This window comes from Endozoicomonas sp. Z74 (assembly GCF_057680865.1).
Genome location: NZ_JBLYZI010000038.1, coordinates 1 through 47163, shown reverse-complemented (window position 1 = coordinate 47163; position 47163 = coordinate 1). Strand labels below are relative to the sequence as shown.

Here is a 47163-nt window from a genome sequence, read left to right as displayed (position 1 = left end):
GGCCTCCAGGGGAATCCAGACTCAGCGTCAGCCTTTTTTGACAGGTCCCGACATGCCTGCAAAAGTCTTTCTTGATTCTGAATCCCCCTGGCAGGCCAGAGTGCCGCAGGCCTTGTTCGCACCTTCCTTAGACAGAACCTGCCCAGACGATATTACTAAACAGGTGTATAACTGACTTCATGTCCTGACCAGCCGGAAGCGCGTTTTTTTTTATATTTCAATACGCAGTAAACTGCCAGAATACTGATCCCGGCGATGACAACCAGGCCTGTCACGGCTACCAGAATCTCGGGTATCGATGATGGGAGTGTTGAGTGCTGTTTTAAATGAGAACCTGCAGACTCTGGCGCAGAGTCATACCCCAAATTTGCAATCTTATGCTGTGCTTCAGGAGACAAGAGAAAATCAGCAAAACGCTTTGCTTCCTCAGGGTGATCACTGCTCTTCAAAATGACCATTTGTTGCTTGAGGGGGGTATACAGCTCTTGGGGAACCTCCGTGAAGTGAGTGGCTTCCACATCGCCGTGCAGATGACTGGAGCCCCCATCGTCAGTTGAATCTGCCAGTAATAATGAGAGAGCAACGAAACCCACGGTTGCGTTACCGGTGTTGACGGTATTCCAGGCATCATGAACGTGAGGGCTGGTTTTTATAAGTCCTTGTTCGTACAAGGTGTCATAGACATGCAGTGCTTTCATGGCTTCAACGGCTCTCTGGCCGTACGGGGCTTTCTCAGGGTCTGCAATGATCGTGGCAGGCAGGTGCTCGGTCAGGTAGGTTTGGATTTGTCGGCAATCTATGTGTTCGGGTTGTTGGTGCCATAGCACCAGTTTTCCCTGAGCATAGGTTTTCCGGGAGTTATCAACGATAAGTCCATCCTTTTCAAGCTGCTCAGGTTGAGTGTTATCCGCAGAAAGAAACAGGTCGAAGTTCTGGCCGTTATCGGAAACTTGTATGGCTAACTCGGAAGAGGCACCTGTAACGATTTCTATGCCAATGTCCGAGTGCTTTGTTTGGTAGTCTTTGGCGAGGGTTTCCAAAGGGTGGTGAAAATTGGCTGCAACAGCTATTTTTAAGTCCGAAGCGTGAATATTCAGGCAGATCAGGAAAAGTAAGGGGTAAAGCAGAGTAATCGCTGGAACGGCCTTTACAGCCCGAATTGATACGCACAAGAGAGGTCGTATCAAGGACTGTAAAGGGGGCGTTATGTTGTAAACAAAGCAGCTTGCCATTTGTATAGGGGGGTTAAGAAGCAAAAGCATCATTATAGATACTGTGACGGAGTGTCACGGCTGATCGTCCTGCCAGGCCTGTAAGCTCTTCTATACTCTCTTTTCTTATCTGAATTTTCAGGATCAACACAATAATGACAACAGGATGGCGCTTCAGCATGCTGGCAGGATCCGAATGTCTGTTCTGACCCCTTTTCTTTTGATCAATACCTCTTGTAAAAACAACCCGCCCTGGAGTCAGGGGCTTGTCGCTCCTGCTGTGCTTTGCCTGGTGCTGTCTGGTTTTGCCATTGCTGGCGAGTCCCGGGACGTGGTTGAGCACTCTTTTGACGGGGATTTTGATATACATGTCCGGGAGCCTCCACCGGTTCCGATATTTGAGTCGACGGTTTCTGGAGCGTCCTCCCCCCAGCCAACCCGTGATGCCGGAGAGCAGTTGCGTCATGTCAACGGGCTCTCTTCCGGGCGGAAAGGCGGAAAAGGGTTCGAGCCGGTGATCCGGGGTCAACAGCAGGGACAACTGAATGTGCTTCTGGGAGAGGCCCATGTGGCTGGTGCCTGCCCGGGGCGGATGGATCCTCCTACGGGGTATGCTTCCGCGGGATACGACAAGGTTCGCGTGATCAAAGGTTATGACTCTGTCTTGAATGGCCCGGGGGGGAGCGGGGGCACTCTGCTGTTCGAGCGGGACGATCCAGATTTTCAGGGGCGAAGTTATACCGGTCGTATGGGGGGGGACCTTCAGTCAAACAGCCACAGCAAAGGCGCCCAGGCAGATATAGCTCTTGGATCCGATGCTCGGTATGTGCGTCTCTATGGTGACTACCGGGATGTGGGAAACTATCAGGATGGGGACGGTCAGACCGTCAGCTCGGCGTTCCGGTCCCTCAATGGTGGTGTGTTACTGACGGGTGACGTCTCTGAGTTTACCCGTATGGAAGCGAATCTTGAACTCACTCGTGACCGGGATATTTTGTACGCCGGAAGTGGTATGGATGCGCCCCTGGCCGATGCCAGTATCTGGCGCTTCAAGGTTCAGCACGAAGCTCCGGTAGGGATTCTGGATGAGCAGGCGCTCAATCTCTATTTTTCAGAGGTGACTCATCAAATGGATAACTACACCGTCAGGCTGAGAAAGCCCGGTAATCCCAATGGCATGAGAACACCCTCTGACTCAAAAGTCGTCGGGGGGCGTTGGGTGGGAACGGTGTTTCTTGAGCGGGCTGAGTGGCATATCGGCTTTGATGCCCGTGGCAGCCGACAGAATGCCGAGCGCTTTCAGGTCAACCGGGCCACTCAGGCACAAACGCTGAAATCGGCCGTCTGGCCGGGGGTGGAACTGCGCCAGTGGGGCCTGTTCTCTGAGCTGGATTATCGGTTCTCGGCAGTGGACCGGGTTCGGGTGGGAGGGCGTTATGATGATCTGGATGCGAAAGCCACAAAAGCCCATGTGTCCACGTTGGGCAATGACAGTCCGGATGCATTGTATAAAAAGTATTATGGAACCGATGCCCGTTCTGCCCGGGATCACAATGTCAGTGCCCTGATCAGCTGGCAGCATGGGTTGGGTGATGCCACCTCTGGATACCGTCAGTACCTGGAGTTCCGGGGAAGCCGCAGTGTCCGTTCTGCGGATGCTACTGAACGCTTCATTGCTTCTCGCGGGTCCTGTTGTCACGGCAGTGATGATTGGGTGGGAAACCCTCTGATCAAACCGGAGAAGCATTATCAACTGGATGCTGGCTACCATTTTCAAAAAGGGAGGGCGCAGTTATCCACCGTTGTTTATCTGGATGAGGTATCTGACTATATCATCCGTTATTACTCAGCTTCGGGAGCGTTGCTCTATCGAAATACCGGTGCACGAATCTACGGAGCCGACCTTGAAGTGCAATACCCGCTGGGGCGCTTCAAACCTTCTGGTTCACTGAGCTGGACCCGGGGAGTCAATCGTGACCCCTCAGGCCCGGATGATGAAAATCTGCCCCAGATTCCCGCGCTTCTGGCCAGGTTTGCACTGGAGTATGAGTCAGGCAGCTGGCGGTTGGGAGGGCGCTGCGAGCTGGCGGCCAGCCAGGATAAAGTGAATCTGGCCAGTGGTCAGGACCAGGGTGAAAGCCCCGGCTTCGATGTATGGCACCTGTACGGGGCCTGGCAGTTGACGCCAGAGGTGCGTCTTCAGGGGGGAGTGGATAATCTGTTTGACCAAACCTATGCCTGGCATGTCAGCAGGGGGAATGTCGATCCTTTGAGTCCTGGTGCGGTCAGGGTCAACGAGCCGGGTCGATTGTTGTGGCTGGGCGTTGGGGTAACGTTTTAAGCATTAATATTTCTGTGCACCTATGCTGGCATAGGGGCCTTTAATCAAAGAAAAAAGCTTGGAGCAAGTTGCGCTTCGCCGAGCTCAGCAGCAACCTACGGTATTCCAGACGTATTTTGTGGAAGCCACTGGATCGTCATACTTCGTAGGTTGCTGCTTCACAGAGTGAAGCGCAACAAAAAAGAACATTGTCGTAAGTGCGAAAGCTGTAGGGCTTTACCCACCCAGAAACGCCTTGTATGCCTCGTTATCGTTTTCTGACCAGTAACGATAGCCAATAGCGTCCAGGTATTCAGGAATGTGCTTTCGCTCCTCTTCCGGAACATCCAGCCCGACCGCTACCCGGCCATAAGCCGCTCCGTGGTTACGATAGTGGAACAGGGTGATGTTCCAGCGGTGGCCCAGTTTACTGAGGAAGTTCATCAGGGCCCCGGGGCGCTCCGGAAATTCAAAGCGGTAGACCTGTTCATTGACCACGGTTTCGCAGTGGCCACCCACCATATGACGAACATGAAGCTTGGCCATTTCGTTGTCGGTAAGATCCACCACCGGGTAGCCGGATTGTTCCAGCTCTTCCACCAGCCGGGCAATGGGCATCTGGTCCGGGTGAACCTGGACCCCGACAAAAATCCGGGCGTTGTCCGGGTCATGGAAACGGTAGTTGAATTCGGTGATGTTGCGTTTGCCCAGAATTTCACAGAACTGCCGGAAGCTGCCGGGTTTTTCCGGAATAGTGACGGCAATGATGGCTTCCCGCTTTTCACCGAGTTCGGCACTTTCGGAGACGTACCGCAGGCGATCAAAGTTGATATTAGCGCCGCTGTCTACCGCCAGCAGCGTCTGGCCAGCAATACCTTCGCGGTCTATGTATTTTTTCAGCCCGGCAATGCCCAGGGCCCCGGCTGGCTCGCAGACAGAGCGGGTGTCATCAAAGATATCCTTGATGGCGGCACAGATCTCGTCGGCATTAACGGTGATGACTTCGTCAACACATTCCTGGCAGATTCTGAACGTCTCTTCCCCGATCTGGGCAACCGCGACACCGTCGGCAAAGATGCCTACCTGGGGTAGCACCACCCGCTCGCCGGCTTCCATGGCGGCTTTCAGGCAGGCGGATTCTTCAAATTCAACGCCGATGATTTTGATTTCGGGGCGCAGATATTTGATATAGGCGCTGATGCCCGCGGCCAGGCCGCCACCGCCAACAGGAATAAACACCGCATCCAGGGGGCCGGTGTGTTGGCGCAGAATTTCCATGCCGATGGTGCCCTGGCCGGCAATGGTATCCCTGTCATCGTAGGGGTGGATAAAGGTATACCCGTGCTCCCGAACCAGTTCGAAAGAATGAGCCAGGGCCTGATCGAAGGCATCGCCATGGAGCACGACTTCTGCCCCGTAGGAACGAACCGCTTTGACTTTAATATCCGGAGTGGTGACGGGCATCACAATGGTGGCTTTGATACCCATCTCCCGTGAAGCCAGGGCAACGCCCTGGGCATGATTCCCTGCGGAGGCGGCAATAACACCCCGGCTTTTTTCATGGTCATTCAACTGGGCCAGCTTGTTGTAGGCCCCCCGGATCTTGAAGGAAAACACCGGTTGCAGGTCTTCCCGTTTAATAATAATCCGGTTATCAAGGCGCTGGCTCAAAAAACGGGCTTCATGGATCGGGGTCTCTATGGCGACGTCGTAGACCCTGGCTTCGAGTATTTTCCGGATATATTGGTGTGGCATGCTGTCCTTCTGATGGTCGGTTGTATTTTTACTCTTGCGGTAAAAGCAAGTTCAGGCAGAGTGATGCTCTAGGAGTCAGACAGGCTCCAGGGGGCCATTCTAAAGGAATTCGAGACTTCTCTGAAGTCAGTTCCAGGGCCGTTGCTTATAGATCTTTCATTATATGTGTGATCCGGAAGCATTGAGGGGATTTTGGTGTGGGTTATTGCAGCAGTCACCGGTTCAGGGAAAAATGGTGTAGTATATCCGCGATTTTTCGATAGATTGATGCTCAGGGTTGATTCTCTTTTTTCAGCAGACACGCTGTTATCAAGAGTACAGCCAGCACAACAGGTAGCCCCATGAATCAGGACCAGCTCAAGCAGGCCACTGCTGAAGCCGCTTTACAATACATTCTGCCCCACCTTGAGGACGATATGATCGTCGGGGTGGGTACCGGTTCCACGGCCCGCTTTTTTATCGATGCCCTGGCCCAGTATAAAAACCGTTTTGATGGCTGCGTCTCCAGCTCAGACGCTTCTACTGAGCAGCTCAAATCCCATGGTATTCCGGTTTATGATTTGAATACCGTGCAGGAGATTCGCTTTTATATCGACGGAGCCGATGAGGCCAATGATCACCTGCATCTTATCAAGGGGGGCGGTGCCGCTTTGACCCGTGAGAAGATCGTGGCGGCGGTGGCTGAGGAGTTCATCTGTATTGCCGATGAGAGCAAGGCCGTTGGTGTACTGGGAGCGTTTCCCCTGCCGGTGGAAGTGATTCCAATGGCTCGGAGCTATGTAGCCCGGGAACTGGTGAAACTGGGAGGGGATCCAGCCTATCGTGAAGGGGTGGTGACGGATAATGGCAATGTGATTCTGGATGTCTGGAATTTGAACATTCTTGATCCGGTTGAGTTAGAGCGCAAGATCAATAATATAGTCGGGGTGGTCACTAATGGCTTGTTTGCCCACCGCCCGGCCGATCTCTTATTGCTGGGGACCCGAGAAGGGGTAAAAACCATTAAGGTGGGTTAAGTTTTTAACTGAAAACGAAAAAACAGCTCCGAAACAGCCATCTTACCGATCTGTTTTCGGAGTTGTTTTTTATAGAGCCAGGCCGAGCATATAGTGCAGTGAGGCCAGTATGCTGCCCAGTGAGAGGGTCAGAAATACCAGTTCACTGGTGGTCAGCGGCTTTTCTTGATTGTGATTCCTTTCCATAACGACATCTCCCTGTTATGTATTACGTAAATTCCTTTTGAAACAGCCTTCCTGGCTGGAAAAACTATCCTACCGCGATCACTCGGTAATTTTCATTTAGACCTTTGTCCAAAAAAAGCCTTGAAAAGCCCCTGGAGCCTACGACTAAAGGCGGAGTTTGATAAAGGAGACCCTATGGATGTGAAAAAAGCTTGATATGTGACTGGATTGAAGAGAAAAAATCCTTAATATAGCGATTGTAAATAACAAAAACGCAACAATTCTCGAAAGATCACAATACAGTCAGAAATGGGTTCCGGGGAGAGTGGTTCCGCCAAATGCCCATAGCGATTGAAAAAGCGCTTCGGACTCGTAACTGAGAACAACAATAAAAGAGTACTCGGACTATGCTGAAACCCTTCAATAAAAAACTGGCCACCCTGACAGCAGCCATTGCCCTGGCAGGCAGTGCCACGCTGGTTAACGCTGCTGAAACCCTGAAAATTGCTCTGGCAGGCCCTGTCACCGGACCGGTGGCCCAGTATGGGGATATGCAGTTTATTGGCGCCAAAATGGCGGTTGAGCAGATAAACAAGGCCGGTGGTGTTAATGGCAAACAGCTGGAGGCTGTGGTTTACGACGATGCCTGTGATCCCAAGCAGGCGGTAGCGGTAGCCAATAAAATCGTCAACGACGATGTTCGCTTTGTAGTGGGGCACCTGTGTTCCTCATCCACCCAGCCTGCCTCTGATATTTATGAAGATGAAGGGGTGCTGATGATTACTGCCGCTTCCACCAGCCCTGATATCACCACCCGAGGTTATCAGATGGTGTTCCGCACCATTGGTCTGGACAGCATGCAGGGACCTACGGCAGCGCAATATATCATCAACAGTGTCAAGCCAAAGCGTATGGCCATTATTCACGACAAGCAGCAGTACGGTGAAGGTCTGGCCTCTAGTGTTAAGGGAGAAGTGGAAAAAGCAGGTATTTCTGTAGCACTTTATGAAGGTGTTACGGCGGGGGATAAAGACTTTTCTGCTCTGATCGCCAAACTGAAGAAAGAGAATGTGGACTTTGTCTACTATGGCGGCTATCACCCGGAGCTGGGCTTGATTCTTCGCCAGAGTGCCGAGAAAGGACTGGATGTAAAATTCATGGGGCCTGAAGGCGTAGGCAACAAGGATATTTCCGCCATTGCCGGTGAAGCCTCTGAAGGGCTGCTGGTCACTCTGCCCAAGAGCTTTGACCAGGATCCTGCCAACGCGGCCCTGGTTGATGCTTTTAAGGCGAAAAATGAAGACCCTTCCGGTCCTTTTGTCTTCCCGGCCTATTCTGCGGTTCAGGTGATGGCGGAAGGCATGAAACTGTCAAAGAGTGAAGATCCGGAAGTGGTGGCTGAAGCCCTGCGGGCCAGCAGCTTCAAAACCCCCACCGGTGAGCTTGGCTTTGATAACAAAGGTGACCTGAAAGACTTCAGCTTTGTCGTTTATCAATGGCATGCTGATGGTTCCAAGACGCCTTTAACCAAGTAAGACCAACCGATTGAGGCTATTAACCTCTAGTGGTTTGCTGAAAGAGTGAACCGTGTGTATACGGTTCACTGAAAAATAACGATAAGAAGTAAAAAAAGCCTGCAGGGATCGCAGAGCGCCAAAAGCGTTGCCGCGTTTTGCAGGCTTTTTTATGGATCGAACCATGCCTGAATCCGTTTTCTATTTTATCCAGCAGTTGTTGAACGGCCTTACCGTGGGGAGCACTTATGCGCTGATCGCCATCGGCTACACCATGGTCTACGGCATCATTGGAATGATTAATTTTGCCCACGGCGAGATCTACATGATCGGCAGTTATGTGGCCTTTGCCGTGCTTGCGGGTCTTGCCCTGATGGGCATCGACAGCGTTTCCCTTATGCTGGTGGCCGCGTTTGTCATCAGCATCATTATTACCAGTACCTACGGCTTTGCTATTGAAAGGGTGGCCTACAGGCCCTTGAGAAGCAGCAACCGGCTGATCGCCCTGATTTCGGCGATTGGTATGTCCATTTTTCTCCAGAACTATGTTCGCATTGCCCAGGGTTCAAGGGATATAGCCATGCCCAGCCTGATCACGGGAGGCTGGAGCTTTGGCCCTGAAGAGGGCTTTCATGTCACTCTGTCGTATATGCAGCTGGTGATTTTTGTCATCACGTTTATTGCCATGTCATTGCTGACCCTGTTTATTTCCCGGTCCCGGATGGGGCGGGCCTGTCGTGCCTGTGCTGAAGATCTGGGGATGACTGGACTGCTGGGAATTAATACCAACCAGGTCATTTCCCTGACCTTTGTTATTGGTGCCGCTCTGGCGGCGGTAGCCGGTGTGCTGCTGGGGCTCTACTACGGCGTTATTAATCCCTATATTGGCTTTCTGGCTGGACTGAAAGCTTTTACCGCTGCGGTTCTGGGAGGGATAGGCAGTATTCCTGGAGCGGTTTTGGGAGGCCTGATTCTCGGGGTGACGGAGGCGTTCACGGCGGGCTATTTCAGTACGGAATATAAGGACGTGGTCGCTTTCAGCCTGCTGGTGCTGATTCTTCTGTTCCGGCCAACAGGGATTCTGGGCAAGCCAGAGGTGGAGAAAGTATGATGAAGAACCGCTTTTCCAATAATGAGCCCAATAAAAAGGTTTCCAGCCGTCTGCCTCTGCGCTGGTTTCCCGCTTTTATGGCTGCTGGTGCCCTGTTGCTATTGAGCGTATTGATGCTGGGGGTTCAGCTCTCAACGAAAAACACACAACTGGTGGTTGCTATCGCGGACAGTGAACGGCTGAATTTGATTTCTGCCGGCTGTGTTCTGGTTTTTCTGTTTCAGTTGTTCCGGCAATCCATTGATGGGCTGTGGCAGGGCATCAAGAGGAACAGCCCTCACCAGGGTATTCAGCTGCCGTCGCTGGATAAGCATAAAAAGCTGAAGCAGGTGCTGGTCTGTTTTGGTATTGCCGGGCTGTTGATCTGGCCCTTTTTTGTTTCCCGTGGCGCGGTTGACCTGGCCACGCTGGCACTGATTTACGTCATGCTGGGGCTGGGGCTGAATGTGGTGGTCGGGCTGGCAGGCCTGCTTGACCTGGGTTATGTGGGCTTTTATGCCGTGGGTGCCTACAGCTATGCCCTGTTGAATCAGTACTTCGGCCTGGATTTCTGGTCCTGCCTGCTGATTGGTGGAGCCATGGCGGCACTGTTTGGTTTCCTGCTTGGTTTTCCGGTTCTCCGGCTACGGGGAGACTATCTCGCCATTGTCACTTTGGGGTTTGGGGAGATCATCCGGATCCTGCTGAATAACTGGACGGCCATTACCGGAGGCCCAAACGGCATCAGTCAGATTCCCAAGCCAACCTTGTTTGGCCTGGAATTTTCCCGCAGGGCGAAAGAAGAGGGGAATATTCCTTTCCATGAATTTTTCGGGATTGATTACAGCAGTGGCTACAAGGTGATTTTCCTGTACATCCTGGCGGTATTACTGGTTCTGGCCACCCTCTACATTATTAACCGGCTACTGCGAATGCCCATTGGCCGAGCCTGGGAAGCACTGCGAGAAGATGACATCGCCTGTCGTTCCCTGGGGTTGAATCCAACCGCTATCAAGCTTTCGGCTTTTACCATTGGCGCTGCTTTTGCCGGGTTTGCAGGTACTTTTTTTGCCGCGCGCCAGGGGTTTATAAGTCCTGAGTCGTTTACCTTTATTGAGTCTGCCATCATTCTGGCCATTGTCGTGCTGGGCGGTATGGGGTCTCAGGTCGGGGTGATCCTGGCGGCAGTGATCATGACGGTACTGCCGGAGTTTGCCCGGGAGTTTCAGGAGTACCGCATGCTGATGTTCGGGCTGATGATGGTGCTGATGATGATCTGGCGTCCTGAAGGGTTAATGCCCATGAAGCGTCCTCACCTGACCTTGAAAAAAAACACAGACGGTAAGAGTGAGGCCGGTGCTGTAACGACCCAGCCCGCCCAGAGCGTGTAGCAGCCCTGAGCGATAAAAAGCCCAGAGCGACGAAAAAGGAGTTGTAAGATGAGTCAGTGTTTACTGCAGGCATCGAACCTGAGTATGCGTTTTGGTGGTTTGCTGGCTGTGGACCAGATGGCGCTGGATGTGAAGCCGGGGGAAATTGTATCGATGATCGGCCCCAACGGGGCGGGAAAAACGACGGTATTCAACTGTCTGACGGGGTTTTATCGTCCCTCCGGGGGAACGATTCTGTTTCGCGGGGAGCCGGTGCAAAGCCTTCCCGGGCACAAAATTGCCCGCCTGGGGGTGGTCAGAACCTTTCAGAATGTCCGTCTGTTCAAGGGCATGACGGTTCTGGAAAACCTCCTGGTGGCCCAGCACCGGCACCTTAAGACAGGGCTGCTTAGTGGGCTTCTGAAGACGTCGGCCTTTCGTGAAAGTGAAGCGGAGGCGCTGGAGAAAGCGGAATACTGGCTGGATCGGGTAGGGCTGACAGAGTTTGCCAACCGGGAGGCGGGCAACCTGGCCTATGGCCAGCAGCGGCGCCTGGAAATTGCCCGCTGCATGGTTACCCGCCCGCAGCTGCTGATGCTGGATGAGCCCGCGGCAGGTCTTAACCCCAGAGAAACCAAAGAGCTGGATGATCTGATTTGTGAGCTACGCCAGCATCACGGGGTCTCGGTATTGCTGATTGAGCACGATATGAAACTGGTCATGGAAATTTCTGACCGGATTTATGTGATCAATCAGGGGCGACCTCTGGCCTCCGGCAGTCCGGAGGAAGTTCGTAATCACCCTGAAGTGATCAAAGCCTATCTTGGAGAGTCCTGAATGGAATACCGGGTGCCCACGGAGCTGGAAACAGAAAGATTACGACTCAGGCCGTTCCAGGAGAAAGACTGGAGAGATCTTCACAAGTATTATGCTGATCCTGCCGCAACCCGCTATACCGTGGGGCGGGGCTTGTCAGAAGGGGAAACCTGGCGCACCCTGTGTGGAATGATTGGTCACTGGCAGGTTCGGGGTTATGGTCCTTATGCGGTGGAAGAAAAAGCCACAGGCCGGGTGGTGGGGCCTGTGGGATTCTGGTATCCAAATGACTGGCCAGCCCCGGAAATCAAATGGGCCCTTGCCCCCGGGTACTGGGGTAAAGGGTATGCCAGTGAAGCCACCAGAGCGGTTCAGGCCACGGGAAGGAAATGGATGCCTGAACTGCCTCTGATCAGTTTTATCCATCATGCCAACCAGTCCTCCATTCGGCTGGCAGAAGCGGTGGGGGCATCGTTTGAGAAAGAAGTGCCTTTCCGGGGCGATGTCTGGCATATCTACCGGCATCCATGAAGCCGATTAAACTATTCCGGGTCTGGAATCCACAGGGGGCCGGTAAGGGCTCCTATGGTGGCAGGGATCAGCATTCCACCAATGATGATGGCAAGGGCAGGCGGCGCAGCAGTCCCAATGATTCCAACTCCTGCTGCAAACCACAGGGAACCGGTGCCAAACAGCCCTCCGCAGGCAAATCCGGCACAGGCTTTGTAGCCGATCATTGGGAGCCGATCCCAAAGCTTTACAGCTCTGTCTCTTAAGCGGGTAGAAGGTGTCAGAGCGTTTTTTATCCAGGAAAAAAAGCCAGTTACTCCTGTCTGGATTCTGGTTTTCCGGTGCCTGAACATTGTCTGTTGGTCAGGAGGGCTGGGTACTGCTGAGTCCTGGATAGTCATGTGTATAGCAGTAACCCGGTTTGTTCCTGTTGCTCCCATAACGCCACTTCCTGTGCGGATTAAGTTGACAGGCAAGACTATGACTTTAGTAGCAGGCAATATCACTAACACAGATGTCAAGAATTCATAACCGGCACGGTGGTGTATTGCTGGCCCTGACTATTCCAGAAGCCACATTCTGGCAGTGCGGGCCGGGATGGAAAAGGTATAGTGTTTGCTGGCGATATGAACGGTTTCTGCGGATGGATCAAGAACATCCCGGTAGTTCCTGAGCCAGAAAAATTTCACCTGCCCGGTGTCCACCGGGAATGACTGGCTGTATCCACATTTATTGATGCCCACAATGCCCCTGGCATCGCCTCTTCCCCGGGTGAACAGCAGCGCGCAGTCATTGTGGGCGATCACTTTCATGGGTTGACCCTGGCTTCGATTGTGAAAATGAACCATTTTTTTCAAGTGGCTGAATTGATAGGCGTTCTGCCAGCGACCGCTGTCTTCGGGGTGTTGCTCAGTGCTTTCATTATGGTCTGAGAACACCATGGGAACGCCACCGTCCCTGCCCATCAGGTAGGCATAGGCCAGGGATTCATCCACAGGGTCCATGATCAGGTAGCGGAACCCCTGATTGTTGGGAATGTCGTGGGTGGTGACAAAGGTGATTGCCCGTTGGGGTTGCAGTGCCTGACCATAGGCCATAGGGTCCACCAGCTGATTGAGGCTTCCTGAAGGTTTGAAGGCGGTAAAAAGGGTAGAAAACAGTGGAAAATCATAGGCACTATGGCCGGTCTGCTGGAGGTAAGGTTTCAGAAAATGGTCGTATTCCCGGGTACCGGCACCGCCACTGGTGATGATTTCACCAAATACATGGACGTTGCTTTTGATGTCCGGAGTGAATACCTGGTTTATATGATCTGTGGACATGTGTTTTGCGGCATCGACTCTGAATCCTCTGACCCCCAGGCTCTTTAGGCTGTTGAGGTAGGCCTGCTGTTGATCAATGACTCTTTTGTTCGGTGTCAGGTCGGGTAGTCCGGGATCCGGAGAGGGGCCACAGAGTCTCAGGTTCTGGACCTGCCAGGGGTTGTCGTAGTTGCTGATGCAGCCGGGAGCGTGGAAATCGGCAGCGCTGAACAGTTGACTGTTTAACTGCCCGTACAGTTTCAGGTTTTCGAAATAGCCCGGTTGACTGGCATACTGGCTCAGTACTGCCTGGCCGGGGTAGTTCAGGTCCGCTCTCTGGGAAGCTTCATTGGCCATATGGTTCAGGACAATATCCGCATATACGACGACGTTTTGCTGCTTCAGGGTGTTGATCATTTCCTGAAAATCCCGCGTGTTGCCCAGCGGATTGTCAATCAACCGGTAATCCTGGGGCTGGTATCTTGCCCACCACTGGCTACCGCTGCTTTTCAAAGGCGGGGATACCAGCACCATTCGATAACCACTGTCGGCTATCTGCCGGGCATTGGCAGTGACCTCGGCGTATCTCCAATTGAACGCATGAAGGATCACATCGCTGTGTGCCAAGGGGTTGATGGCAATGGTAAGTAATAATGCTTTCAGAAACCCATGAAAAGGACTGGTGAGTCCCCGAAGGAATAAGTGGTTCATGTCTGCACCCTCCCGGGGAGTCATGATGGATAGGAAGAATAAGTTGGAAAGGACGTTCAGGGAGTATAGGCCGTATTTCGAACCGGAACTTATGTTTTAAACTCTGTTTCTGTTATCGTTAGTCGGTGTCAATGAAAACAACAAATGCCAATAGCGCAATAACAAAATAACAATCGCCATGGGTATTGAAGCAGTCAGGCGTTTTCACCCCGGAATATCCTGGCCTCTAAAGAACGCTTCATGGCCCACCGTATAAGGAATGCAGTCTTATGTCCGTTACGATGCCTTCTGCCCAGTCCCCGCTTCTCAGTGTCCAGGAGGTTTCCACCTTTTATGGAAAAATACAGGCACTGGACAGTGTCAGTGTGGAGATCATGCCCCGTGAAATTGTCACCCTGATTGGAGCCAATGGCGCCGGAAAGACCTCCCTGTTAATGACTCTTTGTGGTGATCCCAGGGCTGCCAGTGGCCAGATTGTTTATGAAGGCCGTGATATCACCCATGAAGATACGGCTGCCATCATGCGTTCCGGCATTGCTGTTGTACCCGAGGGCCGCCGGATCTTTTCCCGGTTAACGGTGGAGGAAAATCTCAGTATGGGAGGATTTTTTACCGAAACGGCTGAGTATCGTCAGACCTATGAGCATGTTCTGGAGCTGTTTCCCAGGCTCCGGGAGCGCCTGAGCCAGCGGGGGGGAACCATGTCAGGAGGTGAGCAGCAGATGCTCGCCATTGCCAGGGCATTGATGAGTCGGCCTCGTCTGCTGCTTCTGGATGAACCTTCTCTGGGACTGGCACCGATCGTGATTCAGCAGATTTTTGACATTATTGCCCAGCTACGGGATGAGGGAATGACGATTTTTCTGGTGGAGCAGAATGCCAATCAGGCTCTGAAGCTGGCGGACCGTGGGTATGTTCTGGAAAACGGTGAAATCGTTCTTCAGGATTCCGGGCAGGCCCTGTTGGTCAATGAGTCTGTGCAGCAGGCTTATCTGGGAGGCTAAAAGCCTTTTCATCAGCGTTAACAAATGCGGTCAGGCTCCTGCTGTTCTTCCGGCAGGTGAATCACAATCAGGGTGATGCCGATAGTGGTGACCACCCTGATGGCCCCGTTCAGACTCCCCCATTTTGTCTGCCATGCCAGAAACCACTCCCCTCCAATAATAAAAAAGCCTCCAAACCACAGTGCCATGGCCAGTGTTAGCCCCAGAGTAGCTGCAGATTTACCGTCAGCATAAGTGCTGTGTTTATTTATCTGGAGCATTTTTAATACGCCGCGCCAGCAGAGAAGGGCTGACAGAAGTTGAACCACAATGATTAACAGCAAGGACATATGGTGGAAGACGGGGCTCTGCACAGAGCGCCACTGGTGGGGAGAGGCTTCAGGAAGGCTATCCATTGTCATGACATGCTGCAGATAGATCAGGTTCGCAGGATAGTCGATGATGTTGTTGAAGAAGACCATGGAAATGTAACCGGCCATCAATGCGGTCATGGCCGGCTTGCCTACTCTGGCAAGGCTCACAGGCTTTTACCCCGGCAGTGGTGTTTGCTAAGGATAGAAGGGGGGCGGACTGGCTGCTAAATCTTTCCTGAAAACTAACGATTAAATAGGAGATATCAATCACTCCAGTGCCTGCCAAAAATGACTCACAGAGGGCTGTCCATGGACGCAGATTCTTCCCCCCCTTCTTACATGGAAAGTGGAATGAAAAGCAGTCAAGAGAGCGGACTGAAAAGTGGGATCAGGCAGGGGCTGGCACTCACCCTGTTTCTCTGGTTTGTCTCCCTGGCCCTGGGCCCTATGGCGGTGATTGGGGTCAATGAATATCGCCAGGCGAAAAGTGCCATTGTTGCCAACCGCTATGAGGAATTATCCAACGTTAACTATCTGTTGACCCAGCGAATCAACGATTATTTTGATACGGTGCTCACTAATCTGTTTATCAAAGCGGGTACCTCAGAGGCGTTTGTGGCTGACCTGGTCAAAGCCATGAAGGCTGAGCAAAGCACGCTGGCGGACTATGTGAATTCAGCGGGCTACCAGAAGATTCAGGACCAGTATGCCAGCGAGTATGTGGACTTTCTCCGGTTCTATGACTACTCCGATGTGATTCTTGGGGATGCCCGGGGCAACATTCTGTATACCGTCAATGGTTACGAAGACCTTGGACAAAATCTCTTTGAGGGGAAACTGGCAGGCACCCGATTTGCCGAGGCCGTTCAGCTTAGCCTGGCGGAGCAGCAACCTAAATATGCAGACCTTGGAGCTTACCCCCCTATCGGAGAGGAGCAGGTCAGCTTTTTTATTTTACCCCTGACCAATGATCGTCAGGACACCACCGGTTTTATTGCGGTTCAGATTCACCCCAACAACATCCAGTCCATCTTTGAAAGGGATAAAAAGCTCGAACAGGACCTTTCTTCTTATCTGGTGGGCAAGGACCGGCAAATCCGTTTTGGTTCCAGCATTTCCTACTCAACCAATGTGTCTGTGTCAGAGGATAACCCGCTGGTCAACCTGTGGCTTGAGCATCTGGATGAAGAGGGGCATATTCATGAAATGGAAGGTCAGCTTGATGACGATCATTGGGATAGCAGCTTACATGAAGAGATCAATGAGGATGAGATGAAGCAGGCTGCCCGGGCCGGTATCCGTCATATCCGAAGTTACATCAACGTTCATGGAGAGCAGGTTCTGGGGATTTTCCTGCCAGTGAATATTTCCGGCACGCCTATGATGATGATGTCCGAAGTGGCCCACGAAAGGGCCTTTGCTTCGGTGATTGAGTTTCGAAAGCGTCTGGTATTCCTCATTGGCTTCACTTTTATTCTGGTCATTATCATTGCCGTATTTGTGTCCCGTCGACTGGTCCGGCCGATTCGAACCATCAACCAGTGGGTAAACCGGGTGGCCTCCGGAGACTACGTCGAAGGCACGGAACTCAGTGGGCACAATGAAATCAGTGAGCTCAGCCGCAGCTTCTCCCAGATGACGGAGAAACTCCGGACCATCAGCAGTGAAAATGCCCAGCGGAACTGGCTTCAGGATGGTATGGCTGGTTTGAACAACAGTGTGCGTGGTGAGCAGGAGATGGCGGACCTCTGCCGGAACATTGTCATGTACATTGCCCGCTACCTGGATATGCACTCCGGGGCGATGTATGTGCTGGATGACCGGAAAAAATTGCAGCTGATGGGAACCTATGCCTGGCGCCAGAGAAAACAGCATGCGAACCGTTTTGAGATCGGCGAGGGGCTGGTGGGGCAGGTGGCTCTTGAGAAGCAGAGCATAGAGCTGGTCAGTATTCCTGAGGACTACCTGGAGATCGAGTCTGGGATGGGGGGCTCAAAGCCTGCACAGATCATGATTATCCCGTTGGTTTATGAAGATGAGTTAAAGGGGGTCTTTGAATTTGCCCGGTTACACCCCATGACCGATGAGCAAAGGCTGTTTCTTGATCACTCCGTAGAGAGTATCGCCATCGCCATCAACTCTGCCCAGTATCGAACCCGTGTTAATCAGCTGCTTGACCAGACCACTCTGCAGTCAGAAGCCATGAAGGAGCAACAGGAAGAGCTGCGTGCGGTGAATGAGGAACTGGAGAAAAGGGCGCGAATTCTTGAGGAGTCTGAGGAGGAGCTGAAGGCCCAGAGTGAGGAACTGCAAAAATCCAATACCGAGCTGGAAGAGAAAAGCGAGCAGCTGATGCTGCAGAAAGAGGAAATTGAGCGGAAGAATCTCGATATTGAGCTGTCCAGCCGGAAAATTGCCGAGAAAGCCGAGGAGCTGGAGCAGGCCAGCCGATACAAATCGGAGTTTCTGGCCAACATGTCTCACGAGCTGAGAACGCCCCTGAACTCTCTGCTGCTGCTCTCTCAAATGCTGGCGGAAAATGATGAGGACAATCTGACTGAGGACCAGGTGGAATCGGCCCAGGTGATTTATAACGGCGGCAAAGAGCTGCTGGATCTGATCAACGATATTCTTGACCTGTCGAAAGTGGAAGCGGGCAAAATGTCGGTGAATCTGGAGCAGACCGACATTGAAGACCTGGGCAAAGGTATCCGAACCCTGTTCAACCCTCTGGCAGACAGTCGAAACCTTGAGTTTACGGTGACCATTGAGCCGGGAACTACCCGAGTGATTTTCACTGACAGTCAGCGGCTGATGCAGATCATCAAGAATTTTCTCTCCAACGCCTTCAAGTTTACCGAAAAGGGGGGCGTCTATGTTCGCGTGTTCCATGAGTCCCGCCAGGGGCGGTTTGCTGAGGACACCTGGGTAGGCTTTGCCATCAGGGACAGCGGTATAGGCATTCCCCGGGAGAAGCAGGAATCCATCTTCGAGTCATTCCAGCAGGCGGACGGTTCTACCAGCCGGAAATACGGCGGTACCGGGCTGGGACTGGCTATTTCCAGGGAGATGGCGGAGTTGCTGGGTGGTTTTATCGAAATTGAAAGTGAAGAAGGTGAAGGCACCACCTTTACTCTGTTCCTTCCGGACAATCCAGTGTGCTCCCTTGGGCCAGAGAGAGTGCTGGCTGAAAACTGTTTTTCTGAAGTCTCGGAGGGGGTGCAGAGCGGTGCTTCATCAGTGGCTGAAAGTGCCCTTCCGGCTACGAATCCTGTGGCTTCGAGCTCTGAAGCCACCACGGAAGCCCTCCAGGAGACTGAGACAAAGGTTGAGGAAAAAGAAGAATCTTCATCTTCAGACCGCTGTCTTCTGCTGATAGAAGATGACAGTCACTTTACGGATATCCTCAGCCAGATAGCCAAACGTCATCGCTTTACCTACTGCACCGCCCAAACGGGCCGTGAAGGGTTGGAAAAGGCCCGAAAATACAAGCCTTCCGCCATTATTCTGGACCTTGGGTTGCCGGATATGGATGGTCAGCAGGTGCTTGAGGCATTGAAACAGGAGGAGTCCACCAGAGCGATTCCTGTTCACATTATTTCGGGGCGTGACCCGGGCACTGTATCCAGGCACGGAGCGGTGGGTTACCTGGTGAAACCCGTGAGCATGTCGGATCTGGAAAGCGCTTTCTGTACTCTGGAGAAAGCCATCAGCAGTGATATTCATCATGCATTGATTCTGGATGCCGATGAGGAGGATCGTTCACGGGTAGGGGCGATGCTTGAAAGCAAGGGAATGACGGTGGGATATGTTGCTTCAGCCGCAGAGGCGGAGGTCGAGCTGGCCAATACCCAGTGGCAGTGCCTGGTGATGGATCTGGACCTGGGAGACATCAGTGGCATTGAGTTTCTCCGCAAGTTGAAGGATACGCTGGACTCGGCCATGCCTTCCGTGGTGATTCATACCAACCGGGCGTTGAGTGAGGAAGAGCACGGCCAGCTTCAGGAATATACCAGCGCCATGGTCATGAAAGGGGAAAAAGCCTCAGAGCGGGTGACCGATGAGGTCAGCCTGTTCCTTCACTCGATCGACAAAAACTCGGAAAAACCGGTTGAAAAGGCCTCTTTAGAAACTGATAACCCCGTAGAGAAGACATTGCAGGGACATAAAATTCTGCTGGTGGATGATGATCTGCGTAACACTTTTGCTTTGTCCAAGGCACTGCAGGCTTTCGGGCTGGAGGTCATTATTGCTGAGAATGGGGAGTCGGGACTGGCAAAGCTGAAAGAAGAGGATGGCATTGAGCTGGTGCTAATGGACATCATGATGCCCGTTATGGATGGCTATGAAGCGACCCGGAAAATAAGAGAGATGCCCGATTATTCTGACTTGCCGGTGATTGCACTGACCGCCAAGGCCATGTCTGGCGATAAGGCTAAGTGCATTGAGGCCGGTGCCAACGACTATATGACCAAGCCAGTGGATATGGACAAACTGGTGGCCATGCTCAGGGTCTGGTTACTTTCATGAAAAATGTATCCCCGGAGGGGACTGGCGGGCACTCTCCTGTGAACCAGAGTCAGGATACCGCACTGGAAGATCTGGAGCTCAAGTTGCTGCTGGAGGCAATCAATCAGCATTACGGTTATGACTTCCAGAATTATGCCCATGCCTCCATGGTTCGCAGGGTAAAAAAGCACATGAGTGCTGTGGGCGTTTCCAGGGTGAGTGAGCTGATTCCCCGGTTTTTGCATGATACCCGGGCCTTCAACTGCTTTGTTGAAGACATGTCTGTGGTGGTGACCGAGATGTTTCGTGACCCTGATGTGTTTCTGGCGATCCGGGAGCAGGTAGTGCCGCTGTTGAAGACTTACCCGTTCATCAAGATCTGGCATGCAGGCTGTGCTTCAGGCCAGGAAGTTTATTCCATGGCTATATTGCTGGAGGAAGAAGGCTTGCTGGAACGGTGCCATATTTATGCCACCGACTTTAACGACCATGCTCTTGATACCGCCCGCAAAGGCATTTATCCCGATGAAGAACTGCCAGCCTATGAAAAGAACTATCAACTGGCTGGTGGCAAGGGAGCGCTGAGTGACTACTGCGTGAAACGGTATAACTCCATCAAGTTCAATGGGCGATTGTCTGAAAGAGTGGTTTTTGCCAGCCATAACCTGGTGACCGACGGTGTGTTTGGTGAAATGAACCTGGTGATGTGCCGCAATGTTCTGATCTATTTCAATCCGACTCTTCAGGATCGGGCACTTAGCCTGCTGAATGACAGTCTGTGCCCCAGAGGGTTTCTCTGTATTGGGAGAAGGGAAAATCTGCAGTTCAGTGTGATCCGGGACAGTCTGGAAAAGGTCAACGATCCCCTTCGCATATACCGTAAGGTGGCGCCATGACTTCGGGCTCTGGTAGCAATGAGGAGGCTCTTTTTGTTATCGGGGCATCGGCCGGTGGCATGAATGCCCTGGGTTATATTTTCAGTCAGCTGGAAGAGTGCTTCCCCCTGCCGATTTTAGTAACCAAGCATGTGGGTTCCGGGGATGACGAGGGAATGTTGAAGGTGCTCTCATGGCAGAGTCGGTTGAGGGTCAACCTGGCGAAAGACAAGCAGAAAATGGTGCCCGGGGAGATTTATCTGGCGCCTTCTGGTTATCACATGCTGGTGGAAGAGAAAGGGGTGATCAGTCTGAACCTTGAAGCCCCGGTTGCCCATGTGCGTCCGGCGATTGATGTGCTGTTTCAGTCAGCGGCCAGGGTGTACGAGCAGTCCCTGGTGGCCATTGTCCTGACCGGTGCCAATACCGATGGATCCGATGGTATTCGTTCGGTCAAGGCCCACGGAGGAACGACGGTGGCCCAATGTCCCGGCAGCGCTGAAATAGGGATTATGCCACAGGCGTCTCTGGACACCGGTTGTGTGGATCACCGGGTACAACTGGAAGAAATACCGGCATTTTTAAACGCTTGTGCCCGGCAACCCTGAGCAGGGGTGGGTAAAAGAAAACAGCCAACAGGGACTCTGGCAATGGATAAACAAAGCACTCAGAACAACAGGGTCAAGATTCTGGTGGTGGATGATCGGCCTGAGAATTTGCTGGCCATGGACCGGTTGCTGAAGCCGCTGGGTGCCGAGATACATAAAGTGGACTCCGGGGAAAAGGCACTTTCGGAAGTGCTTCAACATCACTTTGCGGTGATCCTGCTGGATGTCCAGATGCCGGGAATGGATGGCTTTGAAACCGCCTCTTTGCTGCACAGTAATAAACAGACCGCCAACATCCCCATTATCTTTGTCACGGCCATTAACAAAGATCAGAATTACGTTTCCAAAGGGTATCAGGCCGGTGCGGTGGATTACCTGCCCAAACCCATTGTGCCGGAAATTCTTCTGGGTAAGGTGAAGGTCTTTCTCCAGCTGGAAGAGCAGCGCCTGGAGCTGGAACAGGTTACCCGTGAGTTAAGGTGGATCAGCCGGAAAAACAAACTGTTGCTGGACTGCGCCGGTGAGGGGATCGCCGGTCTGGATAGAGAAGGCAATATTACCTTCATAAACCCGGTGGCCTGTGAGTTGCTTGGAGGCACCGAGGAGGGGCTTTTGAACCGGCATATCAGTCAATTCCTTTTTGACGGAGGTCCGGAGCAGGAAAAGGCCCGCTGGCTGGAATCAGATATTTTCAAATGCATGGAGAAGGGGGAAAGGCTGCATCAATCCGGTGACCTGGTGCAGCTCAACCACAACCGCTTCCCGGCGGACTTTCATGTGGCGGCTCTCGTCAATGACAAAAAAACGGTCCATGGGGCAGTGCTGGTGTTTCAGGACATCACTGAGCGCAAGAGGCTGGAAGAGCAGCTGCTCAGGATGGCCAAGTATGACAGTCTGACCGGCCTTGCCAACCGTACTCTGTTCCGGGAGTTCCTAGCTGCTTCCATGGCGCGTAGTGACCGTCGCCACAAGAGTACTGCAGTCATGTTCCTCGACCTTGACCATTTCAAGGACATCAATGACCAGCTGGGACATGATGCCGGTGACCGTTTGTTGAGCAGTGTGGCTCAGCGGGTGAAAGGGTGCGTCAGGGAAGGGGATCTGGTGGCTCGCCTGGGTGGGGATGAGTTTGCCATTGTTCTGGATGATGTGGCGGACCCGGAAGATGCCCGGATGGTGGCCGAAAACATCCTGAAAGATCTTGAGCAGCCCCATGATTTGGGGGTTGGCCTGGAAAAAGTCGGAACCAGTATTGGTATTGCCGCCTACCCCCAGTCTGGCGGTCAGCCCGATGAGTTGATTAAGGCAGCGGATGAAGCCATGTATGTGGCCAAGAAAGCAGGTCGTAATGGCTATCGGTTTTATTCCGATATTCATTGAGGACCTGTGTATGAAAAGGCTCTTTAAATAACGGGCAGGTAATGATGAGAATCATGATTCTTAACTCAAAAGGCGGTGCCGGAAAAACCACTCTGGCAACCAACCTGGCCTGTTACTACCTGCGCCAGGGGTTCAAGACGGCGCTGGTTGACTTTGACCCCCAGGGGTCCAGCGCTTTCTGGGCAAAGGAGCGACCGCCTCAGCTTGGAACGGTCCAGTTGATTGAAGCCAGCAAAAAGCCCATGGGGGTTACCGGTGCGAGGTATTTTATGCCTGAGCCAGGGACCCAAATCACGGTGGTAGACACCTCTGCAGGCATGGATATGGTGAACAACAGGGCGGAGATACAGAAAAGCGATGTGATCCTGATCCCTGTTCTGCCTTCCCCCATTGATATGGATGCTGCCACGAAACTGATTGCGGATTTGTTGTTGAAAGTCAGACTGAACCGCTCAAAGGCTCGAATTGCAGTGGTGGCCAATCGTTGCAGAAAGAATACAGTGTCGTTCAGGAAACTGAAGCTGTTTCTGCACTCTCTGAATATTCCGTTTATTGGCGCCATAAGGGACAGCCAGTTCTATGTGAGGGCCTGTGAGAAAGGTGCCGGGATTTTTGACCTGCCCAGGCACAGCAGTTATGAAAGGGAGTTTCAGGCCTGGCAGCCGATTCTTGGCTGGCTTCACCAGGAAAGCTGTCAGATCAACACCCTGGAAGAAGAGGTGGTGTAAAGGCGGAATGATCTTCCGCCAGTGTGCCTGTAATGGCTCATGCTTCGATAAAAGCCGAATCCAGTTTTTTATCAATAAAGACCTTTCTCAGGCGGGCAAAGCGAGGCAGTCCGTTCAGATAGGCGGGGTATTCTTCTCCTTCGATCAGAGGTTCAAGGTAGCCACGGCAAGCGGAAGTGATGTTAAAGCCATCCTGGCTGATAAAATCAAGGGGCATCTTTCGCTCCAGGTTAGCGACTTCCGCCAATGGCACCTCCCGGATGGCCCAGCGATAGGGCATATCGGACTCCCGGATAATGGCGGGCATAACGGCATTATGACCGGTGACGGCCAGCTCTACTGCCGCCTTTCCTACGGCATAAGCCTGTTCCACATCCACTCTTGAGGCAATATGCCTTGCGGATCGCTGCAGGTAATCAGCGACGGCGTAATGATATTTATAACCCAGTTCCTGTTTAATCAAGTTACACAAGGCTGGGGCAACTCCTCCCAGCTGTTGGTGGCCAAAGGAGTCAATCACCGTTGTGGAGGCTGAAATAAAACTTCCGTCGTCGTATTTCGCTCCTTCCGAGGCAACAATAACGCAATACCCTTCGTTATTGACGGTATGGTGCACTTTTTCGAGAAATTGCTTCCGATCCAGGGGCTTTTCCGGGAAAAGAATAATGTGAGGAGGATCCCCCGCCTGGCGGGCTGCCAATCCGGTTGCTGCGGCCAGCCATCCGGCATGGCGGCCCATCACTTCCATCACAAAGACTTTGGTTGAAGTATCGCACATGGAGGCAATGTCATGGCTGGCCTCTTTGGTGGAAACCGCCAGGTACTTGGCAGCGGACCCGAAACCGGGACAGTTGTCTGTAGCCTCAAGATCGTTATCAATGGTTTTGGGAATGCCAATACAGGTAATGGGATAGCCCAGCTTTTCACTGAGCTGGGAGACTTTCAGGGCGGTGTCCATGGAATCGTTGCCGCCATTGTAGAAAAAATAGCCAATATTGTGGGCCTGAAACACTTCAATCAGGCGGCGGTACTCTGTCTCACTTTCGCTGAAGGGCTTCAGTTTGTAGCGGCAGGAGCCAAAAGCGCCACCGGGGGTCCGGAGCAGGGCCCCTATGGTTTCGTCAGACTCGTGGGAGGTATCAATCAGTTCTTCGCGAAGGGCGCCAAGAATGCCATTGTGACCTGCGTAGACCCGGCCGATGTGTTCTGGGTAGCGCCGGGCCGTTTCAATAACGGCACAGGCACTGGCGTTGATGACGGCGGTTACACCACCCGACTGTGCATAAAACGCGTGCTTTGGGGTCATCAGTCAGATTCCGGATGTGACTTACTGTTGTTATGTGTTTTGCGGTGGTTGTTTATGGTACTCGATCCCGGCAGGCTTGGCAGCTGTTTTTCATGGGGCATCTGTTGAGTTGCTTTGCAGAGCCCCGGGCCATAGAGTTAACGGTTACATGCGCTTTTCTTTCGCTGTGGACATTTAAGTGACTCACTGACGTATAGAGAAACGTGCCATCATCATCTTGTTATTGCTGAATGTTTGTAGGGAGAGTTGACCGTTAGCCATAAGACCAGTTCACCACGTAAATGTTCAGACAAGGCGAATGGTGCAGGGCATGGTGGCTCCATGTTCAAGTCATTCAACACAGTATGAGCATTTACGTGATGAACCCGAAGGGCCGCTCAGGGAATACGCCATGCTGTGTTACTCACTACTTATGTGGAATGTCACACTGCGCAGCTCGCGCCTTGCCTGGCGTATTCCCTGAGCGGCTGGTCACAGTCTAATGGCCAACTCTCCCTCTAGGTTCCATTGAAAAACAGTCAGCCTTTCTGGAGCCAGTGAATGCACATACATATTTTGGGGATCTGTGGGACGTTTATGGGGTCTCTGGCGATTCTGGCCAGGGAGCTGGGGTTTGAGGTATCGGGCTCGGACCAGCAGGTGTATCCGCCCATGAGTACCCTGCTAGAGCAGCAGGGAATCCAGCTCCATTGTGGTTATGACATTGAGCCGCTGAATCCGGCTCCTGATCTTGTGGTGATCGGCAATGCCATGACCCGGGGTAACCCGGCAGTAGAATATGTGCTGGAAAAAGGTTTGCCCTATACGTCGGGGCCGGCGTTTTTTTCCCGTTATATTGCCCGGGATCGTTGGATCCTGGCGGCAGCGGGCACCCATGGCAAAACCACATCCAGCAGTATGCTGACCTGGATACTGGAATATGCGGGGATGTCACCGGGGTTCCTTATTGGGGGTATTCCCCGGGACTTCGGTATTTCTGCCCGTCTTGGTGAGTCCCCTTTTTTTGTGGTGGAAGCGGATGAATATGATACGGCTTTTTTTGATAAGCGCTCCAAGTTTGTCCATTACCACCCCAGGACACTGATCATTAATAATCTGGAATTTGATCATGGGGATATCTTTGATGACCTGGCCGCTATTCAGCGTCAGTTTCACCATCTGATAAGAACGCTGCCGGGCAGTGCACGAATCCTTTATCCAGATGAAGATGCTGCCATTGCCGAAACTCTGGCAATGGGGTGCTGGTCTGAGCAGGAGAGCCTTGGTGGCAAGGACAGCCCCTGGCAGGTCAGGGAGGTGGCCAATGATGGCAGTGCCTTCAAGGTGTTATACAGGGGCGACGAGGTGGGGGCTGTTAAGTGGAACCAGGAAGGAGAGCATAATGTGGCCAATGGGCTTGCGTCAGTAGCGGCAGCTCATCATGTGGGCGTTTTGCCCTCGGTTGCCTGTGAAGCTCTGTGCTGTTTCCAGGGGGTTAAACGCCGTATGGAGCTGGTGGGAGAGGTGAATGGAGTCCGTATTTATGATGACTTTGCCCATCATCCGACAGCCATTGCCACTACTCTGGAAGGGCACAGGGCCAAACTCGGAAAAGACGCCCGGATTCGGGCGGTGATTGAACCCCGGTCCAACACCATGAAAATGGGGGTTCACCGGGCGTCCCTTATGGATTCAACCCGACAGGCTTCCGAAGTGATCTGGTTCCGGCCACAAGGGCTGGACTGGCCTCTAGAAGAAATGGCTCGCCAAAAAAGTCCGGTGAAGGCGGTGGTGATGGACTCCACCGAAGCCATTGTTCGTTATCTTGCGGATTCTTCCCGTTCCGGGGACCATCTGCTGGTGATGAGTAATGGGGGCTTTGAGGGCATTCATTCAAGAATTACACAGGCTTTAAAAGAGCGGGATCCGTTATGATATCGACCCACCCGGAGCGGGTGACACTGGCTTTGACCGGAGCTTCCGGTGCTTGTTATGGCCTGCGCCTTATGGAGTGCCTGGTAAAGGCGGACATTCAAGTGTTATTTCTGGTATCCAGGGCAGCACTGGTGGTATTGGAGACGGAAGTGGGCATGCAGCTTGTGCCGCCTGGTCATGAAGATGACCTTGAGGCCATAGAAACCGGACTGGCAAGGCGTTTTAATGCCCGTGAAGGGCAGATCCGGATTTTCGGGGAGAATGACTGGATGGCTCCTGTTGCTTCCGGCAGTGGGGCTCCCAGTGCCATGGTGGTTTGTCCCTGCAGTATGGGCACTTTGTCGGCTATTGCCTGCGGGATCAGTAATAATCTGATCCAGCGTGCTGCGTCTGTGGCGATTAAAGAGCGGAGGCAGCTGATTCTGGTGCCGAGGGAGTCACCTTATTCAGAAATTCACCTGGAAAACATGCTGAAGCTGACTCGTATGGGGGCGGTCATTCTGCCCGCCTCTCCGGGGTTTTATAACCGGCCTGGCAGCATTGATGAACTGGTGGATTTTATTGTGGCCCGTATCCTGGATCAGCTGGGGGTCGACCAGCAATTAATGCCTGCGTGGGGGGAGGAGCGCCTCTGATCGCTCTGGTACCGGGGCAGGCCTCATGTTTTGTAACCACAGGGCCAGAGCGTCCAGATAGAGCACCAGCCGGGTGTCCGGGTCTGCCTGGTGGGCGGCAAGATCGACGGAAAAACCATCAGGCAGCTCCTGCCTGACCACTTCTTTTTGATAATGGCTATGGGGTTGGTCTGAGATTACCAGGGTGCTTCCCGGCACTGGCTTTGAGGTCATCCACTGCTTGAGGGTATCCCGGGTGTTGGGTCTTTGCCAGCCATTTTCTTGCCAGTGCCGGGGAGTATCCACAAAGAAGACGGGAATGCGCATCATATCATCTGGCATGGAGGTCATCCGGTAAAGCATTTTCGCCCCTTCGGTCTCCGTTCTTGGCCAATATTCCGGGGCTGTTGTCGTTTCCCCTGATGTCCTGAGGAGCTCCTGAATGCGATCCACTTCGGGGGTTAAGGGTCTCTGTCCGACCAGGAAAACCAGGTTTTCAAAGCGTGTGCCCTGTTGCCAGAGCTTTGATAGCTCGTTCAGTCGGCGCTGCATTCTCGGGACGGTAGCCCCCAGCAAGAGGGCATATTGGTAATGGTTTCTGGCTGGCAGAATCTCCTGAACCATTCCCAGTTTTTCCAGGAGCTGGAGTGCGCTTTGGCGGGTAGCCCTGGTAATATTCAGATCGGGCACCTCCCAGCGCTCCTGGCCGGGCTTTCTCCTCCAGACCTGGCTTGCGGCAATCATATCATCCAGCGTGGTTCCATGGGGAATGTCCAGTAGTTGCAGCAATTCATCCAGGTGGCCGAGCATGGCCTGATAAGGCTGGCTTGAAGGAGGGGAGGCGGAGGAGCCCCCGGAGAGATTGAGCATCATCAGTATTCCTGCCACATACAGGAAACCGCTGAAGGGAGAGCGGTTCTGTTTCATTGTGTTTTACCCTGGATTTACGTCTCAACTTCTGTTCGAAAAGTGAACGGGAGCGGCCAGGGAAATAGAGTAGCTTGCCCTCAGGAGTTATGGGTTACAGAAAAAGGTGGCGTTGAAGCCTGCTGTTGAATAAAGTCCTGGCTTATTTCCGGAAGCTCCCAGTTGTCCGGGAAGTTTTTGGTCATGGCTTCCATCATGACGGAGTATTCCTGGGCGGGTTTTTCCAGAAGGTAGGTCAAAAAGGTGTAGATCCGATCTGACATTTCCTTGCTGATCTGGTTCAGCTGGGTGTCATTAATCTGTCCTTTTTTTTGACACTCCTCAATGGTGGAGTGGCGGATGCAGTTGGCTGAGATGATCAGCGCCAGTTTTTTGATGTTTTGCTCTTCCATAAGGGACTCCATGCCTCACCAGAAAATAGTTTTTACGCTTCCTATATTAAAGCTAGTTGCTGTGGGCATGGATTCAAGAGGGTGAAATAAAGAAAGGGGCCCGCAGGCCCCAGTTTGAATTATTTAGCAAACAGAGCATACGGAGGCGGCGCATTCCATATGAGGCTGGCTTCTGCAAGACCTCTTTGCAAGCCGATGACGGCCCCAGTGCCTGCCACAAAACTGATGGTGTAGGGCATTGTTGGTGAAAGGGGAGGGCAGAGGATGGTTGTGACCAACGCTGCGCCAGTGCCAATTATACCTCCAATTCCCGCTCCCTTTACTGTCTCCTTCCCAATAATAACGGCACATTGTACCACTCGAGCAGAACAGTCTTTTAAGGAAATCCAGCCATTTTTAATACGGCCAGGTATGGATTGCATGTATGTTGTTGCGTCTTTACATACAGTGACAAAACGGGATTTTAAACTTGAACAGCTCTCAGGTATTGAGGTTATTGCAGTAACCAGGCGGGACCCTAATGATTTAAACCAGCCCTGGCTTGGTTGACCGTCTTGATGGGTTCCCTCTACCACAGAAGGAATGCAGCGATCACTGATCGATACAGAACCCCCTTTGAATTCCTCCGCGGGTGGGGCTGAAGCTATTGTCGCCTGTGTTCCAGCTACTGTTGTTACACACATCATGAACTCCTTTTCTTTCACTGAGAAACATAAGCCTTCTGGCTGTTATTGACAGCGGGCAGTATGGCAGGGGTTCGACTTTGGTAGCACTAACAGGAGGGTTAGGTTTAATAACCATTTAACTTGCTTGTTCTTTTAATGCTTTTGTCGAATTTTTTTTTATTAGAGGGCTGTTAGGTTTATGTAAGTTATTGATTTTTTTATTTAGGTAGGCTTTTAAAAGGAGGTTTTACTATGAAAACAATAGGTTATGATTCGGTTGGACAGGATGGAGGGTATTGCGCTGATGGGCAGGATCGCTTTGTAAAGGGAAGTTCTGATAAAGGTGATTCTGTCAAAAGAGTGGATTCGGCTGGTCCAAAAATGCACCAAAATGCTGTTGATGTGGACACTCTATCGAAAGGTATCGAGGAATTTTCGATTAGTTCAGATCAGGTCGCTGTATCTCATGATGGGATTAAAGAGAAAAGCATTAAAAGAATGAAGGCAATGAAACCTGTTGTGGATGTATTTATTGAACAGTTTCCAATATGAGAAGCATAAATTTAGAACGCCCAGGCGGAAATCGTGCTTGTTAGATGCCATTGGGACTACCCTCTTTGGGAAGGGTGCTTCAACAGAAGCGAGTCAGTTCACTAATTCGTTACGTGATCATTTGGAAAACAATAACATTGTTGCCATAAATGGCCTGTTAGATATTGAGGAGGACAAGCTCAAGGAGGCAATACATCAGTATGTAATGAGGCATTATGGCGTAGATATTGAGGTAGTTGTTCTATTAGATTTTGGGGATTTCAGATTGGTCAATGGTGGAGCTCCCCTTGGAGAGGGGGCCTATAAAGTGCCAGTATTGTTTGAAGATGGTGGTCATTATCAAACATTTCATGGGATTTCTCTGGAGGCTCCTTCTAATGAAAATGATACAGTTGTTGATGATGGCCTTCCTGATGATATGATCCAGAACCTGGCCAAAAATGGGCTGCTTGATAAAATAGCATCCGATTTTGGTAGTACTCCCATCAAAGGTTTGCATTAACATCATTAAGTTATTGAGAGTGAATAAAAAAACGGTGAGTGATTGTCACTCACCGTTTTTCTGAATCTATTGGCACTCTTCGGGAAATAGAACGCCTCGATTAATATGGTCAAGCAACCACTGCTGGCTTTCCCCGGTTTTACAGACTATCCATTGTTCGGGTAAAAGAAGCCCGTTGTTGCAGAGCGTTTTGCCCAGCTCAATCAACTCTCTTTCTGAGCATTTCTGGTGCTCACCATCCGCAAACAAATAGAAATGGTCACCCTGGTAAAACGCCTGACGGGACCCTTCGTTGAGGTAAAGGGGACAGTCTCTGAACTCCTGAAGGAGAGCAGCCCAGTTATCGATGGGGTCTTCAACCGGCTGAGGGTGCTTTGGCTGGGTCATGGCTTCACCAAACCATTGAGCCAGCAGCTGCCGGTCTTCTGTGTAGTGACGCAGAATGGCCTGTACCCGGTCCAGGGCCTGTTCGTCAATCTCGCCGGGGTTTTCCGGTTGCAGCAAGTCCGCGTCAGCGTAACGCTGGCTTTCGCTGATCCGGTCTGAGACAAAATCGGTAAACTGCATCAGGATGTCCCGGTGGCTGGGGGCTCTGAAGCCAATGGAAAGAGTGATGCACTCTCCCTGGGCAACGCCATGATGGCCCACTCCGGGGGGGAGATAGAGTAGATCGCCGGGCTCCAGCACCACATCTTCCAGTACATCGAACTCAGACAGGATATGCAGGGGTGTTTCTCTGATTCTGGGTGCGGAATCGTCATAAACAGGGCCAATCTGCCAGCGTCGCCTGCCTTCGGCCTGCAGTAGAAACACATCAAAATGATCAAAATGAGGTCCTACATTGCCACCGTCAGCGGCATAGCTGATCATGATATCCTCCAGCCGCCAGCTGGGTAGAAACCGGAAGTGCTTCAGCAGGTCGTGAACTTCCGGAACCCAGTGATCCACCGCCTGTACCAGCAAAGTCCAGTGACTCTCAGGAAGCTTCTGGAAGTCGGTTTCCTGAAAGGGGCCGTGCCGGAGTTCCCAGGGTTTGGGTGCCTCTGGAGAGCCGCCATGCTCCAGGATAATCCGTGACTCAACGTCCTCTTCCAGAGCCAGACCGGCAAGTTCATCTCCGGAAAGGGGGGATTGAAAATCCGGCAGTGCCTGGCGAACCACCAGAGGTTTTTTCTGCCAGTACTCACTGAGAAAACGGTCGGGAAGCGCTAATGGCAGGGGGGACTGTTTTGGGGTGTTCATATTGAAAGGGGCCTCTACACCAGTAGAAAGATGAGTCTTTTGAGCATGAGAGGATCTGTGATTCTGATTATGACGGGTATATATACCGATGAACTTTTTTATTCCAAAATTTTGTATTGGTGCTCTCGAAGGGTAGGATAACGTATTCTGTCCATTTTTGGTTCATGGCAGATCAATAACAACGAACGGAGGGAAGCGACGATGAGCAAGGTCTATGGTGTCCCTTTATCACCTATGGTGCGTAAAGTTCTGGCCGCCCTTGAAATCAAGGAGGTGGAGTACCAGCTGGTGCCCGTATCCCCTTTTCAGAAACCGGAAGGTTTTCAGCAGATCAGCCCGTTGCAGAAAATCCCGGCCTATCAGGATGATCAGGTGGTTCTGGCGGATTCAACCGTCATTTGTGAGTACCTGGAAGACCGGTATCCCGAGGTCTCTCTTTACCCATCGGACCCTGCATTGAAAGCAAGGGCTCGCTGGCTGGAAGAGTATGCGGACACGGTATTGCTGCCGGTACTGGGGACGGTTTTCTTTGAGCGGGTGGCGAAAAAAATGGCCAATAAAGAGTCGGATGAGGCCAAGGTTCAGGCGGCTCTGCAGGATCGTTTGCCGGCGGTTCTGTCCTATCTGGAATCTGAGGTGCCGAAAACGGGTTATCTGTTTGGCCCGGAGCTGCAACTGGCGGATATTGCCATTGCTACGCACTTTATCAATCTCAGTTATGGGGAGGTCAAAGTGGACGGCGCTGCCTACCCAACCCTGGCCGGGTATGTCCAGAGATTGATGCAGCATCCGGCCATGGCTCACCGGATGGCAGAAGACCGGAAAATGCTCTCCGCCTGAGGGGCTCTTACCAAGAAGAGTACTGCGAAGCGCATTTTGCACCCCGCTTTCGAGACGATCGCGGGGAACCCTGCACTTATTGCTGAAATGGATAGACCGGGCCGAGCCCCAGGATGCCAGTCAGCTCATCCAGAGCCGAGCGAGACTCGGTCAGCAGCTGGGGATCCGCCAGGTCTGTTTCTGTCAGCCGGTCCCGGTAATGTCTGCTCACCCATTGGCTTAACGTTGTGAACAGTGCCTCGTCCATCAGGCAGTTCTGGTTGGTGGCTTTCAGTTCCTGCTCATTCAGAACCACTCTTAATCTCAGGCAGGCGGGGCCACCCCCGTTGTTCATGCTCTGGCGAAGATCAAATACTTTGATGGCATCAATGGGGCTGTTGTTCTGTTCCACGAGTTCCTGAAGGTAGTGCCAGACCGCCGGGTTTTTTTCGCATTCAGATGGGACAACTATGAGGGTCTGGCCATTATCCAGGCTCAGAAGCTGACTGTTAAACAGGTAACTGGCCACGGCCTCTTCCACGCTGACTTTCTGTTCCGGAACCTCAATAATATGGAAAGGGCGGTTGCCAAAAGCCGTGGTCAACTGCTCATAAACCGTCTGTTGATTGAGAAAGGCCTGTTCGTGGCAGAAGAGCAGGTTACGGTTTCCAACGGCGATCACATCGTTGTGAAAGACGCCCAGGTCAATCACCTTGGGGTTCTGCTGGGCAAAAAGGGTTCGGCCAGGGGTAAGCTGGTGGTTGCGGGCGACGGCCTCACTGGCTTCCAGGCTTTGTCGGGCAGGAAATACCTCTGGCACAGGCTGGCTGTTGTTAAAAGCCTGTTTACCATAGACGAACAGTTCAACGCCGGGCTCACCGTACTCCTGACAGAAACGGGTATGGTTGGCTGCGCCCTCATCCCCGAAAGCATCTACAGCAGGGAGTGCCGGGTGATGAACGAAATAATCCGGGTGGTTAAAAGTGGCCTGGAGAATTCTGCCTGTCACCCGGTGTTCCAGAGACCGGTGAAACTTGCTGACCAGGTTGGCGGGAGTGAAGTGTACTTTCCCATCGGCACAGTCGGCGCTGGGAGAAACCGTAGCGGCGTTGGCTGTCCACATACTGGAGGCAGAGCAGCAGGCCGTTAACAGGGCTGGGGCTTGTCTGGCGGCCTGGGACAGAACTTCAGCATCACTGCCGGTAAACCCCAGCTGTCGCAGGGTCTGGATATCAGGGCGCTCCTGAGGTGCAAGCACTCCCTGAACCAGTCCAAGATCGCTGAGGGCTTTCATTTTTTCCAGACCCTGCAGGGCGGCCTGTTTCGGGTTGGATACCTGACCTGCATTGCCGGTGGAGGCCTTATTGCCCAGGGAGAGCCCGGCATAATGATGGGTGGGTCCCACCAACCCATCAAAGTTGGCTTCTGTTGAGGTGCTTCTCACCATAGAAGGTACCATAGAGGACTTTATAGAGGGTGCTTTCATTTATTGTACTTCGCAATTGCCCGGCCTCTTTTTTCATCCACCTTTTATCCAAAGGGTGGCAAAGTCGATGAAAAGCAGGCCGGCGAATGACTTTATAACTCAAGGCCAGGAGCCAGTTTTTCCGGCATCACCAGAGCTTCAGACTCAACGCTGGCTACCGGAAAGGCGCAGTAATCCGCTGCAAAATAGGCGCTGGGGCGGTGGTTGCCACTGTCTCCCGGGCCTCCAAAGGGGGCAGCGCTGCTGGCTCCGGTAATGGGGCGGTTCCAGTTGACAATACCCGCCCGGATTCGCTGCAGGAAACGCTGATACTCATCCGGGTCTTCACTGAGCAGTCCGGCAGACAGTCCAAACCGGGTGTTATTAGCCTGGGTGAGAGCGCTGTCAAAATCCCGGTAGCGGATAACCTGCAGCAGTGGCCCGAAATACTCTTCATCGGGTAGCTCTGCAACCGGAGTGACATCAATGATCCCCGGTGATACCAGACCCGTGCCTTGTTTCAGGTGTGTGACTGGAAGGATGTCCATAGCTCCAAGGGATTTCAGGGTTTTCTGGGCGTTCAGGATATGGCTGGCGGCGGTTTCCGAGATCAGTGCTCCCATAAAGGGTTGCTCATCGTCGTTCCACTGGCCCACCTTCAGCTTGCGGGTGGTTTCTTTCAGTAATGTCAGAAACCGGTCGCCCCACTGCCCTTCAGGAACAAATAAACGACGGGCGCAGGTACAGCGCTGGCCTGCGGTAATAAAGGCAGAATGCACCGTATCATGAACTGCGGCACGGATATCACTGACTTGTGAGACAATCAGAGGGTTATTGCCGCCCATTTCCAGTGCCAGGATTTTGCCGGGCTGTCCTCCGTATTGCTGATGGATCGCCTTGCCGGTAGTGGAGCTTCCCGTAAAAAACAGCCCATCCAAATCGGGGTGAGTAGCCAGGGCTATGCCGGTTTCTTTTTCCCCCTGAACCAGATTAAGTACGCCATCAGGGAGTCCGGCTTTTTGCCAGAGTTGTACGGTCAGCTCGGCAACCCCCGGTGTCAACTCACTGGGCTTGAAGACAACGGTATTGCCTGCCAGCAGCGCTGGAACAACATGGCCATTGGGCAGGTGACCGGGAAAATTATAAGGGCCGAATACCGCAACCACCCCATGGGGTTTGTGGCGGATCATCGCCCGGCCAACCGGCATCTCATTTTCAATGGTGCCGGTACGTTCATGGTAAGCCTTGATGGAGATGGCGATCTTGCCTTTCATGGCGGCCGCTTCGGTTCTTGCCTCCCAGAGTGGTTTTCCTGTCTCCCTGGCAATGGCGATGGCAAGCACTTCACTGTTTTCTGTCAGCAATTCGGCAAAGGTCTTTATGATGGCTTCCCGCTCTGCAAAGGCTCTGTATCCCCAGGATTCACTGGCTCCTCGTGCAGCGGTAACGGCCTGATTGACCTGCTCCGGGGTTGCGCAATGCCCCTGCCAGACAGGGGCGGCGGTGCCGGGGTTGGTTGACAGGAGTTCGGAACCATCCGCTTCCAGCCACTGACCATTAATAAAAAGTCCATGGCTGCAAAGCTCTGGGCTGACCGGCGAATCCATTTTCGTTTGCGTCATGACTTACTTCCTCTTGTCGCGGAAAAAGGGCTTGAAAGGGGAACGACCCTGAGTGGCTGTCCTTCCTCTACCCTGAGTGCATCGGCCTGTTCCCGGGTGATATTGACAAACTCCAGACCTTCAAAGGAGACATTGCCCAGGGTGCACCGGAACTGTTCAAAGTCATTGTTGGCGATTAACCACAGGTTGTCGTCGGTGGTAGGGTGATGAACGATTCTGACGGTGTAATTCCGGCTGTCACGAACGGCCCGGATGTCTTTTGTTCTGACTTCAAGAAGAGGGCCTGCATCAAAAATATCCACATAGCCGGTATAGTAAAACCCTTCGCTTTCCAGAAGGTGTCGGGCAGGCGTCGTGCTTTCATGGGTGACGCCAATGACCTGTCGGGCCTCGTCCGGGAGCAGGTTGGTATAGATCGGGTGGCGGGGCATCAGCTCGGCGATAAACGCTTTGTCTCCGGTGGAGTGGTGGTCAGCCTCTTTAAAGTCCACAGCAAAGAAGTGCCGGCCCAGCGCTTCCCAGAAGGGGGAAACTTCATTCTCATCACAGCAACCCCGCATTTCTGCAAAGACGTTGGCACTGAAAAGCTCTGGAAAGGCGGCCATAAACAGAAAGCGGCTTTTTGAGAGCAGGGGGCCGTTTTTCGAATGCCGGTAGTCTGGGTGCAGAAACAGTGTACACAGTTCGGAAAAGCCTGTGTGATCGCTACACAGCATCAGGGTTTCCACCATGGTGTAGACGTCCAGCTGGCGGGAAGCATGAACCTGCTTGCTGATTTTGTAATTGTACCAGGGGGCGCTAAGACCCACCGCGGCTTCAATGCCAGAGGTTCCAACCACTTGACCGGTTTCGGTGTCTTCCAGAATAAACAGGTAGAGGGCCTCTTCAAGGATCGGCAGGCCGCCGCTGTTGCTGGCAAAGGAGTTGAGGGTCCATTCCAGCTTGTTGTCGACCATTGGCCGACGGGGCTGGAGAGAGGTAAAACCGGCACCGGTCTGGTTGGCAATCTGCCACAGCGCTTTGGAGTCCTGCGCCGTAATGGGGCGAACAATCATCATAAGCAAGCACTACCTGTCGTTTTTATTGGATAATGTAGTGTATACATCGTAGTTTTTATTCTTCGGCCCAACCGGGTAGGGGAGCCGTACGGCTTTTTTATTGCCCTGTTTTCGCTATGGGCATCTGCCGATGGATTAATCACCGGAAGCCTTTCATGGAGTGTATCGCTGAATGGGATTGACGACAAATGGGCTTTAATCCCACAGGAAATGTGAATAAAGGCCTGGCCGGACAAGCGGCCAGCTGGCAGTTTGCGCTTCTTTAATGGCTAAAGGCTTGAAGCCACTGCTTTAGCGGCTTCATGGGATGTAGGAAGTTTACAGGTACTGGTCAATACCCAGTTCACAGGTTGTTTTTTTCTGGTGCAATGTTTCAGAGAGTATTTCATCATTGACGCTGAGGCTGGCCCGGGTGCTTTCCGGGTGGTAAAGGTGATACCCCACGCCACCAAACTTAAGTGTTTTGCGCTGAACATTGGAGTGAAGCATCCGGGCGACGAACTCGCTGTCTTCTCTGCCCCAGCCTTGAAACGCCTCATTAAAGCCATTGACTTTAATCACATCGTCACGCCAGAAAGCCATGTTGCAGCCCCTTACACTGCGAAGGTTGTTTTTTACTTTGGAGAACAGGGTGGACAACAGTGGGTTGTTGATGGCATTCATGCGATTGCTGATCCCTTGCATGTGCCACTTCAAGCTGGAAATGCTGTCTTGGAGGAAGTCAATGGTAGCGGTTTCTGACAACAGCACTCTTGAGCCTTGAACTGTGAAGTTTTCCTGAGCTGCTTTGCTATGACTTTTTATAAAGTTGGGGTCCAGCACGATATCTCCATCAATCATGACGATATAAGGATGGCGAGCTGCGGCAATGGCTTTATTTCGAATCATTGCCAGCCGGAAACCACTGTCTTCCTGCCAGCAGTGGTGTATTGGGATACTGGATGATGCAGCCATTTCCCTGACCAGGTTGACGGTTTCGCTGCTGGAACCATCGTCAGCAATAATAATTTCTTCCGGGCTCCGGGTCTGACAGAGTGCACTTTCAACGACTTTTTTCAGCGCATCCGGGCGATTATAGGTGGTAATGATAAGAGAAACCGTCATGATTTTTTCTCGCTCTCCTGCATCATCGCCAGTTTAAGGTACTTGTAGTAGGTGCCTTCAGCATGGGCAAAAGAGATAATCAGTCCATATTTTCCATCCAGCAGCCCCAGCCTGAGAAAGTAGGTGCGAATAAACGCCCACAGGCCTTTGTAGATGGCCTTACCAATGGAGGCTTTTTTCCCTTTTTCGAAGAGCTGTTGAGCGCCAAGGCTGGAGTAACTGTTGGCTTTGTCCAGTAAAGACGCGATGGAATCAAAGGAGTAGTGAATCAGGTCGTTTTTCAGGCGCTCAGTGGTGCCTTCTATCAGGGGCCTCTCATGGACCAGGTCTGAAGAGTAGGTCACAAAGCCCCGTCGAAACACTCTGGGAATATAGTCTGGCCGCCAGCCACAATGATGGATCGGGCGGTTGCATAAATAAGAGAGTCTGGGGAAGGCGAACCCGTTGACACCTTCAGGCGCCTCAGCAATGGCCTTCAGGATTTCGTTTTTCAGCGCATCGGTCACGACCTCATCGGAATCCACGGACAGAATCCAGTCACCGCTGCATTTTTCCAGGGCCCTCTGATGCTGGATGCCAAAGCCAGGCCAGTCGGTTTCATAGACCTTGTCGGTGTATTGCCGGCTGACCTCAACGGTGTTATCGGAGCTTCCGGAGTCCAGCACGATGATCTCATCTGCCCACTTGACGGATTCCAGCGTTTCCTGCAAACGGGGCATGGCATTTTTGGCAATAATGGAAACGCTGATGGTGGGCATGGGTTCTTTCTGTCCTTCTTTATCAATAAAAATTCAATAAGTGGGAAGCGGACTGTTCCGTGAGCGGGGGCTGATTATATCAGCGCCCCGGGGGATGCAAAACCGGGTGCTTGAACTATCCTGAATGCCTCATAAAAACCAGGCTCAAGATATTTGTGATGAAGGCGCATAGGAAAACCTTTCCGATCAGTGTGGAGGAGTACCTTGAAGGGGAAAAGTCCGCAGAGGTGAAGCATGAATATGTGAATGGTTTTTCATGTGCAGTGCAGGAGTGCAGCCGAAGACATAATCTGCTAACAGTCACGTTGACTGTGTTATTGGCAAACCACCTCAAATCGACTGACTGCCAGGTTTATGCCTCCGATATGAAAGTGTGGGCAGGAGGTAAAAAAGACAACATCTTTTATTATCCGGACGTGATGGTGGCCTGTGGTTGTGGGGAGCAGGACCGGTATGTGGAAGATGCTCCCAAAGTGGTTATTGAAGTGCTCTCCCCCTCTACGGAGCAACATGACCGCCTGTCAAAACTGGCGGCTTATACCCGGATTCCAAGCCTTGAAGAGTATCTGCTGGTGGATCAGGACGACATGGGGATCGACCTGTATCACCGCAACCCGGAGCCGGATAATGAGCGGTGGCAGCTGAACCGGCTGGGGGCAGAGGATCTACTGGTTTTGTCATCCATTCACTTTGAAATACCGGTGGCGCAAGTGTACCAGGATATTATCGGTGTGATTTAACCGGCTTTTCCCGGGCTATCCGTACTTTCAAATATCCTGTCCGCAGAAGCCGCCACAAATCCCTGATAGAGCTGACCATCGGCCTGGGGGTAGCGAAGGGCAAATTCATAATAACAACCGGGAACGTCCAGGGTGCCGTCACTGAAGTGAACCGGGATAGTTTTTGCCAGGGTGGAGGATTGCTCCAGCAGTACGTCCGCTGACCCTTTAATCAACCCGCCACTTTGGTTCATGGAATACCCTTTGTCGATGAGCATTTGGTTCACACTGTCGATATCGGAGTGGGATGTCAGGTGGTTGATGGAAACGGTGAAATGATTGGGTCTAAATCCATGGGCAGACACCCAGGCCGCATATTCACTGATGGCTGCCAGTGTCTGGTACTGCTCAATGGAGATTGTCCAGGGTCGGCCGGAATAACAGAACCCCGGTTCTGCCACCTGCTCAGGGGGCAACTGATCAATCAGTTGCCCGATGATCTGGCGACCCTCTTCCGGTAGCTCCTCCACCAGAAGTTCGCTGATAAATACTTTTGGGAAGGGCGTTTCCGGTGAGTCATCCGGGTGGTGAAAGTGTCTGGCACGGAGTTTTTTCACCGGAAAATGATAGTCGTCACCTGGCAGGTAGCCCGCGTTCAGAAAAGGAGCCGCTATTTTGTCCAGAGTGACTTTTTCCAGGTTGAACGTTCTCAGGGCGATATGATCGTTGACGACCTTTCCCCCGTTCAGGTCGGCAAACAGTTGATGAATCGGTCTGGCATCCGGTGTCAGTGCCAGATAGTCCTGCCACATGGCATCCAGCAGTGGTTGTATATTCTGGTTCATTGTGGATCTCCTTTTAGCCAGTCGAAACTCTGACCCTGGGCACTGGCGTGGGCAAGGGTCAGAAGCAGGGCTGCACTTAGCCGGGCCCTTGGTACCAGACTGCTGACAATCAGGTACTCCTGGTCACTGTGAATGGCTCCCCCCTGAACGCCGAGGGTATCAATGTTGGGAATACCGGCTGCCGCCAGGTTGTTGCCATCACAGCAGCCCCCCGTAGGTTTGACCTCCAGTTTGATTCCAAGCTCGTTGCCCAGAGACTCTGCCAGTGACAACAGTCGTTTATTTGCCGGTGACAGGCGTTTTGGTTTTCGAGAAAAGCCGCCATGAAGTTCAAGATGGATACCGTCGCGCTGGTTGATGTCATCAATCAGCTGTTGGAGTTGTTCAAGGCACCACTGTTCATCTTCCGGCTGTTCCAGGCGGACATTGAACCTGTGCAGACAACGCTCCGGCACAATATTGGTGGGGCCGCCTCCGTGAATATAGCCAGGGTTGAAGGTAATACCCGGGCGCTGTCCATTGAGGTCATCCATGGCAGAAACAAAATCACATAAGGCTCGAATGGCGTTACGACCCAGGTGATGTTCCCGCCCTGCATGGGCTGCCTTGCCATGGCTGACCACCGTAAAGTTGCCGCTGCCCTTGCGTTGACCGGCCAGGCTGCCATCCGGGAAGCAGGGTTCGAAAATCATGCCGAAGTGAACTCTCTCTGCGGCTTCTGCGATCAGGGGGGCGGAGCCGGGTGAACCGATCTCTTCATCGGGATTAAACAGGATTTCCCAGCCAATCTGGTCAGCCCATGGGCTTTGTTCGAGCACTTCCAGCGCCTTGAGCATCACCAGGATACCGCCTTTGAGGTCAGTGACCCCCGGGCCATTCAGGGTGTCCTTATCAAGCCAGCGCACTTGCTGGAAGGGGCTGTCTTCGGGAAATACGGTGTCCATATGGCCGCAAAGGAAGACTTGCAGGGGGGCTTCTGGCCGTTTCCGGATACGGAGGGCATTGCCCAGAGGGTGGATCACTTCTTCGCCATGGTCGTTGATAATGCTCCAGGGCGAAACTTCAATGACTTCTGAAACGCCATTGAGAGAGGCGGTTAATTGTTCAAGTTTTGCCAGCACCCGGTTGACGCCATCGGCGTTCAGGCTGCCGGAGTTGATTTCAGCCAGCTCAATCAGATGGCTGAGCATGTCGTCCTGCTGCTGATCAAGCTTGTTCAGCCAGGGGCTGACCGCTTCAGGTATCGTTGAGGTCATAGTATTAGCCCTGTTGTTTTAACAGCCGCTCAAGGCTGTTTGTTTTGTATGGCTACTATTTACAGTTGGTTATAATTGTCAGTGGTCGTTTATTTCCGTATCAGGGGAAAAGGGGAGCAACCCTGCTCCCGCTGTCAGGGGGTGCCGTTATTTTTGCACTACCCGGGCAATGGCTCTCTCCAGGCGATTCATCCCTTTGCTGATGTCCTCATCAGGAATGATCAGAGAAGGGGCAAAGCGCAGAACATTGGGACCTGCCACCAGCAGCATTAAACCTTCTTCTGCCGCAGCTGCCAGAAAGTCCTTGCCTTTGCCATGATAGTCTTCGATTAACTCCGCACCGATCAGCAGGCCCTTGCCTCTCACCTCTTTGAAAACATTGTACTTGCTGTTCATTGCCTGGAGGCGCTGACGAATCTGCTGGTGTTTATTTTCTACACCGGATAGAACCTGGGGAGTGTTGATGAGTTTGACGGCTTCGAGGGAAACTGCGCAGGCTAGGGGATTACCACCATAAGTACTGCCGTGGGTGCCAAAGCCAAGGCTTTCAGCAATTGAGCTGGTGGTCAGCATGGCGCCGATGGGGAAGCCGCCTCCCAGAGATTTGGCACTGGTCAGAATGTCCGGGGTGACCCCCAGTCCCATGTAGGCAAAGAGCTCTCCGGTGCGGCCCATACCGGTCTGGATCTCATCAAACACCAGCAGGGCATTATACTGGTCGCACAGGGCCCTGACGCCTTTCATGAATTCCGGGTCGGCAGGAATGATGCCTCCTTCTCCCTGAATGGGTTCTGCAACCACAGCGCAGGTTTTTTCAGAAATAATGGCTTTCAAGGCGTCCAAGTCGTTGTAAGCAGTGTGGGTAACACCGCCAGGAACCGGCTCAAAGCCTTCCCGGTATTTTTTCTGGCCTCCCACGGTGACGGTAAACAGGGTCCGGCCATGAAAGGACTGGTTAAATGAAATGATTTCATTTTTTTCAGGTCCGCTCTTGTCACGAGAATGATCGAAAGCGTATTTTCTCACCAGCTTGAAGGCGGCTTCATTGGCCTCACCACCGGAGTTGCAGAAAAAGACTTTGTCGGCAAAGGTGTGGTCGATTAACTCCTGAGCCAGGGCCAGGGCAGGCTCATTGGTGTAGACGTTACTCAGGTGCCAGAGCTTTTCGCTCTGCTCTTTGAGGGCAGCAATCAGCTTGGGATGACAGTGACCCAGGGCATTGACCGCAATGCCTCCGGCAAAATCAATGTATTCCTTCCCTTCCTGGTCCCAGACCCGGGACCCTTCCCCACGAACCGGTATCATGGCCTGTGGTGCATAATTGGGTACCATGACCTGGTCGAATGTAGAGCGGTTTACGGAATAATCTGTCATGTTCTTACCTTCTTGAATTATTGTTTCAGTAGCAAACAGTCATGGAGTGCTGTCTACGCTGAGCTGTCTGGTTTCTCTTGTTTTTCTTTCGCCATGGGCATGTTGATGGCGGTGACTTTCTGTTTGTTTTCCAGGTCCGGGGGTTGAACCCATGTGGTAATGATTATTCTACACAACCTGTGGCGTTTTGTGCTTTCAAAAGAGTGTGCTTTCAAAAGAGGGGTTTGGGTACTTTATTCATTCTGCTCTGTAGATGACCAGTGTTTTTTTCTAATGGGGGATTAGTCATCTGAAGAGCGGAGGGTTGTAAAGGGTGAAAGGCCCCGGAGTCTTGGTCCACAGGGCCTGGTGAAGGTTTACCCAAACAGTTTGCTCAGGTAGGGGTTCAGGAATTTTCCATCAGGGTCCAGCTCTGTGCGAACCCTGGAGAAATCGTTCCAGCGAGGATACAGGCGGGCAAAATCAGAGGCGCTCAGAGTGTTGAGTTTTCCCCAGTGGGGACGGCCGTGGTACTTCCTCAAAATCGGCTCGATGGCTTTGAAGTAGGGGGCAAAGTCTTCCTCAAAGAACCGGTGTATGGCAATTGAGCAGGTATCCCTCTGGTAGAATGGGCTCAGCCAGATGTCATCCCCTTTCACATAACGGAATTCGATGGGGAAAAATACCTCGGAGTGATGTTTTTCCAGGGTGGCACGGATTTCTTTCATGGCTTTCAGACCGTGCTCTCTGGGCAGGTGGTACTCCATCTCATTAAATCGGACATTTCGTTCGTTGGCGTAGTTTTTCCAGGAACTTTCAACGGTCACCTCCCGGGGGATGGTTTTCATATAAGAGCCCAGCACCAGTTCCCTCAGCCTGGGTGACCAGCTCAGAAGGTCCCGGGCCATCTTTAATTGTTCAGCACCGTCGTTGGTATCCAGTTTGTCGCTGCTTCCCAGCGGTTCACTGGTGATGTTATGAACATCCATCCACCCCATACCGGTAAAAGGAACGTAGTAAAACTCGAAGTTCCGGTTCTGATCGGCCATGGATTCGGCCTGCTCCAGTATCTCCTCAAAGGTGTGCCAGGTGGTTTCCCGTTTGAGTCGGTAGGGCTCTACGTTCTGCAGGGTAACCTGAGTAACAAATCCCAGTGCCCCAAGAGACACTCTGGCCGCTTCGAAAATATCCCTGTTTTTCTCAAGGCTGCAATGAATGATGTCTCCTTTCGCCGTTACCAGTTGCAGTGCTTTGACAAAGGTGGGGATACAGCCAATGCCGGCACCGGTACCATGGGTGGCGGTCGCCAGGCATCCGGCCAGGGACTGCTCGTCAATGTCGGGCATATTGATCAGGGCCTGACCGATATCTTCCAGGGGCTGACCCATACTTCCCAGGCGGGTGCCTCCATGAAAAGTGGCCTGCAGGTTGTCCCGCTGGTAGTCAACAAGACCACTTAAACGACTAAGGGATATTATTGTGTCATCGGTGGGTACCAGAGCAGAAAAGGAGTGTCCGGCACCTACAGGTCGAATCACCCCTTTGCTGGAGGTGATCAGCTCCTGTAATTCCCCAATAGTTGCAGGGGCCTTGCGCACCTGTGGGAAACAGGTCTGGGAGCCTGACCAGTTGCGCCAGGGAAGGCCTTTTCCCGGTTTACCGCTGGCGGGCTTCCGATCCGATAAGGTGCTTGAAGGGACTGTGGCAGAAGCAGGCAGAGCGCTTGAGGCGGCAACGCTGACCAGCGCCATCAGCATATTACGGCGGTTTATCATTATTATTATCCTGTGATGATGATTGCGGCGATGCTCAGTTCGGATTTTGTGAGGGGGCTGCGGCCATAAACCGGATCAGTTGTTCAAACTGTTCGGGATCACACTCCATGCAAAGACCAAAAGGAGGCATGCCTCCGGCTCCATTAACGACGCTGGTCAACAGCTGATCCATTCCCTTTTCCATTCTTTTTCCCCAGCCGATGTGGTCGCCGGTTAAGGGGGCCCCTGTGGCGGCAACGGTATGGCAACTTTGACAGCTTCGCTGGTAAATTTCCGATAACCCGGCATTTTCGGGAAGGAGGTTTCTGGCCTGCAGCTCCAGTTGTTCAGGGGGAGCGGATTGTTCACCGCCACAGGCGCTGAGGAGGACGGACAGAAAGAGCAGCAGCAAGGGGCTGGGAGATAAAAGACGGCTGGCCGACATCGGCTTCACTCCATGGATCATTGAATCCTGAAAGTTAGTTATTATTAGCGTTTTTCAGTCTAATGGCGGGTGTCACTGGTCGTCAATATTAAAGTTAGTTATGACTAGCTTTTCAGGCAGAGGGTTCCACCATGTCATGCAACAGGCTGTGCCAGTAAAGGTGAACCATCCTGCCGTATTCCTGAAAGGCAAAACCACCGGTCATATCCGGATCGTCCAGAGCCATTTCTACCGCGGCAGTGCCCAGTTCCAGTATCAGCCGCATACGCCTTTTCAGGATTTCAGTGTGTTCGATGCCGAACCTTTCGCTCCAGCGACGGGTGGCCCATTCTGAAAGCACAGAATGTGATTGCAGCCTTACCTGTTGAAGGTCTGGCACTACTCGCATCATCCGAAGAATGGCAAGACCGGCGGTCTGGCTCTGGGTAGCCTTGAGCGTGTCGTGTAACAGTTGTTCAATATAATCAAGGTGACTGAAGGGGTCTTCCGGGCAGGCGTGTTGTTCATACCAGTCCAGCGTAGCCTGGTTCTGGCTGTCCATCAGTCGTGTGCTGAGAGCGTGATACACGGCCTGTTTGTTGGGGAAATAACGATAGAGGGCCGGAACAGTAATGCCGGCTTTACTGGCAATAAGGTTAGTGGAGATTTTCTCCAGACCCTGTTCCTCCAACAGCAGAGCAGTGCTTTCCAGAATGCTTTCATAGGTTCTGATCGCTCGTTTCTGTTTTGGGCGATTATTTTCCAGACGTTCCAGGGAGGTTGATGGACGGTTGTTTGCTGACATCAGTGCATCCTGGGAGTGCGTAATTATGATCAAAATCCGGGCAGTTTTTTACTTCCCCGTGCTGCTCATGACAGGGAAGCGCATAAGTGTGATCGGAGTCTATCACAATTGTTACCGGTCCTTCGTCTGAAGTCTTATTATCAACATCGTGGATCTCAACATAAGCTGCAACGACAGTAGAGCAGGCTATATCCTGGTGAAGCCTCAATTCCTGAATGTCTTGAATAACTTTTCTTATATGGTTTTGAGTGGTTGGAATAGCAGCCTGTTTGTACTCTACATTGTATTTAGCCCACGCTCTGCTTTTTTGGGCTGATAGCCGGTTTTTTTCTCTCCTTATTTCAAGTTTGGACTTGTTTGCGAACTCAGGAGATAACTGGAACTTTAAATTATCAGGTTTGCAGGTGGTTATTTGGTGGTCTGATTGCAACTGGATCATTTGGTAAGAGACATCAAGGGCTTTGTTCAGTGTTGGTTCACGCAATTTTTTTTGACTGAACGTTGACAGATGTGCGTATTCAGAAAACGGCTTTAAACAGAATAGTGTTGAAATGTTGTTGCTAAAGGTTCTGGTAAGTGATTGCAGTTGCTGGGTAATCTCTTGTTCTTTAAGTGACTCCAGGGCTCTTTTCTGGGCTTGATACTCTCGGCCTGTTTTTTTTGAACGCGCTGTGGCTGTTATATTTTTAGACCGTTTATCTAAAGGTTTATGAAGGGCTTCAAAACTAATATAACGCATAGCCGAAGAAGGAATGACTGTGGTAACCCCTGTTCCAGCATCCCATGTTGTGGCCATTGTTAAGATTGGTTGCAAGTTGTTTGCGGGGGGCGTAGTTGTTACCGGGAGCGTAGTTGTTACCGGGAGCGTAGTTGTTACCGGGAGCGGCTGAGCCAGCTCATCCCGTTCAGGACTGGAGGCAGTTTGGGGTAAAAATGGATCAGCACTTCCAAGTAGCTCAGAAACCGTTCTTCCATGGAATAAAGAGGTCCCCTCTGGTTCCGTGAAATCAGGTTCAGGGCTGGATATTGGTGACGCGTATGCCCATGGGTTGATACCACTGCCTGACGCTTCCAAATGTCATACTCCAGAGTTTAAGAAGGGAAAATAGTTTTCCTGCGAAATAAGACCGGAAGTGTTCTAATAAGTTTCGGGTTGCTTCTAATGTCAGAAATTGAACTATTTGAAAGTGAGTGGTCCAAATATCGATTCAGTGTGGTTTATTAGGGTACTGGCACTATGGTTTTTGATGTTCGAGTTAAACTTGTTTTTGGTTTATGGGGGCTTGCTTTTTCCTGCGCTGTAATTTCTGCCCCTGATGCCGGGGGGATGTATTCGCCTGCCTATCAATATCTTGACGCTGATAGCCTTTATCACAATCAAGGTATTAAAGATGTCGGTGAGGCTATGGAGCATATTAATATTAGAAGGCGTATGGGATATTTTAAGCATCTTGGATACAGTGCATTAACATTTGCCTCTATATTTGCTGCAATATTGTCAGCCCAGTCAATTGCTCGTCGTGCTTCCGGTAATAATGATTCTGGAAACCCTGGAATGAGTGTGGTAGGTCAAACCTTGAGTTTTTTTCTAGCCCAGTTAATGTGGAGCATGAACGTAACTCAATGGCGCTGTTCAAATTAAATGTTGCTAACATGGTCTATACTCCCTGAGCATGAGAATTGTCGTGTAAAGTGGAGTTCCAGCCATGAAACCTCAGCAATTCCAAGACATCCTGAAGTCCATACCCATGATGTCCCCAGAGCAGATCGGTGTCCTCCATAAAACTCTGCCGCCCTCACCCATTGCCGGTGATGCACAAGGTATTTCCGG

General features: G+C 52.1%; 41 protein-coding genes and 1 pseudogene. 20 read left to right on the top strand and 22 right to left on the bottom strand.

The window, feature by feature from the left end:
- Positions 1-155: 155 nt before the first annotated feature.
- Positions 156-1172: a molybdate ABC transporter substrate-binding protein gene (gene modA, locus ACNRUY_RS12880; protein WP_488112048.1), complete on the bottom strand. Its 1017-nt coding sequence runs from the start codon at positions 1170-1172 to the stop codon at positions 156-158.
- A gap of 235 nt (positions 1173-1407) precedes the next feature.
- Between modA and ACNRUY_RS12875 the strand changes: the two genes are divergently transcribed.
- Complete coding sequence (locus tag ACNRUY_RS12875) at positions 1408-3552, top strand: TonB-dependent receptor domain-containing protein (protein ID WP_488112047.1); 2145 nt, start codon at positions 1408-1410, stop codon at positions 3550-3552.
- Between the two features lie 216 nt (positions 3553-3768).
- Here the strand turns inward: ACNRUY_RS12875 and ilvA are convergent.
- Positions 3769-5304: pseudogene (gene ilvA, locus ACNRUY_RS12870) on the bottom strand (threonine ammonia-lyase, biosynthetic); the annotation flags it as partial.
- Positions 5305-5627: 323 nt separating this feature from the next.
- Between ilvA and rpiA the strand changes: the two are divergent.
- The 6 genes from rpiA to ACNRUY_RS12840 all read left to right on the top strand — a co-directional run bounded on the left by rpiA (position 5628) and on the right by ACNRUY_RS12840 (position 11788).
- Complete coding sequence (gene rpiA, locus ACNRUY_RS12865; protein ID WP_488112046.1) at positions 5628-6302, top strand: ribose-5-phosphate isomerase RpiA; 675 nt, start codon at positions 5628-5630, stop codon at positions 6300-6302.
- Between the two features lie 572 nt (positions 6303-6874).
- Positions 6875-8002 carry a branched-chain amino acid ABC transporter substrate-binding protein gene (locus ACNRUY_RS12860; RefSeq protein WP_488112045.1) on the top strand — a complete coding sequence of 376 codons (1128 nt, stop codon included), beginning with the start codon at positions 6875-6877 and terminating at the stop codon, positions 8000-8002.
- A 163-nt stretch (positions 8003-8165) separates the two neighbouring features.
- A complete protein-coding gene (gene livH, locus ACNRUY_RS12855; protein WP_488112044.1) occupies positions 8166-9092 on the top strand; it encodes a high-affinity branched-chain amino acid ABC transporter permease LivH in 927 nt (308 codons plus the stop codon).
- The gene (locus tag ACNRUY_RS12850) at positions 9089-10462 is read left to right on the top strand and encodes a high-affinity branched-chain amino acid ABC transporter permease LivM (protein ID WP_488112043.1); all 1374 of its coding nucleotides are present in this window, start codon (positions 9089-9091) and stop codon (positions 10460-10462) included. Before livH ends, ACNRUY_RS12850 begins: the two co-directional genes overlap by 4 nt.
- 48 nt (positions 10463-10510) lie before the next feature.
- Entirely contained in the window at positions 10511-11278 is a 768-nt protein-coding gene (gene livG / locus ACNRUY_RS12845; protein WP_488112042.1) for a high-affinity branched-chain amino acid ABC transporter ATP-binding protein LivG, read from the top strand.
- Positions 11279-11788 (top strand): GNAT family N-acetyltransferase, encoded by a 510-nt coding sequence (locus ACNRUY_RS12840; RefSeq protein WP_488112041.1) that lies wholly within the window; start codon positions 11279-11281, stop codon positions 11786-11788. It abuts the gene before it with no gap.
- Between the two features lie 11 nt (positions 11789-11799).
- On the opposite strand, the gene ACNRUY_RS12835 is transcribed toward ACNRUY_RS12840, so the two are convergent.
- Together ACNRUY_RS12835 and ACNRUY_RS12830 are read right to left on the bottom strand one after the other, a co-directional pair.
- The gene (locus ACNRUY_RS12835) at positions 11800-11994 is read right to left on the bottom strand and encodes a hypothetical protein (protein WP_488112040.1); all 195 of its coding nucleotides are present in this window, start codon (positions 11992-11994) and stop codon (positions 11800-11802) included.
- 333 nt (positions 11995-12327) lie between these two features.
- The gene (locus tag ACNRUY_RS12830) at positions 12328-13779 is read right to left on the bottom strand and encodes an alpha-amylase family protein (protein ID WP_488112039.1); all 1452 of its coding nucleotides are present in this window, start codon (positions 13777-13779) and stop codon (positions 12328-12330) included.
- 269 nt (positions 13780-14048) lie between these two features.
- On the opposite strand from ACNRUY_RS12830, the gene ACNRUY_RS12825 reads away from it, so the two are divergent.
- On the top strand, positions 14049-14783 hold the full coding sequence (locus tag ACNRUY_RS12825; RefSeq protein WP_488112038.1) for an ABC transporter ATP-binding protein: 735 nt from the start codon (positions 14049-14051) through the stop codon (positions 14781-14783).
- Between the two features lie 17 nt (positions 14784-14800).
- Here the strand turns inward: ACNRUY_RS12825 and ACNRUY_RS12820 are convergent, their stop codons facing one another.
- The gene (locus tag ACNRUY_RS12820; RefSeq protein ID WP_488112037.1) at positions 14801-15304 is read right to left on the bottom strand and encodes a DUF2165 family protein; all 504 of its coding nucleotides are present in this window, start codon (positions 15302-15304) and stop codon (positions 14801-14803) included.
- Positions 15305-15487: 183 nt separating this feature from the next.
- Here ACNRUY_RS12820 and ACNRUY_RS12815 point away from each other — a divergent pair, with 183 nt between their 5' ends.
- The 5 genes from ACNRUY_RS12815 to ACNRUY_RS12795 are packed head-to-tail and all read left to right on the top strand — an operon-like array spanning position 15488 to position 23236.
- Positions 15488-19666: a response regulator gene (locus tag ACNRUY_RS12815; protein ID WP_488112036.1), complete on the top strand. Its 4179-nt coding sequence runs from the start codon at positions 15488-15490 to the stop codon at positions 19664-19666.
- Positions 19663-20541 (top strand): CheR family methyltransferase, encoded by an 879-nt coding sequence (locus ACNRUY_RS12810; protein WP_488112035.1) that lies wholly within the window; start codon positions 19663-19665, stop codon positions 20539-20541. Before ACNRUY_RS12815 ends, ACNRUY_RS12810 begins: the two co-directional genes overlap by 4 nt.
- On the top strand, positions 20538-21128 hold the full coding sequence (locus tag ACNRUY_RS12805; RefSeq protein ID WP_488112034.1) for a chemotaxis protein CheB: 591 nt from the start codon (positions 20538-20540) through the stop codon (positions 21126-21128). The genes ACNRUY_RS12810 and ACNRUY_RS12805 overlap by 4 nt, the downstream gene beginning before the upstream one ends.
- 42 nt (positions 21129-21170) lie before the next feature.
- Entirely contained in the window at positions 21171-22508 is a 1338-nt protein-coding gene (locus ACNRUY_RS12800) for a two-component system response regulator (RefSeq protein ID WP_488112033.1), read from the top strand.
- 41 nt (positions 22509-22549) lie between these two features.
- Positions 22550-23236: a ParA family protein gene (locus tag ACNRUY_RS12795; RefSeq protein ID WP_488112032.1), complete on the top strand. Its 687-nt coding sequence runs from the start codon at positions 22550-22552 to the stop codon at positions 23234-23236.
- 37 nt (positions 23237-23273) lie between these two features.
- Here ACNRUY_RS12795 and ACNRUY_RS12790 read toward each other — a convergent pair whose 3' ends face one another.
- Positions 23274-24542 carry a 6-phosphofructokinase gene (locus tag ACNRUY_RS12790; RefSeq protein WP_488112031.1) on the bottom strand — a complete coding sequence of 423 codons (1269 nt, stop codon included), beginning with the start codon at positions 24540-24542 and terminating at the stop codon, positions 23274-23276.
- 540 nt (positions 24543-25082) lie between these two features.
- Here ACNRUY_RS12790 and mpl point away from each other — a divergent pair.
- The gene (gene mpl / locus ACNRUY_RS12785; protein WP_488112030.1) at positions 25083-26456 is read left to right on the top strand and encodes a UDP-N-acetylmuramate:L-alanyl-gamma-D-glutamyl-meso-diaminopimelate ligase; all 1374 of its coding nucleotides are present in this window, start codon (positions 25083-25085) and stop codon (positions 26454-26456) included.
- Complete coding sequence (locus ACNRUY_RS12780) at positions 26453-27091, top strand: UbiX family flavin prenyltransferase (RefSeq protein ID WP_488112029.1); 639 nt, start codon at positions 26453-26455, stop codon at positions 27089-27091. Before mpl ends, ACNRUY_RS12780 begins: the two co-directional genes overlap by 4 nt.
- Here the strand turns inward: ACNRUY_RS12780 and ACNRUY_RS12775 are convergent.
- The 3 genes from ACNRUY_RS12775 to ACNRUY_RS12765 form a co-directional block, all read right to left on the bottom strand.
- Entirely contained in the window at positions 27059-27997 is a 939-nt protein-coding gene (locus tag ACNRUY_RS12775; RefSeq protein ID WP_488112028.1) for a hypothetical protein, read from the bottom strand. The two genes, ACNRUY_RS12780 and ACNRUY_RS12775, sit on opposite strands and share 33 nt — an antisense overlap.
- An 80-nt stretch (positions 27998-28077) precedes the next feature.
- Positions 28078-28389: a hypothetical protein gene (locus ACNRUY_RS12770; protein ID WP_488112027.1), complete on the bottom strand. Its 312-nt coding sequence runs from the start codon at positions 28387-28389 to the stop codon at positions 28078-28080.
- Between the two features lie 119 nt (positions 28390-28508).
- Positions 28509-29093 (bottom strand): hypothetical protein, encoded by a 585-nt coding sequence (locus ACNRUY_RS12765; RefSeq protein WP_488112026.1) that lies wholly within the window; start codon positions 29091-29093, stop codon positions 28509-28511.
- A 213-nt stretch (positions 29094-29306) separates the two neighbouring features.
- On the opposite strand from ACNRUY_RS12765, the gene ACNRUY_RS12760 reads away from it, so the two are divergent.
- Positions 29307-29606, top strand: coding sequence for a hypothetical protein (locus ACNRUY_RS12760; protein ID WP_488112025.1), 300 nt, complete (start codon positions 29307-29309; stop codon positions 29604-29606).
- Positions 29607-29643: 37 nt separating this feature from the next.
- Positions 29644-30108 (top strand): hypothetical protein, encoded by a 465-nt coding sequence (locus tag ACNRUY_RS12755; RefSeq protein WP_488112024.1) that lies wholly within the window; start codon positions 29644-29646, stop codon positions 30106-30108.
- Positions 30109-30174: 66 nt separating this feature from the next.
- On the opposite strand, the gene ACNRUY_RS12750 is transcribed toward ACNRUY_RS12755, so the two are convergent.
- Positions 30175-31350, bottom strand: coding sequence for a cupin domain-containing protein (locus tag ACNRUY_RS12750; RefSeq protein ID WP_488112023.1), 1176 nt, complete (start codon positions 31348-31350; stop codon positions 30175-30177).
- A gap of 201 nt (positions 31351-31551) precedes the next feature.
- Here ACNRUY_RS12750 and ACNRUY_RS12745 point away from each other — a divergent pair, with 201 nt between their 5' ends.
- The gene (locus ACNRUY_RS12745) at positions 31552-32190 is read left to right on the top strand and encodes a glutathione S-transferase family protein (RefSeq protein ID WP_488112022.1); all 639 of its coding nucleotides are present in this window, start codon (positions 31552-31554) and stop codon (positions 32188-32190) included.
- Positions 32191-32266: 76 nt separating this feature from the next.
- Here the strand turns inward: ACNRUY_RS12745 and astB are convergent, their stop codons facing one another.
- The 5 genes from astB to ACNRUY_RS12720 all read right to left on the bottom strand — a co-directional run bounded on the left by astB (position 32267) and on the right by ACNRUY_RS12720 (position 38176).
- Positions 32267-33616, bottom strand: a complete 1350-nt coding sequence (astB, locus tag ACNRUY_RS12740) for an N-succinylarginine dihydrolase (protein ID WP_488112021.1) — start codon at positions 33614-33616, stop codon at positions 32267-32269.
- Between the two features lie 131 nt (positions 33617-33747).
- The gene (gene astD, locus ACNRUY_RS12735; protein ID WP_488112020.1) at positions 33748-35256 is read right to left on the bottom strand and encodes a succinylglutamate-semialdehyde dehydrogenase; all 1509 of its coding nucleotides are present in this window, start codon (positions 35254-35256) and stop codon (positions 33748-33750) included.
- Positions 35253-36314: an arginine N-succinyltransferase gene (gene astA, locus ACNRUY_RS12730; protein WP_488112019.1), complete on the bottom strand. Its 1062-nt coding sequence runs from the start codon at positions 36312-36314 to the stop codon at positions 35253-35255. The genes astD and astA overlap by 4 nt, the downstream gene beginning before the upstream one ends.
- Positions 36315-36632: 318 nt before the next feature.
- Complete coding sequence (locus tag ACNRUY_RS12725) at positions 36633-37418, bottom strand: glycosyltransferase family 2 protein (RefSeq protein ID WP_488112018.1); 786 nt, start codon at positions 37416-37418, stop codon at positions 36633-36635.
- Entirely contained in the window at positions 37415-38176 is a 762-nt protein-coding gene (locus ACNRUY_RS12720) for a glycosyltransferase family 2 protein (RefSeq protein ID WP_488112017.1), read from the bottom strand. Before ACNRUY_RS12720 ends, ACNRUY_RS12725 begins: the two co-directional genes overlap by 4 nt.
- Before the next feature lie 158 nt (positions 38177-38334).
- On the opposite strand from ACNRUY_RS12720, the gene ACNRUY_RS12715 reads away from it, so the two are divergent.
- Positions 38335-38916, top strand: a complete 582-nt coding sequence (locus tag ACNRUY_RS12715) for a Uma2 family endonuclease (protein ID WP_488112016.1) — start codon at positions 38335-38337, stop codon at positions 38914-38916.
- On the opposite strand, the gene ACNRUY_RS12710 is transcribed toward ACNRUY_RS12715, so the two are convergent.
- The 7 genes from ACNRUY_RS12710 to ACNRUY_RS12680 form a co-directional block, all read right to left on the bottom strand.
- Entirely contained in the window at positions 38913-39740 is an 828-nt protein-coding gene (locus tag ACNRUY_RS12710) for a 2-oxoadipate dioxygenase/decarboxylase family protein (RefSeq protein ID WP_488112015.1), read from the bottom strand. The genes ACNRUY_RS12715 and ACNRUY_RS12710 overlap by 4 nt on opposite strands.
- Positions 39737-40996: a hydrolase gene (locus ACNRUY_RS12705; protein ID WP_488112014.1), complete on the bottom strand. Its 1260-nt coding sequence runs from the start codon at positions 40994-40996 to the stop codon at positions 39737-39739. The genes ACNRUY_RS12710 and ACNRUY_RS12705 overlap by 4 nt, the downstream gene beginning before the upstream one ends.
- Before the next feature lie 147 nt (positions 40997-41143).
- Positions 41144-42370 (bottom strand): aspartate aminotransferase family protein, encoded by a 1227-nt coding sequence (locus tag ACNRUY_RS12700; protein WP_488112013.1) that lies wholly within the window; start codon positions 42368-42370, stop codon positions 41144-41146.
- A 356-nt stretch (positions 42371-42726) separates the two neighbouring features.
- Positions 42727-44124, bottom strand: coding sequence for a D-arabinono-1,4-lactone oxidase (locus ACNRUY_RS12695; protein WP_488112012.1), 1398 nt, complete (start codon positions 44122-44124; stop codon positions 42727-42729).
- A gap of 34 nt (positions 44125-44158) precedes the next feature.
- Positions 44159-44548, bottom strand: coding sequence for a c-type cytochrome (locus tag ACNRUY_RS12690; RefSeq protein ID WP_488112011.1), 390 nt, complete (start codon positions 44546-44548; stop codon positions 44159-44161).
- Between the two features lie 112 nt (positions 44549-44660).
- The gene (locus ACNRUY_RS12685) at positions 44661-45332 is read right to left on the bottom strand and encodes a TetR/AcrR family transcriptional regulator (protein ID WP_488112010.1); all 672 of its coding nucleotides are present in this window, start codon (positions 45330-45332) and stop codon (positions 44661-44663) included.
- Positions 45283-46407, bottom strand: coding sequence for a bZIP transcription factor (locus ACNRUY_RS12680; protein WP_488112009.1), 1125 nt, complete (start codon positions 46405-46407; stop codon positions 45283-45285). The genes ACNRUY_RS12685 and ACNRUY_RS12680 overlap by 50 nt, the downstream gene beginning before the upstream one ends.
- Before the next feature lie 162 nt (positions 46408-46569).
- Between ACNRUY_RS12680 and ACNRUY_RS12675 the strand changes: the two genes are divergently transcribed.
- Entirely contained in the window at positions 46570-46974 is a 405-nt protein-coding gene (locus ACNRUY_RS12675) for a hypothetical protein (RefSeq protein ID WP_488112008.1), read from the top strand.
- The last annotated feature ends 189 nt before the right edge of the window (positions 46975-47163 follow it).

Excerpts from the sequence above, each read along its gene's own strand:
- ACNRUY_RS12770 (WP_488112027.1), bottom strand. The coding sequence starts at position 28,389 with ATGGAAGAGCAAAACATCAAAAAACTGGCGCTGATCATCTCAGCCAAC.
- ACNRUY_RS12750 (WP_488112023.1), bottom strand. The coding sequence starts at position 31,350 with ATGAACACCCCAAAACAGTCCCCCCTGCCATTAGCGCTTCCCGACCGT.
- mpl (WP_488112030.1), top strand. The coding sequence starts at position 25,083 with ATGCACATACATATTTTGGGGATCTGTGGGACGTTTATGGGGTCTCTG.
- ACNRUY_RS12715 (WP_488112016.1), top strand. The coding sequence starts at position 38,335 with ATGAAGGCGCATAGGAAAACCTTTCCGATCAGTGTGGAGGAGTACCTT.
- ACNRUY_RS12875 (WP_488112047.1), top strand. The coding sequence starts at position 1,408 with ATGTCTGTTCTGACCCCTTTTCTTTTGATCAATACCTCTTGTAAAAAC.
- ACNRUY_RS12805 (WP_488112034.1), top strand. The coding sequence starts at position 20,538 with ATGACTTCGGGCTCTGGTAGCAATGAGGAGGCTCTTTTTGTTATCGGG.
- ACNRUY_RS12775 (WP_488112028.1), bottom strand. The coding sequence starts at position 27,997 with ATGAAACAGAACCGCTCTCCCTTCAGCGGTTTCCTGTATGTGGCAGGA.
- ACNRUY_RS12675 (WP_488112008.1), top strand. The coding sequence starts at position 46,570 with ATGGTTTTTGATGTTCGAGTTAAACTTGTTTTTGGTTTATGGGGGCTT.
- ACNRUY_RS12690 (WP_488112011.1), bottom strand. The coding sequence starts at position 44,548 with ATGTCGGCCAGCCGTCTTTTATCTCCCAGCCCCTTGCTGCTGCTCTTT.
- livG (WP_488112042.1), top strand. The coding sequence starts at position 10,511 with ATGAGTCAGTGTTTACTGCAGGCATCGAACCTGAGTATGCGTTTTGGT.
- ACNRUY_RS12780 (WP_488112029.1), top strand. The coding sequence starts at position 26,453 with ATGATATCGACCCACCCGGAGCGGGTGACACTGGCTTTGACCGGAGCT.
- ACNRUY_RS12760 (WP_488112025.1), top strand. The coding sequence starts at position 29,307 with ATGAAAACAATAGGTTATGATTCGGTTGGACAGGATGGAGGGTATTGC.
- ACNRUY_RS12835 (WP_488112040.1), bottom strand. The coding sequence starts at position 11,994 with ATGATCGGCTACAAAGCCTGTGCCGGATTTGCCTGCGGAGGGCTGTTT.
- ACNRUY_RS12810 (WP_488112035.1), top strand. The coding sequence starts at position 19,663 with ATGAAAAATGTATCCCCGGAGGGGACTGGCGGGCACTCTCCTGTGAAC.
- astB (WP_488112021.1), bottom strand. The coding sequence starts at position 33,616 with ATGGTGAGAAGCACCTCAACAGAAGCCAACTTTGATGGGTTGGTGGGA.
- ACNRUY_RS12795 (WP_488112032.1), top strand. The coding sequence starts at position 22,550 with ATGATGAGAATCATGATTCTTAACTCAAAAGGCGGTGCCGGAAAAACC.
- livH (WP_488112044.1), top strand. The coding sequence starts at position 8,166 with ATGCCTGAATCCGTTTTCTATTTTATCCAGCAGTTGTTGAACGGCCTT.
- ACNRUY_RS12815 (WP_488112036.1), top strand. The coding sequence starts at position 15,488 with ATGAAAAGCAGTCAAGAGAGCGGACTGAAAAGTGGGATCAGGCAGGGG.
- ACNRUY_RS12840 (WP_488112041.1), top strand. The coding sequence starts at position 11,279 with ATGGAATACCGGGTGCCCACGGAGCTGGAAACAGAAAGATTACGACTC.
- ACNRUY_RS12860 (WP_488112045.1), top strand. The coding sequence starts at position 6,875 with ATGCTGAAACCCTTCAATAAAAAACTGGCCACCCTGACAGCAGCCATT.
- ACNRUY_RS12705 (WP_488112014.1), bottom strand. The coding sequence starts at position 40,996 with ATGACCTCAACGATACCTGAAGCGGTCAGCCCCTGGCTGAACAAGCTT.
- rpiA (WP_488112046.1), top strand. The coding sequence starts at position 5,628 with ATGAATCAGGACCAGCTCAAGCAGGCCACTGCTGAAGCCGCTTTACAA.
- astA (WP_488112019.1), bottom strand. The coding sequence starts at position 36,314 with ATGATGATTGTTCGCCCCATTACGGCGCAGGACTCCAAAGCGCTGTGG.
- ACNRUY_RS12700 (WP_488112013.1), bottom strand. The coding sequence starts at position 42,370 with ATGACAGATTATTCCGTAAACCGCTCTACATTCGACCAGGTCATGGTA.
- ACNRUY_RS12790 (WP_488112031.1), bottom strand. The coding sequence starts at position 24,542 with ATGACCCCAAAGCACGCGTTTTATGCACAGTCGGGTGGTGTAACCGCC.
- ACNRUY_RS12830 (WP_488112039.1), bottom strand. The coding sequence starts at position 13,779 with ATGAACCACTTATTCCTTCGGGGACTCACCAGTCCTTTTCATGGGTTT.
- astD (WP_488112020.1), bottom strand. The coding sequence starts at position 35,256 with ATGACGCAAACGAAAATGGATTCGCCGGTCAGCCCAGAGCTTTGCAGC.
- ACNRUY_RS12695 (WP_488112012.1), bottom strand. The coding sequence starts at position 44,124 with ATGATAAACCGCCGTAATATGCTGATGGCGCTGGTCAGCGTTGCCGCC.
- ACNRUY_RS12745 (WP_488112022.1), top strand. The coding sequence starts at position 31,552 with ATGAGCAAGGTCTATGGTGTCCCTTTATCACCTATGGTGCGTAAAGTT.
- ACNRUY_RS12825 (WP_488112038.1), top strand. The coding sequence starts at position 14,049 with ATGTCCGTTACGATGCCTTCTGCCCAGTCCCCGCTTCTCAGTGTCCAG.
- ACNRUY_RS12720 (WP_488112017.1), bottom strand. The coding sequence starts at position 38,176 with ATGCCCACCATCAGCGTTTCCATTATTGCCAAAAATGCCATGCCCCGT.
- ACNRUY_RS12800 (WP_488112033.1), top strand. The coding sequence starts at position 21,171 with ATGGATAAACAAAGCACTCAGAACAACAGGGTCAAGATTCTGGTGGTG.
- ACNRUY_RS12725 (WP_488112018.1), bottom strand. The coding sequence starts at position 37,418 with ATGACGGTTTCTCTTATCATTACCACCTATAATCGCCCGGATGCGCTG.
- ACNRUY_RS12850 (WP_488112043.1), top strand. The coding sequence starts at position 9,089 with ATGATGAAGAACCGCTTTTCCAATAATGAGCCCAATAAAAAGGTTTCC.
- ACNRUY_RS12685 (WP_488112010.1), bottom strand. The coding sequence starts at position 45,332 with ATGTCAGCAAACAACCGTCCATCAACCTCCCTGGAACGTCTGGAAAAT.
- ACNRUY_RS12710 (WP_488112015.1), bottom strand. The coding sequence starts at position 39,740 with ATGAACCAGAATATACAACCACTGCTGGATGCCATGTGGCAGGACTAT.